The 54766-nt window shown below is 60.4% G+C and carries 60 protein-coding genes and 1 tRNA gene (1 of these 61 cut by a window edge); 51 read left to right on the top strand and 10 right to left on the bottom strand.

The window, feature by feature from the left end:
- The 4 genes from WA904_RS00355 to WA904_RS00340 form a co-directional block, all read left to right on the top strand.
- Positions 1 to 784: the 3' portion of an enoyl-CoA hydratase/isomerase family protein gene (locus WA904_RS00355; protein ID WP_425195145.1), read on the top strand. The gene continues 38 nt to the left of window position 1, outside the view; only the last 784 of its 822 coding nucleotides appear in the window; its start codon lies beyond the left edge, outside the window; it ends in the stop codon at positions 782 to 784.
- A 220-nt stretch (positions 785 to 1004) separates the two neighbouring features.
- Positions 1005 to 1838, top strand: coding sequence for a PhaM family polyhydroxyalkanoate granule multifunctional regulatory protein (locus tag WA904_RS00350; protein ID WP_425195144.1), 834 nt, complete (start codon positions 1005 to 1007; stop codon positions 1836 to 1838).
- Between the two features lie 30 nt (positions 1839 to 1868).
- A complete protein-coding gene (locus WA904_RS00345) occupies positions 1869 to 2510 on the top strand; it encodes a glutathione S-transferase family protein (protein ID WP_425195143.1) in 642 nt (213 codons plus the stop codon).
- 37 nt (positions 2511 to 2547) lie between these two features.
- The gene (locus WA904_RS00340; RefSeq protein WP_425195142.1) at positions 2548 to 3828 is read left to right on the top strand and encodes an FIST signal transduction protein; all 1281 of its coding nucleotides are present in this window, start codon (positions 2548 to 2550) and stop codon (positions 3826 to 3828) included.
- 115 nt (positions 3829 to 3943) lie between these two features.
- Here the strand turns inward: WA904_RS00340 and WA904_RS00335 are convergent, their stop codons facing one another.
- On the bottom strand, positions 3944 to 4675 hold the full coding sequence (locus tag WA904_RS00335) for a helix-turn-helix domain-containing protein (protein ID WP_425195141.1): 732 nt from the start codon (positions 4673 to 4675) through the stop codon (positions 3944 to 3946).
- Positions 4676 to 4790: 115 nt separating this feature from the next.
- Here WA904_RS00335 and WA904_RS00330 point away from each other — a divergent pair, with 115 nt between their 5' ends.
- The 12 genes from WA904_RS00330 (at position 4791) to WA904_RS00275 (ending at position 16837) form a co-directional block, all read left to right on the top strand.
- Complete coding sequence (locus WA904_RS00330; RefSeq protein ID WP_425195140.1) at positions 4791 to 5684, top strand: hypothetical protein; 894 nt, start codon at positions 4791 to 4793, stop codon at positions 5682 to 5684.
- A gap of 24 nt (positions 5685 to 5708) precedes the next feature.
- Complete coding sequence (locus WA904_RS00325; RefSeq protein WP_425195139.1) at positions 5709 to 7655, top strand: MFS transporter; 1947 nt, start codon at positions 5709 to 5711, stop codon at positions 7653 to 7655.
- The gene (locus WA904_RS00320) at positions 7652 to 8008 is read left to right on the top strand and encodes a DUF805 domain-containing protein (protein WP_425195138.1); all 357 of its coding nucleotides are present in this window, start codon (positions 7652 to 7654) and stop codon (positions 8006 to 8008) included. Before WA904_RS00325 ends, WA904_RS00320 begins: the two co-directional genes overlap by 4 nt.
- Before the next feature lie 27 nt (positions 8009 to 8035).
- The gene (locus WA904_RS00315) at positions 8036 to 9400 is read left to right on the top strand and encodes an FAD-binding oxidoreductase (protein ID WP_425195137.1); all 1365 of its coding nucleotides are present in this window, start codon (positions 8036 to 8038) and stop codon (positions 9398 to 9400) included.
- 15 nt (positions 9401 to 9415) lie between these two features.
- On the top strand, positions 9416 to 10294 hold the full coding sequence (locus WA904_RS00310; RefSeq protein ID WP_425195136.1) for a methyltransferase domain-containing protein: 879 nt from the start codon (positions 9416 to 9418) through the stop codon (positions 10292 to 10294).
- A complete protein-coding gene (locus WA904_RS00305; RefSeq protein ID WP_425195135.1) occupies positions 10291 to 11328 on the top strand; it encodes a hypothetical protein in 1038 nt (345 codons plus the stop codon). Before WA904_RS00310 ends, WA904_RS00305 begins: the two co-directional genes overlap by 4 nt.
- Positions 11318 to 12337 carry an alpha/beta fold hydrolase gene (locus tag WA904_RS00300; RefSeq protein ID WP_425195134.1) on the top strand — a complete coding sequence of 340 codons (1020 nt, stop codon included), beginning with the start codon at positions 11318 to 11320 and terminating at the stop codon, positions 12335 to 12337. Before WA904_RS00305 ends, WA904_RS00300 begins: the two co-directional genes overlap by 11 nt.
- 130 nt (positions 12338 to 12467) lie before the next feature.
- Positions 12468 to 12932, top strand: coding sequence for a YiaA/YiaB family inner membrane protein (locus WA904_RS00295; RefSeq protein WP_425195133.1), 465 nt, complete (start codon positions 12468 to 12470; stop codon positions 12930 to 12932).
- Between the two features lie 28 nt (positions 12933 to 12960).
- Positions 12961 to 13419: a hypothetical protein gene (locus WA904_RS00290; protein WP_425195132.1), complete on the top strand. Its 459-nt coding sequence runs from the start codon at positions 12961 to 12963 to the stop codon at positions 13417 to 13419.
- A 20-nt stretch (positions 13420 to 13439) separates the two neighbouring features.
- Positions 13440 to 14255: a DUF2145 domain-containing protein gene (locus WA904_RS00285; protein WP_425195131.1), complete on the top strand. Its 816-nt coding sequence runs from the start codon at positions 13440 to 13442 to the stop codon at positions 14253 to 14255.
- Positions 14256 to 14283: 28 nt separating this feature from the next.
- On the top strand, positions 14284 to 15366 hold the full coding sequence (locus WA904_RS00280; protein ID WP_425195130.1) for a serine endopeptidase: 1083 nt from the start codon (positions 14284 to 14286) through the stop codon (positions 15364 to 15366).
- A 148-nt stretch (positions 15367 to 15514) separates the two neighbouring features.
- Complete coding sequence (locus WA904_RS00275) at positions 15515 to 16837, top strand: hypothetical protein (RefSeq protein ID WP_425195129.1); 1323 nt, start codon at positions 15515 to 15517, stop codon at positions 16835 to 16837.
- A gap of 75 nt (positions 16838 to 16912) precedes the next feature.
- On the opposite strand, the gene WA904_RS00270 is transcribed toward WA904_RS00275, so the two are convergent.
- Positions 16913 to 17914, bottom strand: a complete 1002-nt coding sequence (locus tag WA904_RS00270) for an aldo/keto reductase (RefSeq protein WP_425195128.1) — start codon at positions 17912 to 17914, stop codon at positions 16913 to 16915.
- 268 nt (positions 17915 to 18182) lie between these two features.
- Between WA904_RS00270 and WA904_RS00265 the strand changes: the two genes are divergently transcribed.
- On the top strand, positions 18183 to 18638 hold the full coding sequence (locus WA904_RS00265; protein WP_425195127.1) for a hypothetical protein: 456 nt from the start codon (positions 18183 to 18185) through the stop codon (positions 18636 to 18638).
- A gap of 9 nt (positions 18639 to 18647) precedes the next feature.
- On the opposite strand, the gene WA904_RS00260 is transcribed toward WA904_RS00265, so the two are convergent.
- From WA904_RS00260 to queA, 3 genes are all read right to left on the bottom strand, one after another.
- The gene (locus tag WA904_RS00260; RefSeq protein WP_425195126.1) at positions 18648 to 19427 is read right to left on the bottom strand and encodes a distant relative of cell wall-associated hydrolase; all 780 of its coding nucleotides are present in this window, start codon (positions 19425 to 19427) and stop codon (positions 18648 to 18650) included.
- Between the two features lie 74 nt (positions 19428 to 19501).
- The gene (gene tgt, locus WA904_RS00255) at positions 19502 to 20653 is read right to left on the bottom strand and encodes a tRNA guanosine(34) transglycosylase Tgt (RefSeq protein ID WP_425195125.1); all 1152 of its coding nucleotides are present in this window, start codon (positions 20651 to 20653) and stop codon (positions 19502 to 19504) included.
- Positions 20654 to 20665: 12 nt separating this feature from the next.
- Positions 20666 to 21715 carry a tRNA preQ1(34) S-adenosylmethionine ribosyltransferase-isomerase QueA gene (gene queA, locus WA904_RS00250; protein WP_425195124.1) on the bottom strand — a complete coding sequence of 350 codons (1050 nt, stop codon included), beginning with the start codon at positions 21713 to 21715 and terminating at the stop codon, positions 20666 to 20668.
- A 17-nt stretch (positions 21716 to 21732) separates the two neighbouring features.
- Here queA and recG point away from each other — a divergent pair, with 17 nt between their 5' ends.
- Positions 21733 to 23871 (top strand): ATP-dependent DNA helicase RecG, encoded by a 2139-nt coding sequence (gene recG / locus WA904_RS00245; protein WP_425195123.1) that lies wholly within the window; start codon positions 21733 to 21735, stop codon positions 23869 to 23871.
- A gap of 69 nt (positions 23872 to 23940) precedes the next feature.
- Here recG and WA904_RS00240 read toward each other — a convergent pair whose 3' ends face one another.
- Positions 23941 to 24273, bottom strand: coding sequence for a MoaF N-terminal domain-containing protein (locus tag WA904_RS00240; protein ID WP_425195122.1), 333 nt, complete (start codon positions 24271 to 24273; stop codon positions 23941 to 23943).
- A 509-nt stretch (positions 24274 to 24782) separates the two neighbouring features.
- Between WA904_RS00240 and WA904_RS00235 the strand changes: the two genes are divergently transcribed.
- The 3 genes from WA904_RS00235 to ubiA all read left to right on the top strand — a co-directional run bounded on the left by WA904_RS00235 (position 24783) and on the right by ubiA (position 27295).
- Complete coding sequence (locus WA904_RS00235; protein ID WP_425195121.1) at positions 24783 to 25757, top strand: LysR substrate-binding domain-containing protein; 975 nt, start codon at positions 24783 to 24785, stop codon at positions 25755 to 25757.
- Between the two features lie 113 nt (positions 25758 to 25870).
- A complete protein-coding gene (locus WA904_RS00230; protein WP_425195120.1) occupies positions 25871 to 26389 on the top strand; it encodes a Dps family protein in 519 nt (172 codons plus the stop codon).
- Between the two features lie 42 nt (positions 26390 to 26431).
- Complete coding sequence (gene ubiA / locus WA904_RS00225) at positions 26432 to 27295, top strand: 4-hydroxybenzoate octaprenyltransferase (protein ID WP_425195119.1); 864 nt, start codon at positions 26432 to 26434, stop codon at positions 27293 to 27295.
- Between the two features lie 83 nt (positions 27296 to 27378).
- On the opposite strand, the gene proC is transcribed toward ubiA, so the two are convergent.
- The 4 genes from proC to WA904_RS00205 form a co-directional block, all read right to left on the bottom strand.
- Complete coding sequence (gene proC / locus WA904_RS00220; RefSeq protein WP_425195118.1) at positions 27379 to 28215, bottom strand: pyrroline-5-carboxylate reductase; 837 nt, start codon at positions 28213 to 28215, stop codon at positions 27379 to 27381.
- A 6-nt stretch (positions 28216 to 28221) separates the two neighbouring features.
- Positions 28222 to 29421: an esterase-like activity of phytase family protein gene (locus WA904_RS00215; RefSeq protein WP_425195117.1), complete on the bottom strand. Its 1200-nt coding sequence runs from the start codon at positions 29419 to 29421 to the stop codon at positions 28222 to 28224.
- A 74-nt stretch (positions 29422 to 29495) separates the two neighbouring features.
- Complete coding sequence (gene glpK, locus WA904_RS00210) at positions 29496 to 30989, bottom strand: glycerol kinase GlpK (RefSeq protein WP_425195116.1); 1494 nt, start codon at positions 30987 to 30989, stop codon at positions 29496 to 29498.
- A gap of 27 nt (positions 30990 to 31016) precedes the next feature.
- Positions 31017 to 31784: a DeoR/GlpR family DNA-binding transcription regulator gene (locus tag WA904_RS00205; protein ID WP_425195152.1), complete on the bottom strand. Its 768-nt coding sequence runs from the start codon at positions 31782 to 31784 to the stop codon at positions 31017 to 31019.
- Between the two features lie 189 nt (positions 31785 to 31973).
- Here WA904_RS00205 and WA904_RS00200 point away from each other — a divergent pair, with 189 nt between their 5' ends.
- The 30 genes from WA904_RS00200 to WA904_RS00055 all read left to right on the top strand — a co-directional run.
- A complete protein-coding gene (locus WA904_RS00200; protein ID WP_425195115.1) occupies positions 31974 to 33047 on the top strand; it encodes an ABC transporter ATP-binding protein in 1074 nt (357 codons plus the stop codon).
- 1 nt (position 33048) lies between these two features.
- Complete coding sequence (locus tag WA904_RS00195) at positions 33049 to 34125, top strand: ABC transporter ATP-binding protein (protein ID WP_425195114.1); 1077 nt, start codon at positions 33049 to 33051, stop codon at positions 34123 to 34125.
- A gap of 43 nt (positions 34126 to 34168) precedes the next feature.
- On the top strand, positions 34169 to 35062 hold the full coding sequence (locus WA904_RS00190) for a carbohydrate ABC transporter permease (RefSeq protein ID WP_425195113.1): 894 nt from the start codon (positions 34169 to 34171) through the stop codon (positions 35060 to 35062).
- Positions 35055 to 35867: a carbohydrate ABC transporter permease gene (locus WA904_RS00185; RefSeq protein ID WP_425195112.1), complete on the top strand. Its 813-nt coding sequence runs from the start codon at positions 35055 to 35057 to the stop codon at positions 35865 to 35867. Before WA904_RS00190 ends, WA904_RS00185 begins: the two co-directional genes overlap by 8 nt.
- A gap of 147 nt (positions 35868 to 36014) precedes the next feature.
- Entirely contained in the window at positions 36015 to 36323 is a 309-nt protein-coding gene (locus tag WA904_RS00180; RefSeq protein ID WP_425195111.1) for a DUF2160 domain-containing protein, read from the top strand.
- 88 nt (positions 36324 to 36411) lie between these two features.
- Positions 36412 to 38142 (top strand): ABC transporter substrate-binding protein, encoded by a 1731-nt coding sequence (locus tag WA904_RS00175; RefSeq protein ID WP_425195110.1) that lies wholly within the window; start codon positions 36412 to 36414, stop codon positions 38140 to 38142.
- Between the two features lie 164 nt (positions 38143 to 38306).
- A complete protein-coding gene (locus tag WA904_RS00170; protein WP_425195109.1) occupies positions 38307 to 39893 on the top strand; it encodes an FAD-dependent oxidoreductase in 1587 nt (528 codons plus the stop codon).
- A 320-nt stretch (positions 39894 to 40213) separates the two neighbouring features.
- A complete protein-coding gene (gene rplN, locus WA904_RS00165; RefSeq protein WP_007869247.1) occupies positions 40214 to 40582 on the top strand; it encodes a 50S ribosomal protein L14 in 369 nt (122 codons plus the stop codon).
- A gap of 9 nt (positions 40583 to 40591) precedes the next feature.
- Positions 40592 to 40912 (top strand): 50S ribosomal protein L24, encoded by a 321-nt coding sequence (gene rplX / locus WA904_RS00160; RefSeq protein WP_122954344.1) that lies wholly within the window; start codon positions 40592 to 40594, stop codon positions 40910 to 40912.
- Between the two features lie 2 nt (positions 40913 to 40914).
- A complete protein-coding gene (gene rplE / locus WA904_RS00155; RefSeq protein ID WP_077592485.1) occupies positions 40915 to 41490 on the top strand; it encodes a 50S ribosomal protein L5 in 576 nt (191 codons plus the stop codon).
- A 7-nt stretch (positions 41491 to 41497) separates the two neighbouring features.
- Entirely contained in the window at positions 41498 to 41803 is a 306-nt protein-coding gene (gene rpsN, locus WA904_RS00150; protein ID WP_077592484.1) for a 30S ribosomal protein S14, read from the top strand.
- Between the two features lie 17 nt (positions 41804 to 41820).
- Positions 41821 to 42216 (top strand): 30S ribosomal protein S8, encoded by a 396-nt coding sequence (rpsH, locus tag WA904_RS00145; protein ID WP_425195108.1) that lies wholly within the window; start codon positions 41821 to 41823, stop codon positions 42214 to 42216.
- Between the two features lie 24 nt (positions 42217 to 42240).
- Positions 42241 to 42774: a 50S ribosomal protein L6 gene (gene rplF, locus WA904_RS00140; RefSeq protein WP_425195107.1), complete on the top strand. Its 534-nt coding sequence runs from the start codon at positions 42241 to 42243 to the stop codon at positions 42772 to 42774.
- A gap of 11 nt (positions 42775 to 42785) precedes the next feature.
- On the top strand, positions 42786 to 43151 hold the full coding sequence (rplR, locus tag WA904_RS00135) for a 50S ribosomal protein L18 (RefSeq protein WP_077592481.1): 366 nt from the start codon (positions 42786 to 42788) through the stop codon (positions 43149 to 43151).
- A gap of 17 nt (positions 43152 to 43168) precedes the next feature.
- Complete coding sequence (gene rpsE, locus WA904_RS00130) at positions 43169 to 43687, top strand: 30S ribosomal protein S5 (RefSeq protein WP_425195106.1); 519 nt, start codon at positions 43169 to 43171, stop codon at positions 43685 to 43687.
- A 10-nt stretch (positions 43688 to 43697) separates the two neighbouring features.
- On the top strand, positions 43698 to 43880 hold the full coding sequence (gene rpmD, locus WA904_RS00125) for a 50S ribosomal protein L30 (protein ID WP_077592479.1): 183 nt from the start codon (positions 43698 to 43700) through the stop codon (positions 43878 to 43880).
- A gap of 12 nt (positions 43881 to 43892) precedes the next feature.
- Positions 43893 to 44324 (top strand): 50S ribosomal protein L15, encoded by a 432-nt coding sequence (rplO, locus tag WA904_RS00120; protein ID WP_425195151.1) that lies wholly within the window; start codon positions 43893 to 43895, stop codon positions 44322 to 44324.
- Between the two features lie 23 nt (positions 44325 to 44347).
- Complete coding sequence (secY, locus tag WA904_RS00115; RefSeq protein WP_425195105.1) at positions 44348 to 45667, top strand: preprotein translocase subunit SecY; 1320 nt, start codon at positions 44348 to 44350, stop codon at positions 45665 to 45667.
- 5 nt (positions 45668 to 45672) lie between these two features.
- The gene (infA, locus tag WA904_RS00110) at positions 45673 to 45891 is read left to right on the top strand and encodes a translation initiation factor IF-1 (RefSeq protein WP_077563621.1); all 219 of its coding nucleotides are present in this window, start codon (positions 45673 to 45675) and stop codon (positions 45889 to 45891) included.
- Positions 45892 to 45919: 28 nt separating this feature from the next.
- Positions 45920 to 46033: a 50S ribosomal protein L36 gene (gene rpmJ, locus WA904_RS00105; protein WP_011481465.1), complete on the top strand. Its 114-nt coding sequence runs from the start codon at positions 45920 to 45922 to the stop codon at positions 46031 to 46033.
- A 24-nt stretch (positions 46034 to 46057) separates the two neighbouring features.
- Entirely contained in the window at positions 46058 to 46423 is a 366-nt protein-coding gene (rpsM, locus tag WA904_RS00100; protein WP_425195104.1) for a 30S ribosomal protein S13, read from the top strand.
- A gap of 17 nt (positions 46424 to 46440) precedes the next feature.
- Positions 46441 to 46845: a 30S ribosomal protein S11 gene (gene rpsK, locus WA904_RS00095; protein WP_077592475.1), complete on the top strand. Its 405-nt coding sequence runs from the start codon at positions 46441 to 46443 to the stop codon at positions 46843 to 46845.
- Between the two features lie 130 nt (positions 46846 to 46975).
- The gene (gene rpsD, locus WA904_RS00090) at positions 46976 to 47599 is read left to right on the top strand and encodes a 30S ribosomal protein S4 (RefSeq protein WP_333131287.1); all 624 of its coding nucleotides are present in this window, start codon (positions 46976 to 46978) and stop codon (positions 47597 to 47599) included.
- A 95-nt stretch (positions 47600 to 47694) separates the two neighbouring features.
- Entirely contained in the window at positions 47695 to 48684 is a 990-nt protein-coding gene (locus WA904_RS00085; protein ID WP_425195103.1) for a DNA-directed RNA polymerase subunit alpha, read from the top strand.
- Positions 48685 to 48766: 82 nt separating this feature from the next.
- The gene (rplQ, locus tag WA904_RS00080) at positions 48767 to 49168 is read left to right on the top strand and encodes a 50S ribosomal protein L17 (RefSeq protein ID WP_425195102.1); all 402 of its coding nucleotides are present in this window, start codon (positions 48767 to 48769) and stop codon (positions 49166 to 49168) included.
- 18 nt (positions 49169 to 49186) lie between these two features.
- Positions 49187 to 49263: transfer RNA gene (locus WA904_RS00075), tRNA-Met, on the top strand.
- A gap of 374 nt (positions 49264 to 49637) precedes the next feature.
- Positions 49638 to 51836 carry a type I secretion system permease/ATPase gene (locus WA904_RS00070; protein WP_425195101.1) on the top strand — a complete coding sequence of 733 codons (2199 nt, stop codon included), beginning with the start codon at positions 49638 to 49640 and terminating at the stop codon, positions 51834 to 51836.
- A complete protein-coding gene (locus tag WA904_RS00065; RefSeq protein WP_425195100.1) occupies positions 51833 to 53248 on the top strand; it encodes an HlyD family type I secretion periplasmic adaptor subunit in 1416 nt (471 codons plus the stop codon). The genes WA904_RS00070 and WA904_RS00065 overlap by 4 nt, the downstream gene beginning before the upstream one ends.
- Positions 53249 to 53431: 183 nt before the next feature.
- Positions 53432 to 53932: a response regulator transcription factor gene (locus tag WA904_RS00060; RefSeq protein ID WP_425195099.1), complete on the top strand. Its 501-nt coding sequence runs from the start codon at positions 53432 to 53434 to the stop codon at positions 53930 to 53932.
- Positions 53933 to 54008: 76 nt separating this feature from the next.
- Positions 54009 to 54766: retention module-containing protein (locus tag WA904_RS00055; protein WP_425195098.1), on the top strand; the 758-nt coding region annotated here is incomplete at its 3' end.

Raw genomic sequence — 54766 nt, 5'->3', positions numbered from 1 at the left:
CCTTCACATCACGCGCCGCGGTGTGAACGGCGCGGTGCTGGACATCCAGATGAAAGCCCTCAACGGCAAGCTGCCGACGGCGGGCCACGACGGGCACCGCGAACTGGCGCAGATCTGGCGCGACGTGGGCAGCGACGACTCGGTGCGCTGCGCGGTGCTGCGCGGCGAGGGCCTGGGTTTTTCCGGCGGCGGCGACCTGGCGCTGGTGCAGGACATGGCCGACGACTTTGCCGTTCGCACCCGTGTCTGGAAAGAGGCGCGCGACCTGGTGTACAACGTGATCAATTGCGACAAACCCATCGTCAGCGCCCTGCACGGCCCGGCGGTGGGTGCAGGGCTGGTGGCGGGTCTGCTGGCCGATATTTCTATTGCGGCGAAAAGCGCGAAGATTGTTGATGGCCACACGCGGCTGGGCGTGGCCGCCGGCGACCACGCCGCCATCATCTGGCCGCTACTGTGCGGCATGGCCAAGGCCAAGTACTACCTGATGCTGTGCGAGCCCGTCAGCGGCGAAGAGGCCGAACGCATTGGCCTGGTTTCCCTGGCTGTCAACGATGACGAACTGCTGCCCAAGGCCTATGAGGTGGCCGACCGGCTGGCCGCGGGTTCGCCCACCGCCATCAGCTGGACCAAGTACGCGCTGAACAACTGGCTGCGCCAGGCGGGGCCGGCTTTCGACGCCTCGCTCGCGCTGGAGTTCATGGGGTTTGCCGGGCCCGATGTGCGTGAAGGCGTGGCCAGCCTGCGTGAGCGCCGACCGCCCTCGTATGGCCCAGTGGCTTGATGAATTGCTATCGAATCAGTAGCTGCTTGCGCCCGTGGCCAAAGGGCTGGAGGCGGATTTCTCTTTAAAATTTGCCTGTACCGGTGGAGGGGGCGAATTTTCGAGGCCGGCTTGTTCGGCAAGGGTGCCTTTGCATCCACGGGTTGACGTGCTGCCGTGACCCTGCACAATGAAAGCATCGTGACCCTTCGGGCACTTCCTACAACACCAGGAGACAAGCATGAGCGACGCAGACAATACCTCTTCAGCCGGCTTCGGCAAGCTGGTCCCGGGATTCGATTTTTTGCAGAATCTGGCCAAGCAGGCCGCCGGCAGCGCGGCGCAAAACATTCCGCAGCTGCCCAACCTCGGCAACTGGATCGCCCCGACGCTCAATGTGGAGGAGCTCGACAAGCGCATCGAGGAACTCAAGGCCGTGCAGTTCTGGCTGGACCAGAACGCGATGGCGCTCAAGGCCACCATCCAGGCGCTGGAAGTGCAGAAGATGACCCTGGCCACACTCAAGGGCATGAACTTCAACATGGGCGATGTGGCCAACGCCTTCAAACTCAAGGTGGCTGACACCGTTGCCGGCGGGGTGCAGAAAGTGGCCGACAAGGCCAAAACCTTCTCCGGCCTGGAAATACCCGCAACGGCTTACCAGGGCAGTGAAACGGCGGCCAAGCCCAAAACCCGGCCGAAGGCGGAAAAAGCTGAGGCACCCGCGACCGGCGTTGTGGATCCGATGCAATGGTGGGGCGCACTGACGCAGCAGTTCCAGAACATTGCCGCCACCGCCATGCAGGATGCGGCCAAAAAAACCGCCATGAGCGCCACCAGGAATATGGCCACCGGACTGGCCAAGGACGCCATGAAAACCGCCACCGGCATGGCCAAGGGCATGGCCGGCTCCGCCGGAAAAACGGTGGCCAATGGCGCCCGCTCCGCAATGAACACGGCTTTGCGCAGCAGCCAGGCCTGGCCCACTCCGGCCGCAGCCAAAAAAACCACAGCACCGGCGAAAGCGAAACCCAAGGCGCCGGCGCGCAAGGCCGCGCGCAAAACGGCGCGTTGATCCCACAGCTGCAGGAAAGAAGGAGAGAGCATGTACCGTCTTCATGGTTTCTGCCAGTCGGGCAACACCTTCAAGGTGGCGTTTCTGCTTCGTGCCCTGGACCAGCCCTGGGAGCCGGTCTTCGTGGACTACATGAACGGCGCCACGCGCATGGAATCCTGGCGCGTCCAGACCAACGAGATGGGCGAGGCGCCGGTGCTGGAGGACGGTACGCGCCGCCTCACGCAGTCCGGTGTCATCCTGGGCTACCTCGCGAAGAAACACGGCGCGTTCGAGGGGGCTACCGAGGACGACAGGCTGGAGGTGTTGCGCTGGCTGTTTTTCGACAACCACAAGTTCACGAGTTACTTCGCCACCTACCGCTTCATGAAGGCCTTCGGCCCCGCGGCACCGGACCCGGCCGTGATGGCCTGGCTGCGTGCACGCATCGATGCTGCCTTCGGCATCGTCGACAAACACCTCGCTTCGCGGGAGTGGATGGTGGGCGCGGCGCCCACCATTGCCGACTTCTCGCTCAGTGCCTATCTGTTTTATCCGGTGGAAGAAAGCGGCTACGAGGTTGCCGGGCGATACCCCCACATCGAGGCGTGGCTTGCGCGCCTGCGCCGGCTTCCCGGCTGGGCTTCGCCTTACGATGTGCTTCCTGGAGAGCGATTGCTGCCGAAGTGGTGAGGCCGCCGCCGCGCCAGCAAGCTACCATGGCGACAGCATGAAACTTTTTCCCTACGGACACGCCACCCATCCGCAGTGGCGCATGGCCGCCGGCCTGGTCCTCGCCCAGCTGCGCGCCCAGATGGCTTTGCACGGTTATGCCAACGCGCCTGCCCTGGGCCTGCTTTACATCACCGACCACTACACGGCGCAAGCGCAGGACATCCTCGATTTCCTCGGCGCCGAATTGCCTGAAATCACCGACTGGGCCGGCACTGTCGGCATCGGCATTGCGTCGAACAATGTCGAATATTTCGACGAGCCGGCGCTGGCTGTCATGCTGTGCGAGCTGCCCAGCGACCAGTACCGCGTATTTTCCGGCGTGTCGCCGCTGCCGCCGACCGGTGCCAGCCATTTCCAGGCCCACACCGCGCTTGTGCATGCCGATGCCGGGACGCCGGATGTGGCCGAATTGATCGATGAGATGGCCCAGCGCACTGGCAGCGGCTATGTGTTTGGCGGCCTGGCATCGAGCCGCAACAAGGCGGTCCAGTTCGCACTCAGCGGCAACGGCAATGTCAAGGGCCAGGGCGCCGCCGGCGGCGTGTTCAGCGGTGGCCTGAGCGGCGTGGCCTTTGCCCAGGGTGCGGCCCTGATGTCGCGTGTGACGCAAGGCTGCCAGCCGGTGTCGCGCGAACATGAAATCACCGCCTGTGACGGGAATGTGGTCACCGGTCTGGACGGCCAGAGCGCGCTGGATGTGATGCTGGCCGGCCTTGGGGTGTCGCTTGATGCGCCGCGCGAGGCGCTGGAGAAAGTGCGCACCACGCTGGTCGGCTTGCGCAGCGCCGAGGCCGGGCTGCAGGATGGCCGCGTCCAGCGGCATGGCCAGTTCGGCGCCGATGTGCTGGTGCGCCACATCATCGGCCTGGACCCGGCGCGCCAGGGCATCGCCATTGCCGAAGTGCCTCGTGTGGGCATGAAGCTGGCTTTTTGCGAGCGCAACGCCGAGGCTGCGCGCGCTGACCTGGTTCGCGTTTGCGCAGAAATCCGGGAGGAGCTGGAGCCGCAGGAACTCACGCTGGAAGTGGCCAGCGCGCTGAGTGCGTCCGAGGCCGAGTCGGCACCGCATCCGGCCCGGCGTATTGCCGGCGCCATTTATGTCAGCTGCGCCGGGCGGGGCGGTCCGCACTTTGGCGCGCCCAGTGCCGAGCTGCAGATTGTGCGGCGCGCCCTCGGGGATGTGCCGCTGGTCGGTTTTTTTGCTGGCGGCGAAATCGCGCGCCACCACCTGTACGGCTACACCGGTGTGCTGACGGTGTTCACCACCCTGGAGTAACAAGCGCTGGGTAAGCAGACCAGCAGGGGCCGCAGATCCGGCTTCGCCGGTCTGCAGGCGCCGTCCCCTGCAAGGCCGCTACACGCAGTGAGCGGCAACAGGGGTGTTCAACAGGTTATCGCCGCAAGGCCGCAAAGGCCTCGAATTCCCAGCTTCGCATCGCCAGCAGCAAGGTGTAGCCCTCGCAGTCCTTGTCGGCCAGCTTCTGGTCGGTCTGGTGCTGTTGCGCAAAGTCCTGCGCGACGCGCTGCATGCGCTCCAGAAATGAAGGCGCCAAGCTGCGGCTGATGGTGCCGTGGACCAGCAGCACACCTTCGCCGTCGCCGTCAAAGCCGCCTGAAAAATAGTCCAGCAGGGCGTTGTCCCTGAAATAGTTCATCACCGGTCCGTGCGGGCGCCAGCGGAAGGTTTTTGCGAGCTTGAGCCGGTAGCGGTTCATCGCCTTGAGTTCGATGATGCCGATGCGGTCCAGCTGGGCCAGGTACTTGATGCCTTCGGCCGGCGTCAGGCGGTACCTGCTGGTGATCTGCTCCAACGTCCATTGCGAGAGCACGCAAATGGCCACCAGCAGCAGTTTCTTGTCGGCCACCACGGCTTTTTCCTGGGACTCGGTGAGTTCAGCCAAGAGGGGCTGGGTGTCGGCCACTTGCCGGGCCAGTTCGGCGAAGTCCAGCTTCAGCGCGCGGCAGATCGCATCGATGCGCGACAGCGGCATGTCGCCCCGGGCCAGCATGCGCTTGACGCTCGACTCCGCCATGCCCAGCTTGCCCGCCAGGCCGGCGTATGTCATGCGGGCGGCTTTGAGTTCCTTTTTCAGGACGATCACGAGGTCGGCGGTGGTGCTCATGGGTATCAATTATCAATACTTTTGGTCCCAGACGGAAAGACTGGTTCAAATATTGATGCTCTGGAAGCGCACTTCACCGCACATTGCAGGCTCATTCATTTCAGGAGCCATCGTCATGCAACACACTTTTCATTCTCCGCTGCGGCGGGAGGTGCGGCCCGCGCATTCTCCGGCGTGGCCGCGCGAACGCGCCTTGCTGCTTGCTGTCCTGCTGCTGGCCCTGGTGGCTGTGGCCGGGCCGGGCCTGATGCAGCCGGCGCATTACCACGACTTTGCCGACCAGCGAGCCTGGGGTGCGCTGCCTCATGCCATGGATGTGCTGAGCAACCTGCCTTTTGCCTTGTGGGGTCTGGCGGGTGCGGGCGTGCTGGTTCAGGCTCTTCGCCGGCAGGTGGTGGACAGGACGGCAGCCTGGCTGGCAGGCCTGTTTTTTGGCGGGCTGATGGTGACCACAGCTGTCTCTGCGATGTACCACTGGCAACCGGACAACGCGGGACTGCTCTGGGACCGCGGCGGCATGGTGCTGGCATTCGCCGGGCTGCTGGGCCTGGCTGCATGGCAGGGCGTCAGTGCCCGTGCCGGTGTGGCCCTGGCGGCGGCTGTGCTGGTGCTGGGGCCGGTGTCTGTCCAGATGTGGACGATGTCAGGCAACCTGTTGCCCTGGGGTGTGCTGCAGTTCGGCGGCATGGGCCTGATCGTCGGGCTGGCCTGCCTGCGGCCGGTAGCCGCCGGTGCGGGGCGGACGCACCAGGGCCTGACCATCCGCTGGTCGCTGCTGATCGCCCTGTATGCCCTGGCCAAGGTACTGGAGCTGGGTGACCATCAGGTGTTTGAGTGGACAGGCCACCTCGTTTCTGGTCACAGCCTTAAACATATGGTGGCCAGCTGTGCCGCCTGGCCGGTTGTCGCCGCGCTGATGGATGTCATGAAAAGCAGGGCAGAATCCGGTTCACCCTCCAGAGCAGGCTCTAAGGGTGTAGACAGGATGCCCCCGGCACCTGCTGCATAACAAAATCGAAAAGAGGAGTCCATCATGAGTGTTGAAGCCGCCGTCCAGGCGCTCCCGCCGCAGGCCCAGGAGCACCCCAACCAGTTCGCGCTGCTCCGCCAGCGCCGCTTTGCCCCCTTTTTCTGGACCCAGTTTTCGGGGGCGGCCAACGACAACCTGTTCAAGTTTGCTTTCACCGTGATGGTGACGTACCAGCTGCAGATCAGCTGGTTGCCGCCCGCGATGGCGGGGCTGGTGATAGGCGCGCTGTTCATCCTGCCTTTCCTGCTGTTTTCTGCCACCAGCGGACAACTCGCCGACAAGTACGACAAGCGCACGCTGATCATTTTTGTGAAGCGGCTGGAAATGCTCATCATGGCGCTGGCGGCCTGGGGCTTTTTCACCGCCAACATCCCGATCCTGCTGGGCTGCACCTTTCTCATGGGCGTGCATTCCACGCTGTTCGGACCGGTCAAGTTTGCCTACTTGCCGCACCACCTGAACGAGCGTGAACTCATGGGCGGCAACGGCATGGTGGAAATGGGCACCTTTGTCGCCATTTTGCTGGGCAATGTGGCCGGCGGCCTGATCATTGCGGTGCCGGAGATCGGTGCCCACCACGTGGGCTTCAGCTGCATCGGCGTGGCTATCCTTGGTCGCGTGGTATCGCACTACATTCCGGCGTCGCCCGCGACTGACCCAGGCCTCAGGATCAACTGGAATCCGTTCACCGAGACGGTGCGCAATCTCAAGCTTGCGCATGGCAACCTCGTGGTTTTCCGTTCGCTGCTGGGCATCAGCTGGATGTGGTTTTTCGGTGCGGTGTTCCTGAGCCAGTTCCCGAGTTTTGCCAAGGAAGTGCTCCATGGCAACGAGCAGGTCGCTTCACTGCTGCTGGTGGTGTTTTCGATAGGCATAGGCACGGGTTCGCTGCTGTGCGAGGTAGTGAGCCGCCGTCATGTCGAGATCGGCCTGGTCCCGCTGGGTGCCATCGGCATGAGCGTGTTTGCGATTGACCTTTACTTCGCATCGCGCGGCCTGCCGCCGGCGCCGGTTATGAGCCTGGCAAGTTTTGTGGCGCAGCCCGCGCACTGGCGCGTGATGGCCGACCTGGCGCTGCTAAGCCTGTTTGCGGGCCTTTACAGCGTGCCCATGTACGCGTTGATCCAGCTGCGTGCCCAGGTAACCCATCGCGCCCGCATCATCGCGGCCAACAACATTCTCAATGCGCTGTTCATGATCGCGAGTTCGGTCATTGCCGGTATTTTGCTGGGCAGCGGCATGACGATTCCGCAGATTTTCCTGCTGGTTGGCTTGGCCAATGCCGTGGTGGCGTTTTACATCTTCATGCTGGTGCCCGAATACCTGCTGCGGTTTATTGCGCTGGTGGCCTCGCGCTGCGTTTACCGCTTCAAGGTGACGGGCGACGACAACATTCCGGTGCAGGGCGCCGCCGTGCTGACCTGCAACCATGTGAGTTTTGTTGACCCCGTGCTGCTGATGGCGGCCAGTCCGCGGCCTATTTATTTCGTGATGGATCACCGCATTTTCAAAATGCCGGTGCTCGGCTGGCTGTTCCGGCTGGCCAAGGCGATCCCGGTCGCGCCGCGCGCCGAAGACCCGGCCGCTTACGAGGCGGCGTTCGAGGCGGCGGCCACGGTGCTGCGCAATGGCGACCTGCTGGCGATCTTTCCCGAAGGCGGCATCACCCGGGATGGCACGTTGCAGGAGTTCCGGGGCGGCATCATGAAGATCCTGGAAAACGCCGCGCGCGATGGCCTCACGGTGCCGGTGGTTCCCATGGCCCTGACCAATTTGTGGGGGTCCTTCTTCAGCCGCATCGAAAAGGGCGGGGCCATGGTGCGGCCCTTCCGGCGCGGTCTGCTGAGCCGGGTGGGGCTGAACGTCGGGGTTCCGTTGGAGGCCGAAAAAGTGGCTCCTGTGAGCCTGCACTCCGAAATCGGACAACTTCTTCAACAGGGGAACGCATGAACTTGCTTCAGTTTTTCAAGGGGAGAGGGCGCTTGACCCGCGCAGGTTTTTGGGTTCACGGACTTATTGTCTGGGGGGTGTTCTACCTAATATGGAGCGCGCTCGGCGATTCCGCGGACGGTGTCCTCACGTGGGTGGTCAATCTGCCCGTGCTGGCGGCGCTGGTGTTGCTCTGCATCCAGCGGCTGCATGACCGGAATTATTCCGGCTGGTGGCTGCTGCTTGTAGTCGTCCCCGTGGCGGGAGCGCTCTGGCTGGTCTGGCAGTTGGCCTTGCGGCGCGGCGTTCCAGAAGGCAACCGATGGGGCCAGGACCCGCTGTTACCGCGTGGCGACTATCTGGTGGTCCGCTAAAGAGCTGGTAAAAAAAGGGAGCAGAGGATGCAGCAGAACACATTGATCGTCAACGACGTCACGGGCCTGAACCCGGTGACGGTCTGGGCCATCAGCAAGCCGAAAACCGTGACCGACGTGGCCGACGCCATACGCCGCACCGACGGGCCGCTGTCCGTGGGCGGCGGGCATTTCAGCATGGGCGGCCAGACTGCCAGCCCGGGCAGCCTGCACCTGGACATGCGCGACATGAACCAGGTCATCGGGTTCTTTCCGAAGGACAAGGTCATCCGCGTGCAGGCCGGTATCCGCTGGTGCGACATCCAGCGCTTTGTCGATCCGCACGGTCTGGCCGTCAAAATCATGCAGACCTATGCCAACTTCACGGTTGGCGGCGCGCTCAGCGTGAACTGCCATGGTCGCTATGTGGGTTTGGGAGCTGTGGTGATGTCGGTGCGGGAGATCCGGGTGGTTCTGGCCGACGGCAGCGTGCAGGACGCTTCGCCTTCTGTCAATGCGGAACTTTTTTATGCCGTGATCGGCGGCTACGGCGGTGTGGCGGTAATTGTTGAGGCCGAACTGGACCTGGCAGACAACACCAAGGTCAAGCGACTGGCCCGCAAGATGAGTGCCGCCGAATACATCAGCCACTTCAAGGCCAAGGTCAGGTATTTCCAGGACGCGGTTTTCCACAATGCTGACCTTTACCCGCCGCATTACCGCAAGGTGCGTTCCGTCACCTGGGCGCGCACTGATGAAGCCACCACCGAGCCAAGGCGTTTGCAGCACGGCGGCGAAACCTACCCTGTGAACCGCTATTTTGTATGGGCCGTGACCGAAACCCCCTTGGGGAAATGGCGACGCGAATACCTGATTGACCCCCTCCTTTACTTTTTCCGCAAGGTGCACTGGCGCAACTTCGAGGCGGGTTACGACGTGGCGGAGCTTGAGCCGGCTTCGCGCAAGTACACGACCTATGTATTGCAGGAGTACTTCATTCCGGTAGAGCGGTTTGACGATTTCGTGCCGATGATGGCGGAAATCCTGCAGCGCTATCGCGTCAATGCGCTTAATGTGTCGGTCCGGCATGCGCGGCCCGACCCCGGCACCCTGCTGGCCTGGGCCCGGGGTGAGACCTTTGCGTTTGTCCTTTATTACAAGCAGCGCACCCGGGACAACGCCATCAACCGAGTTTCGGTCTGGACGCGCGAGCTGATTGATGCGGCCATCAGTGTCGGTGGCAGCTACTACCTGCCCTACCAGCCGCATGCAACGGCGGAGCAGTTCCATGCCGCCTATCCACGGGCCAAAGAGCTGTTCGCGCTGAAACGCAAGCTCGATCCGCAGTTCCGCCTGCGCAATGTGCTGTGGGACAAATACTACGCCCCCACGCTGAACGACTCCAAGACCTGAACGACAGGGCCTGCCATGACTACCACCTCACCCGTCTCGGAATTTCGCGCCGTTTTCAGTGTCACTCGCTGGCACGACGGTTTTTACAAGTTCCTGCAGAACATCTACCGCCTTTATCCCGAGGACCGGTTTCACACGCTGATCAAAACCATTTCGGCCGAACTCGACAACGATGAAGCCATTTACCGCAGGCTTCAGCGTGAGCTGCCGAAGATCAAGCCCTTCATGGCGGACCTGACCCTGGCCTTGCCGGCGCTCTTCAAACAGAAGAAGGAAATGGCCGACCAGACCCAGCGGCTCCTGGGTGACAAAAAGCAGATTGACGGTTATGTGGAGATCGGCTCCACCGGCCGCTATATCAGCGAGCTGAAAAAGCGCATCAAGGTGAATGGCCCCATCACCCTGGTGAACGATACGGCACCCACCAACTCGCCGGTGGACATCGCCGAGCGCGGCGGCCTGTTCAAGATCGGCAGTTTTGTGCCGATGAACGACTATGACCCGCTGCCGGCGAGCCTCCCCGATGCCAGCGTGGACCTGGTGACCTGCTACATCGGCCTGCACCATTGCCCGCTGGACAAGCTAGATGCCTTTGTGGCCTCCATCGTGCGTGTGCTCAGGCCGGGCGGCATGTTCATCCTGCGTGACCATGACGTCACGACGCCCGAGATGTTCACGTTTGTCTCGCTGGTGCACACCGTCTTCAATGCCGGCCTGAACGGCGCATGGGAAACCAATCAGCGGGAGCTGCGCTACTTCCGGCCTGTCGCCGAGTGGGTGGTTTACCTTGGCGAACGCGGACTGAAGGACAGCGGCAAGCGCGAGTTGCAGGCGCACGACCCTTCCGACAACGTGCTGTTGGCGTTCACCAAATCCGGCGGAGCGTCCGCATGAGGCGCTGGCTGCGCAATCTCGCGATTGCAAGTGCGTTTGCCGCGCTCGTGGGTGTGACGCAGGCCGCCGGTCCTGCACCGGTGGCGGGGCCTGAGCATGTGCGCGGCGTCGAGCAGACGCTGCTCACTTACCCCGAGTGGTTCCTGGTGTTCAGTCCCTACGAGTACGGCGAGTTCATAGGCGCCAGCGCACCCAGCCGCTTTCCTTTTTACGGTCATATCGGCCAGTTCTGGGAAAGCTACAAAGCCGTCTTTGACGAGACGCGCCGCCGCGGGCTCGACCTCAATCCGGGCTACCACCTGATGATCATGGTGATAGGCACCAGCACGACGGTCGAGTACGCGGTCAAGTCGGCCTACGAGACGCTCATCGGGCGCCTCGCCGAATCGCTGTCTGGCCGGCCCACGCCCGAGGACAAGCATGCGGCCGGCGTTGCGCAGGACTATGTACGGTTCATCCGCGTGGAGCCCTGGTACCTGTATGACTTCGACAAGGCGTTGGCAGGCCTCTGGCGCGATGTGCCTCTCAACGGGCCGGACATGCTCCGCAAGTGGGAGCGCCGCTTTGCACTCACGACCGAATACCTGGTCAAGGCGGGGTATGCCCGGCTGATTAAGCTGGGCACGCAGACGATTTACGACGCGCCATTGCCGGTCACGGCCGTGGTGGCCAAGCCTGTGCCGCGGGCTGAGGCCACGCTGCCGGAGCTGAAAGTGCTCTCGTCGACGCCCGAAGGCTCGGCACTGGTCACCATCCCCCGCTATGAGGCTTTCATGAGCTATGCGCAGGCGCTGGCGATGCAAGGCGTCAATTTCAGCGAGATCGCAGGCAACAGCTCATTCATCCTGGTCAGCCTGCTGGCGCCTGACGCCTGGGCTCCCGCCAGCCCGGCCACACCCTTGCTGAGGCAATCCATCCTCACCCGGCCCGGCACCCAGCGGGTCGTGCTGACAGTGCCTGTCAAAGACCTGGCCGAGTCGCTGCGCCAATGGCAAGCCGCTAAGCTGCAGGTGGAGCACGTTTTTGACTACTAGGCGGCGTGAGCAGAAGCCGGGGCGCCGCTGGTTTTTTTACCCCTGGCGCGTGCTCGTTGTGCTGGTGGCCTGCCTGTTGCTGGTGGTGGCTTTTTCGTGGGCCCGCATGCTCTGGGTAGAGGACCACAGCCCGCGCGAGGCGGCGCCCAGGCAGGGGCGCTGGCTGCATGCGCATGACGTCGAGTTGTATGTGCAGGAGTTCGGCGACCCGGCCGCGCCGCCTCTGGTACTGACCCACGGCACTGGCGCCTGGAGCGGCACCTGGGACCAGAACGTGCAGGCCATGGCGGCCGCCGGCTACCGCGTCATTGCTGTGGACCTGCCGCCGTTCGGCTTCAGCACGCGGCCGGCCGCGCGGGACCACAGCCGCGCCGCGCAGGCGCGCCGCATCATTGCCCTGATTGACGCACTGAAGCTTGGCCCGGTGACGCTGCTGGGCCATTCTTATGGGGGCGGGCCTGCAGCCGAAGCCGCCATGCTGCAACCGGATCGCGTGCGCCACCTCATCCTCGTCGATGCGGCGATCGGCTTGATGGAATATCCGGCACCGGCGAAAAGCGGCGGCGTGGCGGCGAGCCTCTTTGGCATTCGCCCGCTGCGAACGGCGCTCATTGCTACGGTGGGCACCCAGCCCTTGTTCAGCGAGTTCTGGTTGCGCCAGTTCGTAGCCCGCAAGGAGGTCGTCACGCCTTCGCGCACGGCCATTTATCGCCAGCCTTTCGTGTTGGACGGCTTTAGCGCCAGCCTGGGTGACTGGGCTGCGCAATTTGCCGGCGAGAGCGGTCAGTCCCTCAGCGAGACGCCTGAAGGTTTTCGCCAGCTGCCCATGCCGCTGACCTTGGTTTGGGGGCAGGAGGACACGATCACGCCGCTGCCCCAGGCCCAAACCCTGCAGCGCCTGGTCGCCGGATCCAGACTGCTGGTATTGCCTGGCGTCGGCCATATTCCTCAAATTGAGGATCCGGCCCTGTTCAATATGAGCATGACCGAGGCACTCAGGCATCCCTAGACCCGACTTGTTGAGTAAGTATCAAAATTCAATACTCTTGGATCATTGTTGGAGATCTGTATCGTTATCCGCGTGATTTTGAGGCTTTGGCCCGCAAAGTAGCGCCACCTCAACAACCAAGAAGGTTTTTATGCAAGTACTGATTCACCGCGACTCCAAACCCTGGCAGTTCCAGGTCTGGGCTTCTTTCCTGATTGCCGTTTTCCTGTGCGCCGTCGGCCTGTCCTACCTGCCCGGGCAGGACCTGGACCGTGCTTTCATGATCATGGGTTACTTCTTCTGCCTGTCTGCGGCTTTTGTGCTGGCCAAGTATGTACGCGACCAGGAGAAGGCCGAAGCCGAAAACAAGCTGACCGAAACGCCGATGTTCAGGTTCGTGGTGTGGGGTGGTTTTTTCCTGGCCATGTCGCTCACCGGCTGGGGTTTGTGGCGCATGGAGGTCAATGAGACCTACAAGGCCTTTCTTGGCGTCAGCTGGCTCTACCTGATCACCTGCAGCTTCACACTGGCCAAAACCCTGCGTGACAAACACGAAGCCGACTTGAGCGAAGCACGCTTGGCCAGCCGCACGGTACGAAATAACGACGCCGAATAAACCTTATCCAGGAATGCGAGGAAGCATCATGAAAAAGAAATTTGCTACTTATTTAATAGCCGCTTGCGCAATGATGACAGGGGCTACGGCCTCTTTTTATGCCCAAGCGCAAAGCGAGGCGTCAGCCCTGAGCGCGGTGTCCGCCTTGCCGGTGGCGTCCGTGGTGGTCGGCACCAGCGCGGTTGCCGGTGCCGTCGTGGCAGTGCCTGTGGTGCTGTCGACCACTGGCGCGGTGCTGGTCGTCAAAACCGTGGAGAGCACGGCCCGCGGGACGGTGTATGTGCTGGAGCGGGCCTCCGACGGTGCGCGTGCCAGCATTGAAGTGGTGGGCAAGGGTGTGGCTGCTGCGTCCATGGTGGCCGGAACGGCCGTGGTCGTGAGCGTGATCGGTACCGGTGTGGTGCTGTCCGCGGCCGGCGAGGCGATTGCCTTCATTCCCAATGCCCTGGGCCGCGCCCTGCTGCACAACGAGCGGCTGACGCACTGAGAAAGCGCGAGGGAACACCCATGAAGAAATCTTCGCTGACCTTTCTGTGCCTGGGCCTTGCTGCCGCCTGCATGCTGGCGCCGGCAGCCCATGCGGGACGCTCGTGCGAGGCTGGCAAGATCACCGCGCAGACGGTGGCGCGCGGCATGTCGCTGGCCGAAAAAACCCTGGCCTCGCTCAATGCCAGCGGCGAGAAAGTCGTGCTGCTGGCACGCGCCGGCCAGGACCTGAGCAAATACAACTTGCGTTATTCCCACCTGGGGCTGGCATACCAGCAGCCTGACGGGCAGGGCGGCCATACCTGGCGTGTGTTGCACAAGCTCAATGAATGCGGCACCAGTGAGTCGGCCGTTTACCGCCAGGGCCTGGGCGAGTTTTTCCTGGATGACCTGTGGCGCTTTGAAGCCGCCTGGGTGGCACCCACGCCCGAGGTGCAGGCCAAGCTGCTGGCGCTGCTGCAGGATCCCGCGCGTACGGTGGGCATGCACCACAAGCCCTACAGCATCGTCAGTTACGCCTGGGGCCGCAAATACCAGCAGTCCAACCAGTGGGCCATCGAAACGCTGGCCACCGCCGTGGAGCCGGGCGCCAATTCGCGCGAACGGGCCCAGGCCTGGCTGCAGTTCAAAGGCTACGAGCCCACCGTCCTCAAGCTGGGCCCGCTGACGCGGCTGGGCGGCCGCATGACCGCGGCCAATGTGGCGTTTGACGACCACCCCAACGACAAACGTTATTCGGACCGCATCGAAACCGTCACGGTGGATTCGGTATTCGCCTGGCTGCAGCGCGCGCAGCTGACAGCGAACGGCAAGCCGCCGACCCTCGTCAAACTTTAACAATGGCTGTTCAACTCCCGGAGTTTCCATGAGCAAAGCATTACGCCTGTCCGAAAAATGGTTTCAGCGCGGCCTGTGGCTGGTCGCGTTCATATTCGCCGGCTTTCTGATCGGTCTCGGTAGCACCGTCGTGGGGGACCTGCCGCAGGTCGAAAAAAGTCTGACGCTCGATGATTTCATCGAGCAGCCTGCAGCGAACCAGCTGCGCGAGAAGCTCAAGGTGGAAGAACGCCAGGGCCGCGATGCTCAGGAAGCGCTGGAGCAGGCCAGGCTCAAGCAGCGGGTGGCGCAGGCCAATTCGCGTTCGGCGAGCGAGACCTTCAACAACTGGCTGGCAACGCGGCGGGCGACCGAGCGGGCCGAGCAGGACCCCGAGCTGGTCGAGCGCACCCGCGCGCTGGACAGCCTGAAGGCGGTCGAACGCCAGGCACTGGCCACCATGGAAGCCGAGCAGCAAAAGGCACTTGATGCCAGCCAGGGCGCCAGCCGCACCCGTGACCGGCTCGGTGAGCTTGAGCGCGATGCGCAGGACAAATGGCAAAGTGCAAGGCGGGCCCAGGAGCTGCGCGTGTTCCTCTACCGGCTGGCGCTGACCCTGCCATTGCTGGCGGCGGCCGGGTGGCTGTTTGCCAAAAAGCGCAAAAGTACCTACTGGCCGTTTGTCTGGGGTTTCATCTTCTTTGCGTTGTTCGCGTTTTTTGTCGAGCTGGTGCCTTACCTGCCAAGCTACGGCGGTTATGTGCGCTACATCGTCGGCATCCTCATCACGGTGCTGGTCGGGCGGCAGGCGATTGTTTCGCTAAACCGCTATCTGGAAAAGCAGAAACTGGCCGAGCAGTTGCCGGATGCGCAGCGCCGCGAAGAACTCAGCTACGACACGGCGCTCACGCGGCTCTCCAAAGGCGTATGCCCCGGCTGCGAACGTGCCGTTGATTTGAAGAATGTGGAAATCGACTTCTGCCCGCACTGCGGCATTGGCCTGTTTGACCACTGCCTGCAATGCACCAAGCGCAAGAGTGCGTTTGCCAAGTTCTGCCACGCCTGCGGTGCCGACGGCAAGCGGCCGAGGCTTCTGCCTGACCCCGCGCCTGGCGCTGCCGTCCAGCCCTAGCACTGCCCGGCTGCTTGGACGCCGATCAGCGGCGCCTTGTCCTTTGGCGTTTCCCGCTGGCCGCCTACGGCTGGCGGCCATGGGCGCCTACAGGTTATTTTTGTGTTGCGTTCACAGTGGGCAAACCCATTCACAAGGTTTGACCATCATGAAAAAACAGATACGCAATCAGGTGGCAGCCTTTTTCCTGCTGCTCCTCGCTGCCACTGTGCTGCTTGCCGTGCCGGGCATTGCCGCGGCGCAACCGGCAAAGCCCGAGTTGCGATCGCTGCAGGTTGCCACGGATGACGGGCTTCGCCCCGGAGCCCGGCTGGAGTTCACGGTGGAAGGCTCACCGCGCGGCCAGGTCAGCCTGACCGTGCGTGGCGCGCCCCGGACCATAGCTCTCAAGGAAACTGCACGGGGAATCTACGCGGGAAGCTACACCGTTCGGCGCCAGGACCGGATCACCGAAAGCAGCGCCATCCGCGCCACGCTGAAGGTGCGCAACCGCAGCATTGCGACCAACTACACCTTTCCGGCCGGCATCGCCAGCCAGGGCGTGGCGGTGGCGCCGGTCGGCCTGAAAATTGACCGCTTCACGGTGGCTCCCGTTGACAAGCTCGAACCGGGTGCTGAACTGCGCTTCACGTTGAACGGCGCACCTGGCGGTACGGCGGAGTTCGACATTCCTGGTGTCATCAACAATGTTGCGATGCGCGAAGTGCGGCCCGGTGTTTATGAGGGGGGCTACACCATCCGCCGCCTGGACAACCTGGCGCCGTCACGGCCCGTTGTCGCCACTCTGCGCATTGCTGGCCGGGCTGTCACGTCCACGCTGACCCAGCCGTTGATTGCCGATGCCAGGCCGCCAGTGATCCGCAACATGTCGCCGCGTGACGGCGAGTCGGTCACGCGCAGCGCGACCACCTCGGTGTCCGGCACCTTTGACGATGCCGGTGGCGTGGGCGTGGACCCGAAAAGCGTGCGCATCATGCTGGCGGGGCGCGATGTCACCGCCGCTGCACAGATCACCCCGCAGTTTTTCACCTACCGCGCTGACCTGCCGGCCGGCCGCTACGCGGCGGACGTGACCGCCAGGGACATGGTCGGCAATGCCGTGCGCCAGACCTGGAGTTTCGATGTGGCTTCCGCCGTGAGCGCCGCGCCTGCGACCGTGCTGTTGCAAGTAACCAGCCACGCCAACAATGCTTCGGTTGAAGGCAGCCCGGTGGTGGTGCGCGGACGCACCGCGCCCGGCGCGGTGGTTGATGTCAAGGTCAGCGCCGTTGGAACGCTAGCCGGCCTGTTCGGCATGAACCAGGACCTGCTGACGCAGCGGGTTCAAGCCGATGGCAACGGCAACTTCTCGTTCAGCTTCACACCGCAGTTGCCGCTGCCCGGCACGCGTTACGAGGTATCGATGACCGCCGGCAAGGACGGCATGGTGCCCACCGAGACCAGGCTGGTGCTGTTCCAGAAGCAGGGTTGAGCCAAATTTGCAGTAAAAACTGCCTTCAGCCCTTATGTGGCGGGCGCAAGCAGCTATTGATTAAATAGCGTTCCTTCAAACGAGGCGGCCGTAAAAGGGGTAGCTTGGGTCGTTGTAGCCGTGGCTGGAGGCGTGGCCGGGAATTACCAGCTCGTTGACGAAGGCTTCATCCTCGCTGTCCAGCACCAGCTCGGTTGCGCCGTAAACGTCTTCCAGGTGCGAGAGCAGGCGGGGCCCGGCAATCACCGAACTGACCAGCGGATTGGCCAGCACCCAGGCGGCGGCAAACTGGCCCGGCACCCAGCCTTTGGCTTCACAGCGTGCCTTGATCTTCTGGGCAATCACCAGCGATTCTTCACGAAATTCGGTTTCCAGGATCCGTTTGTCGCCGCTGCCGGCGCGTGTGCCCTCGGCCGGTGGCTGGCCCGGCGGGTACTTGCCGGTGAGCACGCCGCGCGCCAGCGGGCTGTAGGGCACGACGCCCAGGCCGTAGTGGCCGCAAGCGGGCAGGATTTCGACCTCGGGGCCACGGTTGAGCAGGTTGTAATAGGGTTGGCAGACCACCGGCTGCGGCACACCAGCCTTCTCGCACAGGCGCACGATCTCGGCGATGCGCCAGCCGCGGAAGTTGGACAGGCCAAAGCTGCGGATCTTGCCGCTGCGGATCAGGTCGCCAATGGCTCGCACGGCCTCGTCGAGGTTTTCGCCATGAAAATCGCGGTGCAGATAGAGAATGTCCAGGTAATCGGTATCCAGCCGCGCCAGGATGGCGTCGGTCTGCTGCATGATCCAGCGCCGCGAGTAGTGGCCGTCGTTGATGCCTTCACCCGCTTTGTTGCCGAGCTTGCTGGCCAGCACCCAGTGCGAACGCTGCCCGGCCAGCAGCTTGCCCAGCAGGGTTTCAGACTTGCCCTCGTTGTAGACATCGGCCGTGTCGATGAAATTGATGCCGTGTTCTTTCGCCGATGCAGCGATGCGCGCCGCTTCGTTGTCGGGTGTCTGCTGGCCGAACATCATGGTGCCCAGGCACAGGGTAGACACCTTCAGGTTGCTGCTTCCAAGGCGGCGGTAGTGCATGGTCAATTTCCTTGTGGCAAAAGTTGGTTGGGGACGAGAGGGCCTGAGCGTCCTTGCCTCTCGTCGCTTGGGCGAGCGTACCAAAGTCAGGCGGAAAAATGAGTTCGCAGGATCGGTGGTGCGGAGCGAAAGTATTGATTAATGCTACTTTCGGTGCTGACCGGTAGTACCTGAATCATTATGAGAGACTTTTTATCTGCCTCTGCGCACACTTTCCCCACAAGCATTTGCTTGGGCCACTGGTTAATGTATGAATTCAAATCGGTTGATGTTCTCTTTTGCTTCGCTGAAGCGCCACGCCGCTCTGGTGGGCATGGCCCTGGGTGTCACGGCGCTGACGGGTTGTTATGTCGTGCCTGTGCACCCTGCACATTCGCAGATGGCGCCAACGGCGTATGCCACACCGGCGCCGCCCGCAAGCGTGACTTTTGCAGCGCGGCTGTATCCGGCGAATGACGCCGCTGCGGCTTATGGCATGGTCAATGCCGTGGTCACCAATGACCTGAACGGGCGCGGCACCTTCAGCACCACCATCAACGGCGAGAATTTCACAGGTGAAGCAACACGCATGGCCGCATCTTCTTCACGCGAAGGTGTCGCCAATGGTGCGGGTAACCGCGGCAGCTACATCAACTGCAAGTACCAGATGAACTCGGCCACACTCGGAACCGGTCAGTGCCGCCTGTCCAATGGCGCGCAGTTCACCATGCACGTCGGCAACTGATTTTCCGGGCTATCGCTGCGATTGATCGATGGCCACGATTTCGGGGGCCGACTTGAGGTGCCCCACGTATCGCAGCGCTTTGTGAATCCGGATGGAGGGTACATCGCCCTCCCGCATGTGAAGCAGGTCACCGGGGTTGATCAGTCGCGGATCAGCGTCGGTGAGCGGCAAGCCGGCGCTGCGGTAGGCTTCCAGCACAAACTGCGAGCAGAAGAACTGGTCGTTGCGTCCCAGGCCAAGCTGCACTGCGGCGATGCCCCGAATGCAGAAATCGCGTACCAGCGCAGGTACCAGCGGAAGTTCGCACAGGCGCCGCTCCAGGGCAAAAGGAGCTTGCAGCATGACGCCAAGGTGATTGTATTTCCTGCCGTCATGGCGAGCCGCAAACAGGTTGATTTTTTCCGCCTGCTCAGCCGTGATGTCCGGGTGCCGGAACGCGACGATGGTGGCTTCTTCCTGCATCAGCGCGGTGAGGTTCCGGCGACGGATGCCTGAACCCACGGCCTCTGCAACCTGCTCGTTCCCCATGTAGACCGCGGCGTGGCTGACGGGCGACAGCGTGGCCAGCCGGATGCCCACCGAGTTCAAGCCGTTTTCCGCGGTGAGGATGATATCGCCCGGCCGCAGCGAATCGGCCTCCACCAGCTGCCCGCCGTTGCGTGGGTTGAGGGCCTTGTTCTGGAAACTCAGCGTGGGTACGCCGGTGGTCTCGTGAGGGTTGAGGGCGGTGGCACATCCGGTCAGGGCAACAGCAGCCAGGATGAGTCCGGGCAGGAACAAACGGGTCATGGAATTCCTGTCACGGAGTTGAGGTATTGCGTAACATTCTCGCGCATAAACCGCCCCGGTCGGGCAAGGGTCGTTCAGATTCCGCGCTGGCGATCGGTGCGGAAGCTGGCGGAGAACTCTCCAAAGCGCCCGGCATCCAGCGCATCGCGCACTTCCTGCATCAGGTTCAGGTAGTAATGCAGGTTGTGGATGCTGCTGAGCATGGGGCCCAGCATTTCGCCGCAGCGGTCCAGGTGGTGCATGTAGGCCCTGGAGAAATTCCTGCAGGTGTAGCAACTGCAGGTCGCATCGACCGGCTGGATGTCGGTTTTGTAGCGCGCGTTGCGGATCTTGAGGTCGCCAAAACGCGTGAACATGTGGCCATTGCGCGCATTGCGCGTCGGCATCACGCAGTCAAACATGTCGACGCCTGCACCCACGCCTTCGACCAGGTCTTCCGGCGTGCCCACGCCCATCAGGTAGCGCGGTTTGTTCGCGGGCAAGCGGTGCGGCGTGTGCGCCATGATGCGCAACATTTCTTCCTTGGGCTCGCCGACGCTGACGCCACCAATGGCATAACCGGGCAAGTCCAGCTCGACCAGAGCGTCGAGCGACTCCTGGCGCAGGTTTTCAAACATGCCGCCCTGCACAATGCCGAACAGCGCGTTCGGGTTCTGCAGTCTGTTGAACTCCGCAACGCAGCGGCTGGCCCAGCGCAGGCTCAGCTCCATGGAAAAGCGCGCTTCGGCCTCGGTGGTGATGTGGCCCTTGGTGTCGTAAGGCGTGCATTCGTCGAACTGCATCACGATGTCGCTGTTGAGCACGGTCTGGATCTGCATCGAGATTTCCGGCGTCAGGAACAGCTTGTCGCCGTTGACTGGCGACGCGAACTTCACGCCTTCTTCCGAAATCTTGCGCATCTCGCCAAGCGACCAGACCTGGAAGCCGCCGCTGTCGGTGAGGATGGGCTTGTTCCAGCTTTCAAACTTGTGCAGGCCGCCGAACTGCTGCATCACATCCAGCCCAGGACGCATCCACAGGTGGAAGGTGTTGCCCAGAATAATCTGGGCACCCATGTCGTGCAGCGACTGCGGCATCACGCCCTTGACGGTGCCGTAGGTGCCCACCGGCATGAAGATGGGGGTCTGCACCACGCCATGGTTCAGCGTGAGCGTTCCGCGGCGCGCGAAGGAGCCCAGGTAGGCGCCTTCGGCGGGGTCGGTTTTCAGGACTTCAAAATTCAGCATGGAACGATTGTCTCAGGGCGTGGTTCGTTGCAGCAGCATGGCGTCGCCGTAGCTGAAGAAGCGGTAACGCCGGGTGATGGCGTGGCGGTACAGCGCCATGATGTGCTCGTAGCCGGCAAAGGCGCTGACCAGCATCATCAGGGTGCTTTTGGGTAGGTGGAAGTTGGTCAGCAGCAGGTCCACCACCTGGAACTCGAAGCCCGGTGTGATGAAGATGTTGGTGTCGCGGCATTCGGGCCCGAACTTCGCCGCCGATTCGAGTGCGCGCACGCTGGTGGTGCCGACAGCGACGACGCGGCCGCCGCGCGCCTTGCAGTCCCTGATGGCCTGCAGCGTTGCTTCCGGTACTTCAAACCGTTCGAAATGCATGACGTGGTCGGCGATGTCTTCGGCTTTGACCGGCCGGAAGGTGCCGGCACCCACATGCAGGGTCACCGTGGCGCGCTGGATGCCGCGTTCTTCCAGCTGCACCAGCACGGCCTCATCGAAATGCAGCGCAGCCGTCGGTGCGGCCACTGCACCGGGGTTTTTGGCAAACACGGTCTGGTAGCGGCGCTCATCGTCGGCCGAATCGCTGTGGGTGATGTAAGGCGGCAGCGGCACATGGCCATGGCTTTCCATCAGGGTGTAGGGGTCGCTGCTCAGCGCAAAACGGTACAGCGGCCCATCTTCGTTGGGCCAGCGGCCCAGCAGCGTGGCTGTGAAGCCGCCGTCCATCTGCATGACGGCGCCCGGCAGTGGCTTCTTGCTGACCTTCATATGGGCAGCCACCTCGTGCCCGGCATCCGGCGAAAGCGAGAGCACCCGCTCGATCAACAGCTCCAGCCGGCCACCGCTGCTTTTCTGGCCGAACAGGCGCGCCTTGACGACCTTGGTGTCGTTCAGGACCAGCAGGTCGCCGGCCTTCAGCAAGTCCGGCAGTTCGGCAAAACGCCGGTCAACAGGGGCGCTGCTCCGGCCGTCCAGCAGGCGCGAGGCGCTGCGCTCGGCGGCCGGGTGCTGGGCGATCAATTCGTCGGGGAGCGTGAAATCAAAATCACTGAGGCTGAAATGCGTCTTCATGAAGGCACAATTGTCCCATGCCCCCCCGCTCCCTCACCGGTGCTTCTTCGCCAAAAGTGACCCAGACCGCAGCGGGAGCTGCGAACACGCCTGCGCCAGTGCCCAAGTCCCAGCCGCAGAAGGCCCTGGAAAAGCTGGGTCTGCGCCGGGACATCGATCTCGCGCTGCACCTGCCGCTGCGTTACGAGGACGAAACCCGCATCACCCGGCTGGCCGATGCGCGCGATGGCGACATGGTGCAGATCGAAGCCCAGGTCACGCACAGTGAAATTACGTTCCGCCCGCGCCGGCAACTGCGCGTGACGGTGGACGACGGCAGCGACACCTGCGTGCTGCGCTTCATCAATTTTTACCCCGCCCACCAGAAAACCCTGAGCGTGGGAGCACGCGTACGGGTGCGCGGCGAAATCCGCGGCGGTTTTGTCAGCCGTGAAATGGTGCACCCCAGTTTCCGCGCCGCCGGCGGCGAGCTTGCGACGGCGCTGACGCCGGTCTACCCCACCGTGGCTGGCTTGCCGCAGGCCTACCTGCGCAAGGCCGTGCTCGGCGGCCTGGGCCGGGCTGACCTTGCGGAAACCATCCCCCGGGAATTTTTGAATAAAAACCTGCCACAGCCCTTATCCAGTCTGCGTGAGGCGCTATTGTTTTTGCACAACCCGGCGCCGGATGTGGCGCTCGCCACGCTGGAAGACCGCAGTCACCCGGCCTGGCAGCGGCTCAAGGCGGAGGAGCTGCTGGCCCAGCAGCTGTCACAGCTGCAGGCGCGCCGGGTGCGTGCGGCCATGCGTGCGCCCGCGCTTGTCGGGCCCGCGATGCGCGGTACGCAATGCACGCTGCACGAGCAGTTGCTGGAACGCCTGCCCTTCCGGTTGACGGTGGCGCAGAAGCGTGTCGGCACCGAGATCGACGCCGACCTGAAAAGAAACGTGCCCATGCACCGCCTGCTGCAGGGCGATGTCGGCTCCGGCAAAACCGTGGTGGCCGCGCTGGCCGCGGCGCGCTGCATGGACGCCGGCTGGCAGTGCGCCTTGATGGCGCCCACCGAAATCCTGGCCGAACAGCACTTTCGCAAGCTGATCGGCTGGCTCGAGCCGCTGGGCATCCAGACTGCCTGGCTGACCGGCAGCCAGAAGGCGAAGGAGCGGCGCGAGGCCCTGGCCGTGATCGAAAGCGGCGCAGCCGGCCTGGTAGTGGGCACCCACGCGGTGATCCAGGACAAGGTGATTTTCAAAAACCTGGCGCTCGCCATCATCGACGAGCAGCATCGCTTTGGCGTGGCACAGCGGTTGGCCCTGCGCAGCAAGATGACTGAGGGTGGGGAAGAGCCGCATCTTCTGATGATGACGGCGACACCGATCCCGCGTACGCTGGCCATGAGTTATTACGCCGACCTCGACGTCTCCACCATCGACGAACTGCCACCGGGCCGCACGCCCATCGTCACCAAGGTGGTCAGCGAGGCGCGGCGCGACGAAGTGGTGGAGCGCATCCGCAGCCAGCTCGCAGAAGGCCGTCAGGTCTATTGGGTCTGCCCCCTGATTGAAGAGAGTGAATCGGTCGACCTGATCAATGCAACCCAGACGCACGAAGCACTGACGGCCGCGCTGCCCGGCACAAAGGTCGGCCTGCTGCACTCGCGCATGCCGTCGGCCGAAAAAAAGGCGGTGATGGCCTTGTTCACCAGTGGCCAGCTTGGCGTGCTGGTCAGCACCACGGTGATCGAGGTCGGCGTGGATGTGCCTAATGCATCGCTGATGGTGATCGAGCACGCCGAACGTTTCGGCCTGAGCCAGTTGCACCAGCTGCGCGGCCGGGTCGGGCGCGGCGCGGCAGCCTCGGCTTGTGTGTTGCTCTATTCGACCGGAGATGCGCCGCGCCTCGGCGAAACCGCGCGGGCCCGACTCAAGGCCATGGTGGAGACGCAGGACGGCTTCGAAATTGCCCGACGCGACCTGGAAATACGCGGACCGGGTGAATTCCTGGGCGCTCGCCAGTCGGGCGCGCCGCTATTGCGGTTTGCCGACCTGGCGACGGATACGGAACTGCTGGCTTGGGCGCGGGCGCTGGCCCCGGTGATGCTGGACCGGCATCCCGAACTGGCGCGGCAGCATATTGCGCGCTGGCTGGGAGGAAAATCGGAGTTCCTCAAGGCGTAAGGCGAATGAGCAGCGGGCTGTCGTGGGCTTTTTTTGCATTTGATGCCAAATTTGAAAAGCCCGGAGCGTTCAGTCCACGACTTCAAAGCTGCCCTTTTGCTGTGTCCATTCCTTGTCGTTGGAACCAAAGGCAATCGCTTCGCCGTTCCTGAAATTCAAGACCACCGTCAGGGTGTAACCCGATCCGCCCAGGTAAGACACGGCAAACACCGCATCGTCAATTTTGACGGCGGCGCATCTGTCGACCCGTGTGGGCTTGCCTTCCTTGCCGGCCACGCGCCAGGCAATGGAGCCGTCCTGGTTGAAGCTGTGTTCAAACGTCATGCCTGCGGTGGGCCCGTCCGTGAAGCTCCAGCGCAGGGTTTTGCCTTTCAGCGATTCCGGGGCGGTTGGGTTGACCATGGGTGGCTCCTGTAGTTGATGGTTTACCACTTTAGGTGCCTTCGGCAGGTGTCCTGCCCCGGTTTTGGCCTGAAGCGGCGTAAGCTTTTTCCTTCAAGGCCTGTCACGGGTGGCTTTTTTTGGATGCTATGTATTTGATAGCTGTCCATGCTCATTGGGTAAGGGAAAAAGGTCGATTCGACACATGCATCTGGCGCAAAACCGTGCCGGGGTCGTTTGGCTGTATCCGGTCGAATGCGTCGTCATCATCGCCGCCGGGAAAAGCCGCACAATAAGCGCATGACGCTGACTGAACTCAAATACATCGTGGCTGTGATCATGGGAGGGACAGGGCGAGGCTCGGTCGAGGCGACAGCTCTACGAAGTGAAGCCGACGAGGCCGAGCATGCTGGGCCGTCACTGCTTGCTGCGCAACGCAGACGCTTTGGCCCAGCTCCGCTTGCGGGGATCGACCCCCGGACAAGATCGTTGGCGACGGCCGCAGTCGTTTGCAGGAATGGTGAACCAGGATGACTCTCACAGAGCTCAAGTACATCGTGGCCGTCGCCCGGGAAAAGCACTTCGGCAAGGGTGCCGAGGCCTGCCACGTGTCCCAGCCGACCCTGAGCGTGGCGATCAAGAAGCTCGAGGAAGAGCTGCAGGTCAAGCTGTTCGAGCGCAACGCCAATGAGATCACGGTGACGCCGCTGGGCGAAGAAATCGTGCGCCAGGCGCAAAGCGTGCTGGAACAGGCCGACAGCATCCGCGAGATTGCCAAGCGCGGCAAGGATCCGCTGGCCGGCGCCTTGCGCCTGGGCGTGATCTACACCATCGGTCCCTACCTGCTGCCGGACCTGGTGCGCCAGGCGATTGCGCAGACGCCGCAAATGCCGCTGATGCTGCAGGAAAACTTCACCGTCAAGCTGCTGGAAGAGCTGCGTACCGGCGAAATAGACTGCGCCATCCTGGCGGAGCCTTTTCCCGACACCAACCTGGCGATAGCGCCGCTGTACGACGAGCCCTTCATGGCGGCGGTGCCCAGTACCCACCCGCTGGCGACGCGCAGCAACATCACCGCCGAAGAGCTGAAAAAAGAGACCATGCTGCTGCTCGGCACCGGGCACTGCTTTCGCGACCATGTGCTGGAGGTGTGCCCCGAGTTCGCGCGGTTTTCGAGCAATGCCGAGGGCATACGCAAGAGTTTTGAAGGCTCGTCGCTGGAGACCATCAAACACATGGTGGCTGCCGGCATGGGCGTGACGCTGGTACCGCGCCTGAGTGTGCCCAAGGACGCGCTGGTGCCGAAGCCGGCCAAGGCCAGGGCAAAGGGCAAGGAGGCGGCCGAGCTGGCGTCTTACATCACCTACCTGCCTTTCGAAGGCCATGTGCCGACGCGGCGCGTGGTGCTGGCCTGGCGCCGCAGCTTCACCCGGTATGAAGCCATCGCCGCCTTGCGCAATGCCATTTACGCCTGCGAGCTGCCCGGCGTGACGCGCCTCTCCTGAGCCGCGTTTCAAGGCATTTCATGATGCCTATCAAGGCGATACAGTTTGGCTGTTGCCCTGAGCGTCCCGATTGCTTAGAGTGAAGTTCAGAACACTTTAATAAAGGACAGACCATGGCCAAAACAACCCCCAAGGCTTCCGCCGGCCGCAACGGCGTACCGCCCATCAACATCGGCATCGGCGAAAAAGACCGCGCTGCGATTGCCCAGGGCCTGAGCCGCCTGCTGGCGGACACCTACACGCTGTACCTGACCACGCACAACTTCCACTGGAACGTGACGGGGCCGATGTTCAACACGCTGCATGCGATGTTCATGACGCAGTACACCGAGCTGTGGGCCGCAGTGGACCCGGTGGCCGAACGCATCCGCTCGCTGGGCCATCCGGCGCCGGGCTCCTATGCACAGTTCAGCAAGCTGGCCTCAGTACCCGACGTGCCCACCACCCCGCCCAAGGCGATGGAAATGGTGCGCATTCTGGTGAAAGGCCATGAAGCCGTTGCACGCACGGCGCGGGAGCTGTTTCCGGTGGCCGACAAGGCCGATGACCAGCCGACCGCCGATTTGCTGACCCAGCGCCTGACCGTGCACGAACAGACGGCGTGGATGCTGCGCTCATTGCTCGAAGAATAGGCAGTGGCGCCCACCCCGGGACGGTGATGCCAGAATTGAGGCTTGAAAAATAAACTCAGCCTCTATTTGCAACTGATCCGCTGGGACCGCCCCGCGGGCTGGTTGCTGCTGCTCTGGCCCACGCTGTCGGCGCTGTGGGTTGCTTCGCACGGTTTCCCCGGCTGGCATTTGCTCACTGTCTTCACGCTGGGCACCATCCTGATGCGCAGTGCCGGCTGCTGCCTCAACGACGTCGCCGACCGCGAGTTCGACCGACATGTCAAACGCACTGCGCAACGCCCGGTGACGCGCGGTGCGGTGTCCGTCAGGGAGGCACTGATCCTGGGCGCCGTGCTGGCCTTGCTGGCTTTCGGCCTGGTGCTGAGCACCAACACCACCACCATCATCTGGTCGTTTGCCGCGCTAGCCGTGGCCGTGGTCTATCCGTATGCCAAGCGCTTTGTGTCCATGCCGCAGGCGGTGCTGGGCGTGGCTTTCAGCTTTGGCATTCCCATGGCTTTTGCGGCGGTGCAGTCGCGTGTGCCGCCGCTGGCCTGGCTGCTGTTGCTGGGCAATCTGTTCTGGGTGATTGCCTACGACACCGAGTACGCCATGGTGGACCGCGATGACGACCTCAGGATCGGCATGAAAACCTCGGCCATCACGCTGGGCCGGTTCGACGTGGCCGCCGTCATGGCCAGTTACCTGGCTTACCTGTCGATTTGGGCCTGGGCCCTTGTGGCGATGCCGCAGCCTGCTATTTATTTCGTAGCTATTGGCGTGGCGCTGGCGCAGGCCGTGTGGCACGGCTGGCTGATCCGCAAACGCGGGCGTGACGACTGCTTCAAGGCTTTCCGCCTGAACCACTGGCTGGGTTTCACGGTGTTTGCCGGCATTGCGCTGTCGTATGCGCTGGCTGGCGTGTAAGCGCCTGCCAGTGAGTTGCTATTAAAAGAGTAGCTGGTGACGCCCGTACAATAAGGGCCAAAGCCGGATTTCGTTCAAGGAACTCAGGCTGCACCAAACTCGTCACCGAGTTCCGCGGCGCGCCGCCTGGCGGCGTGCATAGCGCGCATGAACTGCTGCTTGATGTTGTCCTGTTCCATGGACGTCAGGGCCGCGTAGGTGGTGCCGCCTTTGGACGTGACCCGGGCGCGCAGGATTTCCGGCGGCTCGTCCGACGAGCGCGCCAGTTCTGCTGCGCCGACAAAGGTGCCCACCGCCAGCTTGTGGGCCTGATCGCGGCTGAGCCCCATGTCCACACCGGCCTGCACCATGGCTTCAATGAAATAGAACACATAGGCGGGGCCGGACCCCGAGAGGGCAGTCACGGCGTCGAGGTGTTTTTCGTCGTCCAGCCAGACGAAGTCGCCGGTGGTCTGGATCACGCGCTCGACGGCCAGGCGGTCATCGGCGCTGACGGCGGGCCGCGCGAACAGGGCCGTGATGCCTTTGCCAATCAGCGCGGGTGTGTTCGGCATGGAGCGCACGACACGCTGGGTGTCCAGCCAGTGCGCGATGCTGTCGGAGCGGATGCCGGCCGCCACGCTCAGGTGCAGGGCGGTCTTGGTGTGGAAGCGGGTGAGCAGGGCGGCGTCCTTGAAGGTTTGCGGCTTGACGGCCCAGACCACCAGGGTGGCGCTGGCCAATGACTCACCGGGGCTTTCGTTCACCTGCACGCCAAATTGCTTCCTGAGCTTGGCCCGCTGTTCCGCCCAGGGTTCCACCACCTGGATCTGGCTTGCGGCCTGGCCGCGCTTGAGCAGGCCGCCAATGATGGCGCTGGCCATGTTGCCGCCGCCGATGAAGGCGATGGCGCTTGTGTCTGTGTGAAGGGGAGAAGTCATGAATGCTCAGTCAAAAAATTCAAAAGCCAGCCATTGGGTGATTTGCCGCGGATTGAAATTGTCGTCGCTAATGAAGTGGAGGCTGCGGTTGCCGTTGGGAAGCCGCGGGCCCCAGCTCATGCCCTCGGTATTGTCGAGGCGGGCCAGCCGGTAGCCGGGGCCGGCGCCGGTGAAGGCCGAAAAATCGGCCAGCAGCAGCTTGGCGGCCGGCTGGTAGGCGCCGGGTTGCAGCGCCGGGATAGCCAGCGTGTCCGTCCCCTCGCGGGTGTCGATCAGGTAAAGGCGCAGCGAATTGCCCGTGAGGGCATCGTGCCCCGCCATGTAGGCCCGCTCCAGCACCAGCATGCGGTCGGCGTCGAGCATCAGGATTTCGCTGACGCCGTTGTCGGCATGGGTGGCCGGCGCGACAGGTGCGCGCGGAATGGCGTCGGGCACGTAGGCTATTTGCCGCACGACCTGCCCGCTGGCCAGGTCCAGCTGGGTGAGGCGGCATGGCCCGCCGGCTGCCTGCACGGTCGGCGGCTGCCCGTCCTGGCGCAGTGGGCCCTCCATGGCGATCCAGGCCCGGCTGCCGTCCGGACTCAAGGCCAGGCCTTCCAGCGCCAGATTGATGCGCGGCCCCTGGGTGAGATGAAAGTCAAACATGGCGGGCAGCGCAAATTCGCGAACCAGCGTGCCGTCAGCGCGGCTTTCACGCAGCGCCGGTGCCGCTCCCGTCAGGGCATGCCCCTCACTGGTCCATAGCAATGTCTGGCTGGCCGTGCGCCAGCGGATCGCCTCCGGGTCGGGCACCTGGATGCCCCGCAATGCGGCTGGATACGCGCTGCCATCGGCCTGGCGCAGGGCGGTCACGCCGGTCAGGGTGAGCTCACCCAGCCGATCCGCTTCGAACGGAAGGCGTGCCGTGTAAAACCGCGCCGGGTTGATGTTCGAGCCATCGTCACTGACCAGGTAATACAAACCGCTGGCCTCGTCGTAGTCGATGCCCGACAAGCCGCCGACGGTGGTGCCCTGAAACTGGAGCCGGTGCGGCAACCGGGCCTCGCCGATGAGCCGCAGGCGGGTGCGGGGTGGTGCCAGGAAGGCCAGCGCCGGCTTGGTGGGCGCGAAGCCCGCCAGGCCCAGCGTTGCGGCAGCGCCGTAGCGCAGCACCCGCCGCCGTGTCAGTGCAAACGCGGTCTTGGCGGGTTGGGGCGGGCAGGGCATGAAGCGAGTTTAGGCTCGCCGGGCGGTACGGGTTGTGACAGGGAAACCGGAAACGGACGTCCGCCGGTGCTGGCTTACAGCGCCACGGTCTGCCGCACCGCGTGTTCCCACTGCGCCATCAGGCCGGCTGCGCGGTCGGCACTCAAGGTCGGCAAAAACCTGCGTTCCGCGCGCCACATGTCCGACAGTTCGCTGGTGCTGGCATAAACACCGCTGGACAGGCCGGCCAGGTAGGCTGCACCGAGCGCCGTGGTTTCGGTGACGGCCGGCCGCACGACGGGAATGCCCAGCAGGTCCGCCTGGAACTGCATCAACAGCTCGTTGATGCAAGCGCCGCCGTCCACCCGGAGTTCCGCCACCGGCGCTGCGCCGGCGGCCACCGCGTCGCGGCTCATGGCCTGCAGCAGGGCCGCGCTCTGGTAGGCGATGCTTTCCAGCGCAGCCCGCGCGATATGGGCCACCGTGGTGCCGCGCGTCAGGCCGGTGATGGTGCCGCGCGCATCGGGTTTCCAGTAGGGGGCGCCCAGGCCGGTGAAGGCCGGCACCATCATGACGCCGCCGGAGTCCGGAACACTTTGCGCGAGCGCCTGCACCTCGCCGCTGCCCTGGATGGCATGCAGGCCGTCGCGCAGCCACTGCACAACGGCACCGCCGACGAATACGCTGCCTTCAAAAGCAAACTCGGTTTGCGGCGTGACCTGTGCTGCACTGGTGGTGAGCAGGCCGTTGTGCGACGTCTGGAACTTGTTGCCGGTGTGCATCAACAAGAAGCAACCGGTGCCGTAGGTGTTTTTGGCCATGCCTTCCTTGAAACAGGCCTGGCCAAACAGTGCGCTCTGCTGGTCACCCGCCACGCCCCCGATGGGTATGGCCGCGCCCAGCAAATCCGGCTGCACGTCGCCGTAATGCGTGCTGGACGGCAACACCCGTGGCATCAGGTTCTCGGGAATGTCCAGTAGGGCCAGCAGGTCGGCGTCCCAGCTGTTGGTGTGCACGTTGAACAGCATGGTGCGGGAGGCATTGGTCACGTCGGTGGCATGCAGGGTGCCGCCCGTGAGCTGCCACATCAGCCAGCTGTCGATGGTGCCGAAAGCGAGTTCCCCGCGCGCCGCCTGTTGCCGCGCCTGCGGCACGTTGTCGAGCAGCCACTTGAGTTTGGTGCCGGAGAAATAGGCATCGACCAGCAGCCCGGTTTTGGCCTGGATCAGGTCGGCCTTGCCGTTTTCGCGCAGTTGGGCGCAGGTGGCTTCGGCACGCCTGTCTTGCCAGACGATGGCGTGGTGGATGGGCTGGCCCGTCTTGCGGTTCCAGACAACGGTGGTTTCGCGCTGGTTGGTGATGCCCAGCGCGCGGATGTCGCCGGCCTTGAGGGTCGCCTTGGCCAGGGCTTCGCGCGCGGTGGCCAGCTGGGTGCGCCAGATCTCCATGGGGTCATGTTCGACCCAGCCCGGCCTGGGATAAATCTGCGGCAGCTCCTGCTGGGCCAGGGCCACGATGTGGCCGTTTTCGTCAAACACGATGCTGCGGGAGCTGGAGGTGCCCTGGTCCAGGGCGAGCAGGTAAGTCATGGGCGTCGAATCGGGTTGGGGTGAGGCTCAGGGGTGGGCCACGTCGCAGCTTACCCCGGCTTCGGCCAACAGTGCAGGAAAGGGCTCCGGCGGCGGCTGGTCGGTGAACAGCCGGTCGATTTGCGACAAGGTGGCGAGTTCGACCATGGCGGGCCGGTTGAACTTGCTGCTGTCGGCGGCAAGCCAGACTTCGCGCGCATGCTCAATGATGGTTTGCGCCACCTTGACCTCGCGGTAGTCGAAGTCGCGCAGCGAGCCATCGCCTTCAATGCCTGAAATGCCGATCAGCGCGATGTCGACCCGGAACTGGCGAATGAAGTCAACGGCTGCCTCGCCCACGATGCCGCGGTCGCGCGCGCGCACGACGCCGCCAGCCACGATGACCTCGCAGTCCGGGTTTCCGCTCAGGATGGCCGCGACGTTGAGGTTGTTGGTGATGACGCGCAAGCCCTTGTGATGCATCAGCGCCCGGGCAATGGCCTCGGTGGTGGTGCCGATGTTGAGGATCAGCGAGCAGTTGTCCGGCACTTCTGCAGCAACGGCCAGCGCAATACGCGCCTTGCCGTCGGCGTTGAGGCTTTCACGCTGGCGATGCGCCAGGTTTTCAATCGTCGAGCTTGGAACACGCACGCCGCCGTGAAAACGTGTCAGCAGGCCGGCTTCGGCCAGGCGTTGTACGTCGCGGCGCACGGTCTGCAGGGTGACTTCCAGCGTCTCGGCAAGCTGTTCAACAGTGACCGAGCCGCGGGCGCGGACGACGTCGAGGAGTTTGAGTTGCCGGGGATTGGAGTTCACGCGTGCTTGGGCTTTGTAAGTCATTCGACTGTATATCGAAACAAAAAGAAACAAATCAGGGAAAGCATCTATTCAAAACGCGCAAAAAGGAAGAAAAATAGAAAAGATACGAACTAAGGTACACGAATTTTGCATGCACAACAACTCTTCCCTGATCCATTTGCACACCGACTCTCGTAAAGGTTTGTGATGCAACTTTCACTTGACGCGGTCAGCAAAAAAGTGGGTCCCGAAACCTGGCTGTATGAAATGAGCCTGGCTCCGCGCGCGGGCGAAGTTACTGTCCTGCTGGGTGCCACGCAGGCCGGCAAGACCAGCCTGATGCGCATCATGGCCGGCCTCGATGTGCCCAGCGCAGGCCATGTCCGGGTGGACGGCGCCGATGTGACCGGCATGGCGGTGCGCGAGCGCAACGTGGCCATGGTTTACCAGCAGTTCATCAACTATCCCTCGCTCAAGGTGGCCGACAACATCGCCTCGCCGCTCAAGCTGCGCGGCGAAAAAAACATAACCCAGCGGGTGCGTGAAATTGCCGAGCGCCTGCACATCGACATGTTTCTGGACCGCTACCCGGCCGAGCTGTCCGGTGGGCAGCAGCAGCGCGTTGCGCTGGCGCGTGCACTGGCGAAAGGCGCGCCCTTGATGCTGCTCGACGAACCGCTGGTCAACCTGGACTACAAGTTGCGCGAAGAATTGCGTGAGGAGCTGACGCAGCTGTTTGCAGTCGGGGATTCAACGGTGATTTATGCGACCACCGAGCCCGGTGAAGCCTTGCTGCTGGGCGGCTACACGGCGGTTCTGGATGGCGGGGAGCTGCTGCAATACGGCCCGACGGCGGAGGTGTTTCACGCGCCGAAGTCGCTGCGTGTTGCTCGCGCCTTCAGCGACCCGCCCATGAACCTCTTGGCTGCCACGGCCAGTGGACAGGGGGTACAACTGGTGGGCGGTCCCGAACTGGCCATCGCGCTGGCCCCAAATGCTTCGCCTGCATTGACAGTTGGCGTGCGTGCCAGCGCCTTGCGCGAAACCCGGCGCGATGGGGACATTACGCTGGCCGGCAAGGTCGAACTGGCAGAAATTTCCGGCTCCGACACCTTTGTGCACGTGAGTACGGGCGTTGGCGAACTCGTGGCCCAGCTCACGGGTGTGCATTACTTCGATCTTGGTGCTGCGATCACGCTGTTTCTTCATCCCTCGCAGGCTTATGTGTTCGATGCCGGAGGGGCGTTGCTGGTCGCTCCTCCGCGCAAGGGAGGGTACTGACATGGCCCGCATCGACCTCGAGCTTGCTCATTCCTACAAGGCGAATCCGCGTGAGGATGCCGACTACGCTCTCCTGCCTCTGCAAATGACTTTCGAGGACGGCGGTGCTTACGCGCTGCTGGGCCCCTCGGGTTGCGGCAAGACCACCATGCTCAATGTGATCTCGGGCCTGCTGGCGCCGTCGCAGGGCACGGTGAAATTTGATGGCCGGGACATGACGCATGCGACGCCGCAGGAGCGCAACATTGCGCAGGTCTTCCAGTTCCCGGTCATCTACGACACGATGACGGTGGCTGAAAACCTCGCCTTTCCCCTGCGCAACCGGAAAATGCCGGAAGACCAGATCAAAAAACGTGTCGGGCAGATCGCCGAGATGCTGGAGATGAGTGGCCAGTTGAACCAGCGCGCCGCGGGTCTGGCTGCCGATGCGAAACAGAAGATTTCATTGGGCCGCGGCCTGGTGCGGCCCGATGTCTCGGCGGTTCTTTTCGACGAGCCGCTGACCGTCATCGATCCGCATCTGAAGTGGCAGTTGCGTCGCAAGCTCAAGCAGATTCACCACGAACTCAAGCTCACACTGATTTATGTCACGCACGACCAGGTGGAGGCGCTGACCTTTGCCCAGCAGGTGGTGGTGATGACCCGTGGCCGCGCGGTGCAGATCGGGTCGGCCGATGCATTGTTCGAGCGGCCGCAGCACACGTTTGTGGGGCATTTCATCGGCTCCCCCGGCATGAACTTTTTGCCCGCCCGGGCTACCGGCGATGCCCTCGACATTGCGGGCCACACGCTGGCCATGCCCGCCGGGCGGGAACTGCCGGCCGGCGACTACAAGCTCGGCATACGTCCTGAATACGTCATCCTGGCGGCGTCCGGCGCTGCGGGTGCTGTGCCCGCGAGCGTTGTGCGCGTGCAGGACATCGGTACCCATTTGATGCTGACGGCGACGGTGGGTGAAGGCGTCGTGAAAGTTCGCCTGCATTCCGGTGTAACAGCGCCGCAAGCCGGCGACACCGCCTGGCTGCAGCTGCTCGGCACCCATACCTGTTTCTACAAAAATGAGGAGCTGATCGCATGAGCGCAGCACGAAACCGTTCCAGACCGGAAAGCGTGGGGGCGCCATGAGTACCACCACGAAGCCCGTCAACCAGAAAGCATGGCTGCTGGTATTGCCAGTCATCATCTGTGTGGCCTTCTCGGCCATCCTGCCCCTGATGACGGTGGTCAACTATTCGGTGCAGGACATCATTTCGCCGGAGAGGCGCGTGTTTGTCGGCACCGAATGGTTTGCCGCCGTCATGCGCGACGAGGACCTCCATGCGGCGCTCTGGCGCCAACTGACGTTTTCATTCGCCGTGCTGGCCGTTGAGATTCCCCTGGGCATCATGCTGGCCCTCTCGATGCCGGCCCAGGGCTGGAAAGCTTCTGCCGTGCTGGTGCTGGTGGCGCTGTCATTGCTGATCCCGTGGAACGTGGTCGGGACCATCTGGCAGATCTACGGCCGCGCCGATATCGGCTTGCTGGGCAGGATGCTGCAGGAAATGGGATTCGATTACAGCTACACCGGCAATGCGCTGCATGCATGGATCACTGTGCTGGTCATGGATGTCTGGCACTGGACACCGCTGGTTGCACTGCTTTGTTATGCCGGCCTGCGCTCCATCCCGGACGCCTACTACCAGGCCGCGCGCATCGACGGGGCGAGCAAGTTTGCGGTTTTCCGCTACATCCAGCTGCCCAAGATGCGCGGCGTGCTGATGATTGCCGTGCTCTTGCGCTTCATGGACAGCTTCATGATCTATACCGAGCCCTTTGTTTTGACCGGCGGCGGGCCCGGCAACGCGACCACTTTCCTCTCGCAATACCTCACGCAGAAGGCGGTGGGCCAGTTCGATCTGGGGCCCGCGGCTGCCTTCTCGCTGATTTATTTCCTGATCATCCTGCTGCTGTGTTTCATTCTCTACAACTGGATGCAGCGGGTCGGCACGGCGACCAAGGAGAACACCGGTGAATAAGCCCCGCTTCCAGGCGAGGACGCTGTTCCTCATTGCCTACATTGTTTTTGCGCTGTTGCCCATCTACTGGATGGTCAACATGAGCTTCAAGACCAATGGCGAAATCCTGTCGAGTTTTTCCTTTTTTCCTCAGGAGTTCACCTGGGCCAACTACCGGACCATCTTCACCGACCCGTCCTGGTATTCGGGCTACATCAATTCCCTGATTTATGTGGCCATCAACACGGTGATCTCGATCACGGTGGCCCTGCCGGCCGCCTATGCGTTTTCCCGCTACAGCTTCATCGGCGACAAACACGTGTTCTTCTGGCTGCTGACCAACCGCATGACGCCGCCCGCCGTGTTCCTGCTGCCCTTCTTCCAGCTGTACACGACCGTCGGCCTGATGGACACCCACATCGCCGTGGCCCTGGCGCACTTGCTGTTCAACGTGCCGCTGGCTGTGTGGATTCTGGAGGGTTTCATGAGCGGCATCCCGCGCGAGATCGACGAGACGGCGTACATCGACGGTTATTCATTTCCCCGTTTTTTCGTTCGCATCTTCCTGCCGCTGATCAAGGCCGGGGTGGGTGTGGCGGCCTTCTTCTGCTTCATGTTCAGCTGGGTTGAGCTGCTGCTGGCCCGCACGCTGACCAGCGTCAACGCCAAGCCTATCGTGGCCACGATGACGCGGACGGTTTCGGCCTCAGGCATGGACTGGGCGACCCTGGCTGCCGCGGGTGTACTGACCATCGTCCCTGGCGCGATCGTGATCTGGTTCGTGCGGCATTACATCGCCAAAGGTTTTGCGATGGGCAGGGTATGAGCATGAACCACCCCCGAAGTGCCTTCGGCACCTCCCCCTCAAGGGGGCGCCACCTGCGGCCCGGCAAAGCCGGTTCCGCGGTGGCCCTGGCGCGCGCCTTTTGCGCCCACAACGGCTGGCTGCAGTCCACACACAGGGAGAAGACAGATGTTTGAGTGGATGGCATGGACCCTGCCGGTAGCCATTTTTTTTACCTGCATTGTCCTGATGCTGATTGGCATGACGGTCTGGGAGATCAAGTCTCCGACGGCAACGCGTCGCGGCTTCTTGCCGCTCGAAACAACACGCGGCGACAGGTTGTTTATCGGCCTGCTGGGCGCTGCCTATATCAATCTTATTTTTGTAGGCCTCAGCGGCAAATTGGGTGCCGCGCTGGGTCTGGAGGTCGATCCGTCGATCTGGATCAGTTTTGTTATTTCCATGGGATGGCTTGCGCTTGTGATGCGCAAGGGTTAGCGGAGGGTACGGATTCGGCTCATTGCTTCCCCGGAGCCGGGCGAGTCGTGGAAACACTGGGGGAGGTAATCAATTGAGGAGACAAGTCATGAAGATGCGCTACACAGCACTGGCTCTTGCAGCGGCCCTGATGGTCATGCAGAACGCCAGCGCCGGCGATGCCGAGGCGAAGAAATGGATAGACAGCGAATTCCAGCCATCGACGCTGAGCAAAGACCAGCAGATGGCTGAGATGAAATGGTTCATCGAGGCGGCGAAAAAACTGCAGGCCAAGGGTGTGAAGGAAATTTCCGTGGTGTCGGAAACCATCACTACCCACGAATATGAATCCAAGACCCTGGCCAAGGCCTTCGAGGAAATCACGGGCATCAAGGTCAAGCATGACCTGATCCAGGAAGGCGACGTGGTCGAGAAGCTGCAGACCTCCATGCAGTCCGGCAAGTCCATCTACGACGGCTGGATTTCGGACTCGGACCTGATCGGCACCCACTACCGTTACGGCAAGGTCATGAACCTGACCGACTACATGGCCGGCAAGGGCAAGGAATGGACCAATCCGGGGCTGGACCTGAAAGACTTCATCGGCACCAGCTTCACCACCGCACCGGATGGCAAGCTGTACCAGCTGCCTGACCAGCAGTTCGCCAACCTGTACTGGTTCCGCGCCGACCTGTTTGCGCGCAAGGACCTGCAGGACAAGTTCAAGGCCAAATATGGCTACGAGCTAGGCGTGCCTTTGAACTGGAGTGCCTACGAGGATATCGCGGCCTTCTTCAGCGAAGACGTCAAGACCATCGATGGCAAGCCGATTTACGGCCACATGGATTACGGCAAGAAAGACCCGTCACTGGGCTGGCGTTTCACCGACGCCTGGCTGTCGATGGCTGGTACCGCCGACAAGGGCATTCCCAATGGGCAACCGGTTGATGAATGGGGCATTCGCGTGGGGGCTGACAAGTGCACGCCCGTGGGCGCCTCCGTCTCCCGCGGTGGCGCTACCAACTCGCCGGCTGCCGTGTACGCGCTGACCAAGTACGTGGACTGGATGAAGAAGTACGCACCCAAGGAAGCCACCGGCATGACCTTTGGCGAAGCCGGCCCGGTACCTGCACAGGGGCAGATCGCCCAGCAGATCTTCTGGTACACGGCTTTCACTGCCGACATGACCAAAAAAGGGCTTCCGGTGGTGAACGCAGATGGGACGCCCAAATGGCGCATGGCGCCCGGCCCGAACGGTCCGTACTGGAAACAGGGCATGCAAAACGGCTACCAGGACGTCGGATCGTGGACCTTCTTCTCGGCGCATGACGAAAACCGCACTGCGGCTGCCTGGCTCTATGCGCAGTTCGTGACGGCCAAGACCACGTCCCTGAAGAAGACCATCGTCGGTTTGACGCCTATCCGTGAATCAGACATCCGCTCCAAAGCCATGACCGACATGGCGCCCAAACTGGGTGGCTTGGTGGAGTTCTACCGCAGCCCGGCGCGTGTCGCCTGGACGCCGACCGGTACCAATGTGCCTGACTATCCGAAACTGGCCCAGCTCTGGTGGAAAAACGTGGCTCAGGCTGTGACCGGGGAAAAAACGCCGCAGGGCGCCATGGACACGCTGGCCGAGGAGATGGACCAGGTCATGGGCCGGTTGGAGCGTGCGGGCATGGAGAAATGCGCACCCAAGCTCAATCCCAAGGGTGATCCGGCCAAATACCTGAGCGACACAGGTGCGCCGTGGAAAAAGCTGGCCAATGAAAAGCCCAAGGGCGAAACCATCAACTACGACAAACTGTTGCAGGCCTGGAAGGACGGCAAGGTTCGTTGATCCGTGAAGCCATGCGGGGTGGCGGCTCGCATGTTGCTTGACCATTGAAGGACAGAAAGTGCGTGCGGACCATGGGGGTCCGCACGCCTTTGCCGACAGAAAGCCAGGAAGGCGAAAGCGGAACCTGCCCGTAAGGGGCTCTGCGGAGACGGACAATGGAGCCCATGACTTTTGAATCCCCGCTGTTGCGGACACAACGTGCGGACCTGATAGACCGCCTCCAGGCACCTCATACCTACGACATTGCGATCATCGGCGGCGGGGCAACCGGGCTCGGTGTTGCGCTGGATGCCGCGGTACGCGGATTTTCCGTTGTCCTCGTTGAATCGCACGACTTTGCGAAGGGGACCTCCTCGCGGGCGACCAAGCTGGTCCATGGCGGGGTCCGTTATCTGGCGCAGGGCAATATTTCCCTGGTTCGCGAAGCCTTGCAGGAGCGCACCCGCCTGCTGGCCAATGCGCCGCATCTGGCGCAGCCGTTGCCTTTTGTCATGCCCTCCTACAAATTCTGGGAGGCTCCTTTTTACGGCGTCGGCCTCAAGATGTACGACGCGCTGGCCGGCAAGGCCGGTTTGGGTGCCACTGAATTTCTCAACCGGGAAGAGACTCTCCGGCTCCAGCCTACGGCTCGCCAGGCCGGCCTCAAGGGCGGTGTCAAATACTGGGACGGTCAGTTCGATGATGCCCGGCTGGCTCTCGCGCTGGCCCGCAGCGCGGCGCGGGCCGGTGCCTTGCTGGTCAATTACTGCTCAGCCACTGGTCTCGTTCACGAGGGTGGAAAACTGGTCGGCTTGCATGTTGCTGATCAAGAAAGTGGGCAGACACTTACGCTGAACGCCAAATGTATTGTGAATGCAGCAGGTGTGTGGGTCGATCAGCTGCGCCTGCTGGACGGCCAGGCCATAGGCCGTGAGGTAAAACCCATGGTTGCGCCCAGCCAGGGTGTCCACATCGTGGTTGACCGGTCATTCTTGCCGACGGACCACGCCTTGCTGGTTCCCAAAACCGCCGATGGGCGGGTGTTGTTTGCCGTGCCGTGGCTGGGTAAAACGATTCTTGGAACGACCGATACCCCGCGCAACGATCTCGCACGCGAGCCACTGGCCTTCCGCGAGGAGGTGGATTTCATCCTCGGCGAGTCGGCCCGGTACCTGAGCAAGGCGCCGCAGCCCGCTGACATCAAAAGCATCTGGGTGGGGTTGCGGCCATTGGTCAAACCCCCCGAAGAAGATGGCGACAGTACCCAGGCCCTATCGCGTGAACACACCGTGCTGGTGAGCAAAAGCGGCCTGGTCACCGTGACGGGTGGTAAATGGACCACTTACCGCGCCATGGCCGAAGACGTGCTGGACAACTGTTTTGCAGCCGATTTGCTTGCAAAACGCCCCGGCGGCGTGACGGAGAACCTCCGTCTGGTGGGGGCCCGGAAGGCGAGCCACACGATCAGCAGTCCCCCTGGAGTGCATCTTTATGGCAGCGAAGCGGTGGACGTTCTGGCTTTGCCAGGGGCGGATCGGGTTCTCGGCGGAGGGTTGACGGAGGCGATGGTGCGGTTTGCGGCACGCCATGAATACGCCAGAACGGTTGAAGATGTCCTGGCACGCCGATCCCGCCTCCTGTTCCTGGACGCCGCACTCGCCAAGGCCCTGGCAGGTGAAGTGGCTGAACTGCTGGAGCAGGAAACCGGGGCGAACCCCCGACTTGCCGAATTCCTGGCCTTGGCCGATCAGTACCTGGTTCTGCCGGCCTGAACATGTCCTCCTGCAGGGGCGGCATGGCCGGCATCTGGATGCTCTTAATTTGATAGCCGTCCACGCCCGCCGCCAAAGGGCAGAACTCCGTTTTCGATCATCATTCCCGGCGACCAGTGCGCACGACGAACAATTTGCTGCAACAAGTGTTGACAGAGGGCGGGAATTTGTTAATAATCGTGGGCTTCGCTTTAAAAAGCTGAGAATTCTGCCTAACGGAAGCATTGCAAGTGGTTTGCAATGTGGACGACGGGCCCAAGACTGACTGGCAAGTTTTCCTGCAAGGGAAAAGGCGCCGGTGCAAGTTGGGACTAATTTAAATGATTCAAACGCAATCCAAACTCGATGTTGCTGACAACACGGGTGCCAAATCTGTGATGTGCATCAAGGTGCTGGGCGGGTCCAAGCGCCGCTATGCCAGCGTCGGCGATGTCATCAAGGTGAGTATCAAAGAAGCCGCTCCGCGTGGCCGCGTCAAAAAAGGCGAGGTTTACAGTGCTGTGGTGGTTCGTACTGCCAAGGGTATCCGCCGTGGTGATGGCTCGCTCGTCAAATTCGATGGCAACGCAGCTGTGTTGCTTAACGCCAAGCTGGAGCCTATCGGCACCCGCATCTTCGGACCGGTGACGCGCGAGCTGCGCACCGAAAAGTTCATGAAGATCGTGTCCCTGGCTCCTGAAGTTCTGTAAGGACGCGCCATGAACAAGATTCGCAAAGGCGACGAGATCATTGTGATCGCAGGTCGTGACAAGGGTAAGCGCGGCAAGATTTCGCTGCGCAAGGACGACAGCTACGTGCTGGTGGACGGCATCAATCTGGTGAAAAAACACACCAAGCCCAATCCACTCAAGGGCACCACGGGTGGCATCGTTGAAAAAAGCATGCCGATTCACCAGTCCAATGTGGCCATTTTCAATGCCGCAACGGGCAAGGCGGATCGTGTGGGTATCAAGCTTCTGGCTGACGGCAAAAAAGTGCGCGTCTTCAAGTCCAGTGGCGAAGAAATCAAGGCTGCATAAATATGGCAAAGACCGCACCTGTACACGCTGCTCCTGCCCAGGCTCGCCTGCAGGCTCAGTTCCGCGAGAAAATCGCACCGGCCCTGATGGAAAAATTTGGCTACAAATCGCCAATGCAGGTCCCGCGCATCACCAAGATCACGCTCAACATGGGTGTGAGTGAGGCTGTGGCCGACAAGAAGGTCATGGAGCATGCCGTCAGCGACATGACCAAGATCGCCGGTCAAAAACCGGTGGTGACCAAGGCCAAGAAGGCTATCGCCGGTTTCAAGATTCGCGAAGATCTGCCAATTGGCTGCATGGTTACGCTGCGTGGCGTCCAGATGTATGAATTCCTTGATCGTTTCGTGACGGTGGCGTTGCCCCGCGTTCGCGACTTTCGTGGTATTTCTGGTCGGGCTTTCGATGGACGCGGCAACTACAACATCGGCGTGAAAGAGCAGATTATTTTCCCTGAGATTGAGTACGACAAGGTTGACGCCTTGCGCGGCCTCAATATCAGCATCACCACTACGGCTAAGACCGACGAAGAGTGCAAGGCTCTCCTCGCTGGCTTCCGTTTTCCGTTCAAGAACTGAGGCGGACATGGCAAAACAGGCTTTATTGCAACGTGAACTGAAGCGCGACAAACTCGTGGCCAAGTTCGCCAAGAAACACGCTGAACTCAAAGCAACGTCCAACGACGCCAAGCGCTCCGATGAAGAGCGTGCCCTGGCCCGCCTGGAGTTGCAGAAGCTGCCCCGCAACGCGAACCCCACGCGCCAGCGTAACCGCTGTGCAATCACGGGTCGCCCGCGCGGCACATTCCGTCAATTCGGCTTGGCTCGCGCCAAGATTCGTGAGTTGGCTTTTGCTGGTGATATCCCTGGTATCACCAAGGCAAGCTGGTAAGCATAGGAGAACTACAAATGAGCATGAGTGATCCTATTGCCGACATGCTGACGCGCATCCGCAATGCACAAATGGTTGAAAAAGCTGTTGTGCAGGTGCCGTCTTCAAAAGTCAAAGTCGCTATCGCGCAGGTGTTGAAGGATGAGGGCTATATCGATGGCTTCTCCGTCAAGACCGATGATGGCAAATCCCAATTGGAAATCGCCCTGAAGTATTACGCAGGACGCCCGGTGATTGAGCGCATTGAGCGCGTCAGCCGCCCTGGCCTTCGCGTCTACAAAGGCCACGGCGCCATTCCCCAGGTCATGAACGGTCTGGGTGTCGCCATTGTCACCACCCCTCAGGGTGTCATGACTGATCGTAAAGCGCGCGCTACCGGTATCGGTGGTGAAGTGCTTTGCTATGTGGCTTAACGGCGGCATTGAGGAGTAACTGAAATGTCTCGTGTAGGAAAAATGCCAGTCGTCGTGCCTCAGGGTGTGGACGTGGCGATGAAAGACGACCAGATCAATGTCAAGGGTACCCTTGGGACCCTGGCGCTGACCCAGAATGCCCTGGTGACCATCAAGAACGATGCGGGTCAACTGACTTTTGTGCCGGCCAATGATTCGCGTGAGGCCAATGCCATGAGCGGGACCATGCGTCAGCTGGTCAACAACATGGTTACCGGTGTCACCAAAGGGTTTGAGAAAAAGCTGAGCCTGATCGGCGTGGGTTACAAGGCCCAGGCGCAAGGTGCCAAGCTGAACCTGACGGTTGGTTATTCGCACCCGGTGGTGATGGATATGCCAGCCGGTATCCAGGTGGCAACACCTACGCCCACCGAGGTGGTGATCAAAGGCGCCGATCGTCAGCGCGTTGGCCAGATTGCTGCCGAAGTTCGCGCGGTCCGTCCTCCTGAGCCCTACAAGGGTAAGGGCATCCGGTATTCGGATGAGAAGATCACGATCAAAGAAACCAAGAAGAAATAAGGAGCTGCACCATGTTGACCAAAAAAGAGCAGCGCCTTCGTCGTTCACGTCAGACCCGCATCCGCATTGCCACGCAAGGCGTTGCCCGTTTGACGGTAAATCGCACCAATTTGCATATCTACGCCAGTGTGATCTCCGGCGACGGCACCAAGATCCTGGCATCTGCCTCGACCGCGGAAGTCGAAGTCCGCAAGGATCTTGGCGCATCCGGCAAGGGTGCAAACGTTGCTGCTGCGCAAGCCATTGGCAAGCGTATTGCCGAAAAGGCAAAAGCGGCAGGTGTGGAAAAAGTGGCGTTTGATCGCGCTGGTTTTGCGTACCACGGCCGCGTCAAAGCGCTGGCTGAGGCGGCTCGCGAAGCTGGCTTGCAGTTCTAAGCAGACTGGAATTAAGTATGGCTAAGTTTCAAGCAAAATCACAAAACGACGCTCCAGACGATGGTCTGAAGGAAAAGATGATCGCGGTCAACCGCGTGACCAAGGTTGTCAAGGGCGGCCGTATTCTCGGTTTTGCTGCCCTGACCGTGGTCGGCGATGGCGACGGTCGTGTTGGCATGGGCAAGGGCAAATCCAAAGAGGTGCCTGCGGCTGTGCAGAAGGCCATGGAAGAAGCCCGTCGGAACATGACGAAGGTTTCTCTGAAAAACGGTACGCTTCACCACAATGTGTTTGGTCACCACGGTGCTGCCAGCGTCATGATGATGCCGGCTGCCAAGGGTACCGGCATCATTGCTGGCGGTCCGATGCGCGCTGTATTTGAAGTGATGGGCATTACCGACATCGTTGCCAAGAGCCACGGTTCCAGCAACCCTTACAACATGGTGCGTGCAACGATGGACGCGCTGAACAACTCCACGACCGCTTCGGAAATCGCGGCCAAGCGTGGTAAATCGGTCGAAGACATCTTCGGTTAAGGCGGTTCCAATGACGACAGAGAAAAAACTCACGGTAACCCTGGTTCGCAGCCCAATTGGCACCAAGGAATCACACCGCGCCACAGTGCGTGGTCTGGGTCTGCGCGGTATCAACAGCAAGAGCGAGCTGCAGGACACGCCCGCTGTGCGCGGCATGATCAACAAGATCAGCTACCTGGTCAAGGTGCTGTAAGCGGAGCTTATGATGGAATTAAACGGAATCAAGCCTGCCGCAGGCGCAAAACATGCCAAACGTCGCGTCGGTCGCGGCATCGGTTCGGGTCTCGGTAAAACGTCAGGCCGTGGTCACAAAGGTCAAAAGTCCCGCGCCGGTGGTTATCACAAGGTGGGCTTTGAGGGCGGTCAGATGCCTTTGCAGCGTCGCTTGCCAAAGCGTGGCTTCAAGTCGCACAACCTCAAGTTCAATGCGGAAGTCACGCTGGCTGCCCTGGAGCAGCTTGGTCTTGCCGAGGTGGACTTGTTGGCGTTGAAGACCGCCGGTCTTGTAGGCCAGCTGGCGAAAAACGTCAAGGTGATCAAGTCTGGCGAGCTGACCAAAGCCGTCAAACTCAATGGCATCGGTGCGACCGCAGGTGCCAAAGCCGTGATCGAAGCCGCCGGCGGCGTGATCGCTTAATACTTTTACACGGATAACCATCAGTGGCCACCAGCTCTGCACAAATTGCAAAAACCGGCAAGTTCGGTGATCTGCGCAACAGGCTTGTGTTTTTACTGCTGGCGCTGGTGGTGTATCGCGTGGGTGCACACATTCCTGTTCCTGGAATAGATCCTGCGCAGTTGCAACAGCTGTTCAAGGGCCAGCAAGGCGGCATACTGAGCTTGTTCAATATGTTTTCCGGCGGGGCATTGTCGCGGTTTACCGTGTTTGCGCTGGGCATCATGCCTTACATCTCGGCTTCCATCATCATGCAGTTGCTGACCTATGTCGTTCCGACATTTGAGCAGATGAAGAAGGAAGGTGAATCCGGACGCAGGAAAATCACCCAGTACACCCGTTACGGAACCTTGGGTCTGGCGCTGTTTCAGTCCATGGGTATTGCGATTGCGCTTGAGAGTTCGCCGGGCTTGGTTCTGGATCCGGGGTTTGGTTTTCGCATGACCGCGGTCGTCAGCCTGACGGCCGGAACCATGTTTCTGATGTGGCTCGGCGAACAAATCACTGAGCGCGGCTTGGGTAACGGGATCTCGATTCTGATTTTTGCGGGCATCGCCGCGGGCCTTCCCAATGCTTTGGGCGGATTGCTTGAGCTTGTCCGCACAGGCGCGATGAGTATTCTCGTCGCTATTGTGATCGTGGCTGTGGTTGTGCTGGTAACGTACTTTGTCGTATTTGTGGAGCGAGGCCAGCGGAAAATCCTGGTCAATTACGCCAGGCGGCAAGTAGGCAACAAGGTGTATGGCGGTCAGTCGTCCCACCTGCCATTGAAGTTGAATATGGCCGGTGTTATTCCTCCCATATTTGCTTCTTCAATTATTTTGCTGCCTGCAACAGTAGTGGGATGGTTCAGTGCGGGTGAAGGCATGCGTTGGTTGAAAGACATCGCAGGCACTTTGACGCCGGGGCAGCCGATTTATGTGTTGCTGTATGCGAGTGCCATCATATTTTTCTGTTTCTTCTACACGGCGTTGGTTTTCAACAGCCGGGAGACCGCAGACAATTTGAAAAAAAGCGGCGCGTTTATTCCCGGTATTCGGCCGGGCGACCAGACCGCCCGCTATATCGACAAAATCCTGGTTCGCCTGACCTTGGCAGGTGCGGTTTACATCACTTTTGTCTGCCTCTTGCCTGAATTTTTGATTTTGAAGTACAACGTGCCGTTTTATTTCGGTGGAACCTCGTTGCTGATTATTGTGGTTGTCACCATGGATTTCATGGCGCAAGTGCAAAACTACATGATGTCCCAGCAATATGAATCCCTCCTGAAGAAAGCGAACTTTAAAACGTCACCAGGTGGTTGATTGGGATGTCGAAAGATGATGTCATCCAGATGCAGGGGGAGGTCGTCGAGAACTTGCCCAACGCGACATTTCGCGTGAAGCTGGAAAATGGTCATATTGTTTTGGGTCATATCTCCGGGAAAATGCGCATGCACTACATACGTATCCTGCCTGGAGATAAAGTGACGGTTGAGTTAACGCCCTACGATTTGTCGCGCGCACGCATTGTGTTTCGCGCCAAATAGGAACTATTCAGAAGTTTAGGAGAAAGAAATGAGAGTTTCAGCTTCGGTCAAGAAAATTTGCCGCAACTGTAAAATCATCCGCCGCAAGGGTGTTGTTCGCGTGATCTGTACAGACCCACGCCACAAACAGCGCCAAGGCTGATTTCAAGAGTTTTAGAGGACGCACATGGCTCGTATCGCTGGTATCAATATTCCGCCGCAGCAACACGCCGAAATCGGCTTGACTGCTATTTTCGGCATCGGTCGCACTCGTGCACGCAAGATTTGCGTTGCATGCGATATTGCGTACTCTAAAAAGGTCAAGGATCTTACAGATGCTGACCTGGAGAAAATTCGTGATCAGATCGCGCAATTCACCATTGAAGGTGATCTGCGTCGTGAAACCACGATGAACATCAAGCGGCTGATGGATATCGGTTGCTACCGCGGCTTCCGCCATCGTCGAGGCCTGCCCATGCGTGGTCAGCGCACCCGCACCAATGCGCGTACCCGCAAGGGCCCGCGCAAGGCCGCACAGTCCTTGAAGAAATAATTGAGTAAGAGGTAGTTATGGCAAAAGCCCCCAGCAGTAACGCAGCACAACGCGTTCGCAAGAAAGTACGCAAAAATGTGGCCGACGGTGTCGCACACGTTCATGCGTCTTTCAACAACACCATCATTACGATCACGGATCGTCAGGGCAACGCCTTGTCCTGGGCATCCTCAGGCGGCCAGGGCTTCAAGGGTTCGCGCAAATCGACTCCTTTTGCTGCTCAGGTTGCTTCGGAAGTTGCGGGTCGTGCTGCGATCGAGCAAGGCATCAAGAATCTTGATGTAGAAATCAAGGGTCCTGGTCCCGGACGCGAATCGTCAGTCCGCGCATTGGCAGCGCTGGGCATTCGGATCAACTCGATTGCCGACGTCACGCCAGTCCCACATAACGGCTGCCGTCCACAAAAACGCCGCCGTATTTAAGTTCGACTTGACCGGGTGGCTTGGCGTTCGCGCAATGGCCGACCGGTGTGAGTTTTTATCAAGCCCACCGCCGTCAGGTTTCTACCTCCGGCTCCTGCAGTTTCTGCAGCAGATGACATAAGGAATTCAAGTGGCACGCTATCTCGGCCCCAAGGCCAAACTCTCCCGCCGTGAAGGCACAGATCTGTTCCTGAAGAGCGCTCGCAGAGCGATCGGTGACAAGGCCAAATTCGATTCCAAGCCAGGCCAGCATGGCCGGACCTCCGGAACGCGCACCTCCGACTTTGGCCTGCAGCTTCGCGAGAAGCAAAAGGTCAAGCGCATGTACGGTGTGCTCGAGAAGCAATTTCGTCGGTATTTCGAGGAAGCTGATCGCCGAAAGGGCAACACTGGTGCCAACCTGCTGTTCATCCTTGAATCCAGGCTGGACAACGTCGTTTACCGCATGGGTTTCGGCTCCACCCGTGCCGAAGCCCGCCAATTGGTTTCGCACAAGGCAATCACTGTTAACGGCGGCTCGGTGAATATTCCGTCTTACATGGTTAAAACGGGCGATGTGATCGCTGTTCGCGAAAAATCAAAAAAGCAGACCCGTGTGGCGGAGGCTCTGCAGCTGGCTCAGCAAGTCGGAATGCCAGCTTGGGTGGATGTCAGTATTGACAAAGGCGAGGGTATCTTCAAGAAGGTGCCGGATCGCGATGAGTTTGCTGCTGACGTCAACGAGTCGTTGATCGTCGAACTTTATTCACGTTAATTTTCGTTCCTGCGCTTACGGGGCACTGTATGCGCAGGGTCGCTTCACCCGGCCTTATCGGTGTAACGAGCCGAGGGTATTGAGAGGAAGAATGCATGCAAACCAATTTACTGAAACCAAAAACTATTAACGTTGAGCAGTTGGCCGTCAACCGAGCCAAGGTGACTCTGGAGCCTTTCGAGCGCGGCTATGGCCACACGCTCGGCAACGCCCTGCGCCGCGTTTTGCTTTCGTCTATGGTGGGTCACGCCGCAACGGAGGTCACCATCGCTGGCGTCTTGCACGAGTATTCGTCCATTGACGGCGTTCAGGAAGATGTTGTTAATATTCTCCTGAACCTCAAGGGTGTGGTTTTCAAACTGCACAATCGCGATGAAGTGACGTTAAGCCTGCGCAAGGACGGCGAAGGCCCAGTCACTGCTGCCGATATTCAGACGCCGCATGATGTCGAAATCATCAATCCTGAACACGTTATCGTCAATCTCTCGCACGGCGGCAAGATCGATATGCAGATCAAGGTCGAAAATGGCCGTGGCTACGTTCCGGGCACAATGCGGCGCTATGGTGACGAGTCCACGAAATCGATCGGCCGAATTGTCCTGGATGCATCGTTTTCACCCGTCAAGCGTGTGAGTTATACCGTCGAAAGCGCCCGCGTTGAGCAGCGTACCGATCTGGATAAACTGGTTCTCGAGATTGAAACCAATGGTGCGGTGACTGCAGAAGATGCAGTTCGCGCATCGGCAAAGATTTTGGTCGAACAGCTTGCCGTATTTGCACAACTCGAAGGTAATGAACTTGCTGCATTCGACGCGCCGGTCCAGCGCAGTTCACAGCAGTTTGATCCTATTTTGTTGCGTCCTGTTGATGAGCTTGAACTGACGGTTCGATCGGCCAACTGTCTCAAAGCGGAAAATATCTATTACATCGGTGACTTGATTCAGCGCACAGAAAACGAGCTTCTCAAAACGCCAAATCTGGGCCGCAAGTCGCTCAATGAGATCAAGGAAGTGCTGGCCTCGCGTGGCCTGACACTTGGTATGCGCTTGGAAAGCTGGCCTCCCGCCGGTTTGGACAAGCGTTAATTTGAATACGTCTCCTTTGGGGAGGCGGTGCACGGGTAGTACCTGATACGGCTATCTGAATTAAAAATGAAAGGAAAGCACCATGCGTCACGGACACGGACTTCGTAAACTCAATCGGACCAGCTCGCATCGGCTGGCAATGCTGCGCAACATGATGAATTCTCTGATTCAGCATGAAGCTATCAAAACAACCTTGCCGAAAGCGAAGGAATTGCGCCGCGTTGTCGAACCAATGATCACGCTGGCAAAAGAACCTTCCCTGGCGAACAAACGCCTCGCATTTGATCGGTTGCGCGACCGCGACATGGTGGTCAAGCTTTTTGCTGAACTAGGTCCTCGCTACAAGACACGCCCTGGCGGGTATACCCGAATCCTCAAAATGGGATTTCGTGTGGGCGACAATGCACCCATGGCCTTGGTTGAGCTGGTGGATCGACCAGAAATCACTGAAGACACTACTTCTGACTCTACCAAGGCAGAGTAGGTTATAATAAAAATATATCGCGCGGTGGAGCAGCCTGGTAGCTCGTTGGGCTCATAACCCAAAGGTCGTAAGTTCAAATCTTGCCCGCGCAACCAACATCCAGTCGTCTAGGCTGGTAGCAAAACGCCCACTTCATGTGGGCGTTTTGCTTTTTAGCCTCCAATCAGCAGCTGACTTCTTCCACATGCGGTAAGACGTCATGTGGCGCACCTTTCTCGCGGGATGAAAAGGAGCGAATCAGAATGGCCAGTGTCGCGTAAACTCAGAGCAAGCTTTACCAGTGGCAAGCGAGCTAGTCCGGATTGACCTGAAGATTTGGACCTGTACGATGAACAAGCAGTGTCGCCAAAAAGTCGCCGACCGAGAAATTTAACTTGCAAATATAGCGGCAAGTGCTTGATTTTATTACAATTGGTTACGCGATGCGTGAACTCCAAATTTGAATGGGGCGATCTTCAAGATCAAAAAAATGAGTGACATGAACGTGCCATTGCAAACCAGTCCTAAAAGCGAAACAAGCCATTTGGCCCAGGGTTTGCGTGAGGACTTGTTGCATCACGATCCGTTACTTGATTGCCTTGTCGAGCTAACGCGTATTCACGGTCGGCCCAGCACCCGTGCTGCGTTGTCTGCTGGCCTCCCTCTTCCAAAGGGAGGGCTTCCGCCTTCGCTTTTTTCTCGGGCTGCTGCGCGGGCGGGATTGTCGTGCAAGATATTGCGCCGGCCTCTCGAAAAAATAGATGCAGCTTTGTTGCCTGTGGTTTTGCTTCTGGAGGGTGATGGGGCTTGTCTTTTGCTCGGCTGGGATGACCGGGGTGAAACGGCAAGCCTGTTGTTTCCGGAAGCCGGGCAAGGCGTTGTACTACTTTCCCGTGAGCAGTTGCTTGGTCGATATGTTGGCATCGCGATATTTTCACGGCCGAACTTCCGCTTTGACCAGCGCACACCGGAACTTGCTGATATCCCGCAGCGCCACTGGTTTTGGGGTGCGTTTCGCGACCAGTTCCCCCTTTATCGGGACATTCTGGCGGCGGCATTACTGATTAATCTGTTTGCACTTGCGCTGCCACTTTTTTCGATGAATGTTTATGACCGCGTTGTGCCCAACTTCGCAGTCGAGACTCTTTGGATGCTGGCCTTTGGCCTGTTGTTGGTGTTGGTCATCGATTATTTCCTCCGCGTGATGCGAGGTTATTTTGTGGACCTTGCGGGTTCGCGCATAGATATCAAACTTTCCACACTGATCATGGAGCGAGTATTGGGAATGCGGTTGTCGGAGCGTCCCGCGTCCGTAGGCTCTTATGCGGCGACCTTGCGTTCATTTGAATCGGTGCGCGACTTTATCGCATCGGCCACGGTTACTGCCGTCGTTGATTTGCCCTTTGCACTGCTCTTTTTTCTTGTGCTGGGGTGGATTTCCTGGCCGCTCGTCATTCCGCCGCTGGTTGGCGTCATGCTGGTTGTGATCTACAGTTACATCGTTCAGCACAAGATGCACGCGCTTTCCGAAACGACTTTCAGGGCGTCTGCTATGCGTAATGCAACCCTGGTGGAGACCCTTACCGCCATGGAGGCCATCAAAGCTCATGGCGCGGAAAGCCAGATGCAGGCAAAGCTTGAGGACACAGCTGCATTTCTGGCTCGCGTAAGCGCTCAGCTACGGTTGCTGTCTTCGTCGGTAATCAATGTGGTTTCAAGCCTGCAGCAACTGATCAATATCGTGATGATCGTGGCAGGTGTTTACCTGATTCATGAGGGCATGTTGACCATGGGTGGCCTGATTGCTGCCACCATGTTGTCCGGGCGGGCAATGGCGCCTCTGGGGCAAATCGTTGCGCTCTTGATGCAATATCAAAATGCCCGGACAGCATTGACCTCACTTGAAGACACGATGAAAAAGCCCGGGGAACGACCGGACGAAATCAACTTCGTGCATCGCCCCGACATTGCCGGGGAAATCGTATTTGACAACGTGCACTTTAGCTATCCGGGCAGGACGCAGGAAGCGTTGCGCGGCGTTTCTTTCAGGATCAAACCCGGGGAAAACGTTGTTGTGATTGGTCGGGTGGGTTCCGGCAAGACAACCCTGCAGAGATTGATATTGGGGCTTTACACGCCTTCCAAGGGGGCAATTTCCATGGATGGCATAGATCTTCGGCAGCTTGACCCTGCAGATTTGCGTCGCAATATTGGTTATGTAGAGCAGGACGCGATGCTTTTCTATGGCACGCTACGCGACAATATCGCCATAGCAGCGCCTTATGCTGACGATGGTGCAATTCTGGCTGCGGCCGAGGTTGGTGGTTTGATTGAGTTTGCCAATCGCCACCCACAGGGCTTTGACATGATCATCGGGGAGCGAGGGGAATCCCTTTCTGGTGGGCAGCGGCAAGGTGTAGCAATCGCCCGGGCTGCGTTGCTGGAGCCGCCTGTGTTGTTGTTGGATGAGCCGACAGGCGCCATGGATTTTTCATCTGAGGCGCAGTTCAAGGAGCGCTTGCGTGGTTACGCCAAGCATAAAACCATGGTTGTGGTGACCCACAGAAACACGCTATTGGATCTGGCTGATCGCATTATTGTCATTGACGAGGGGCGCATTGTTGCCGATGGTCCTTATGAGCAAGTGATTGAGGCGCTGAAAGCTGGTCGTATAGGAAAAGCTTCATGAAGCCGCGATGGATCGCATGGGCGCGACCGGTGGTTTCTGTTCTGGAGGTGATCAGGCGCGCGTTGCAGCCTGGTCTTGACCGCACCATTTCATCCTGGCGCCAGGATGATCGACGCATGGATGCAGGATTTGGTGGTGACGCGGATCGTGCAATGCTAGAACAGGAACCATTGCGTGCCCGCATGCTCGTCAAGAGCCTCGGCGTGGTTTTTATTCTTGCGGTGTTGTGGGCGGGACTTTCAGAAGTTGATGAAATTACAAAAGGCGAAGGGAAAGTCATTCCTTCCAGGCAATTGCAGGTAATGCAAAGCCTTGACGGGGGCGCTGTTTCCGAAATTCTTGTGCAGGAAGGCCAGGTTGTTGAAGCTGGACAGGTACTGGTGAATATTGATACGACACGGTTTGATTCTTCTGTGAAGGAAAATCGTGTTCAGTATTTAGCGCTGCTAGCCAAAGCGGCAAGAATCAGAGCCCTTGCCGAAGGTGTGCCTTTTGTGCCGCCACCTGAAGTGCTTGCAGAAGCGCCTAAAACAGTTGAAGAAGAGTTTCGATCCTACGAAGCCAGTACTTCGACACTGAATGCACAGCTGGCAATAGCTCGACAGCAGTTGACTCAGCGTCAGCAAGAGCTTGTTGAAGCGCGAGCCAAGCGGGAGCAGGCATCCCGGGCCTACGAGTTGTCAGCCAAGGAGTTGGGCTATACGAAGCCGTTGCTCAAGGATGGCGCTGTTTCGGAAGTGGAATTGTTGAGGTTGGAGCGGGAAACCGGGCGTTTCTTTGGCGAACGCGAAATGGCTTCTGCCCAAATATCAAAAAGCCAATCGGCCATCGAGGAAGCTTCACGCAAAATTCAGGAAATCACATTGAATTTTCAGAGCGAAGCCCGCAAAGAGCTGTCTGAGACCCTCGCAAAACTTAATATGAGTTCTGCGGGGGGGGTGGGTCTGGCAGATAAGGTTGACAAGTCATCCTTGCGGTCGCCTGTCAGGGGTACGGTCAAGCGTCTGCTGGTTAATACAGTGGGGGGGGTGGTACAACCCGGTAGAGATATCATTGAGATTGTGCCGCTTGAAGAAAATTTGCTGCTCGAAGCCAAAGTTTTGCCAAAGGATATCGCTTTTTTGCGGCCAGGCGATCGGGCGTTGGTGAAATTTACTGCGTACGATTTTTCTATCTATGGCGGTCTCGAGGCCAAACTGGAATTCATTGGTGCCGATTCGGTTACTGATGAGCGTGGCAATACCTTTTATACCGTGCGTGTCCGTACCGAAAAATCCAAACTGGGTGAGGGGTTGCCAATCATCCCCGGAATGGTGGCGGAAGTAGATATTATTACTGGTCAAAAATCCATACTTTCCTATCTGCTTAAACCTGTTTTAAAGGCGAAGCAAGCTGCCTTTACAGAGCGCTAGATCGAGCCGACGGTGGGAATTCAGGAATCCGGACATCTATTTCTTTGTCCGCACGGTCGCATGCTTCCTCGCTGGAGTGAGGCTTTCAGTGCGGGAAGAGCCGGAAAAATTCAAACTGCGCGCGCCAATTCAGAGTCAAATAGGGTGAGCCTCGTTTGGCTTCGTTTGGAGCAAGGGGTTCCCGTGGAGGTGCAACTTGAGCGCCTTGCTCCATCACTGAAGCTCCTCCCATGTGTGGTGCTAAGTGATCGGCCGACGGATGACGAGGCGCTTGCTGCTTTTTCGGCTGGTGCGCGAGGATATTGCAATACACATGCTGCAGCTCAGGTATTGAGTCAGGTGGCGGCTGTCGTGTTGCAGGGTGGATTGTGGATTGGCGAATCATTGATGCAAAGGTTAGTTAGCGCTACCAGCCGCATTCAGGCCGCTGCTGGCGTTACAGTTTCTCCAGTCAAACGAACTTGGACGGAGCGTCTGACAGATCGGGAGAAGGAAGTCGCGATTACGCTGGCCACCGGCGCCAGTAACAAGGAAATCGCAAGATTGCTCGGCATTACGGAGCGTACAGTCAAAGCCCATATAGGCGCGATTCTTGAAAAACTCCAGGTACGGGATCGTCTCCAGCTATCTCTGGTCGTAAACGGTCAGACGCTTGGTCAGTCTCAGCGTCCAAGCTCGATCTAGTACCTCAGTACAGTTCCTTCGACGGAACAAACGGACTACATTGAATCCATTGTAATAACTCCGTTTGGGATTCGCCATGGCAAATGAAGCCAAAGTCGTCGGCAATGTGGTTTTGATTGAAGGCGTAGCGTTTGCCCAGAACAGCGATGGCGAACAGCGCCAGCTCAGGTTCGGCGACCCTGTTTTTGAAGGGGAGGTGATTGTTACGGAGGCTGGGGGTCGTGTGGAACTCGCCTTTGATCAAGGCGGAAAGTTTCTCCTTCGCTCCAGGGAAACTGTAACCCTTGATTCGACGGTGTTCGACAACGTATTGCCCGATGGCAACAGCAGCGCTCTTTTGGCACGTGTAGGAGAACTCACCAGCATTCTTAATGCCATTAATGAGGGCAGCAGCCTTGATAGGCTGTTGCAGGAAACATCAGCTGGGGTGAATTCGACTTCAGATGGTCGCGGCAACAGCTTCAGGCAGGATGATGGCAATAATTTTGTCCGCCTGTTCAGAACGGCCGAGGTGTTGGCCCCGTTGACTTATGACTACGCTTCGCTTGAGCGGCAGTCGACAGGTGTTGGGACGACTGTTGCCGGTGTATCTCCTGGGGAGGTCTTGGCAGAGCCAGTATTGACACCATTGCCCATTGTCCCAGTTGCCCCTGTGATAAGTGGCGTGGTTACTGGCGTGGTGAGTGAAGACGGCACGGCCACGGCCAGTGGTATCTTGAGCTTTGCCAACGTGGCCAGCACCGTGGGCGGCAACGGCTACGGCAGCTTCGTGCTGGCCGGCGGGACCTGGACCTACACCCTGAACAACGCGTCGCCGGCAGTGCAGGCGCTCGA

This window comes from Polaromonas sp. (assembly GCF_049790275.1).
In the GTDB taxonomy this organism is placed as follows: domain Bacteria; phylum Pseudomonadota; class Gammaproteobacteria; order Burkholderiales; family Burkholderiaceae_C; genus Polaromonas.
This window is presented reverse-complemented; position numbering and strand designations above follow the sequence as displayed.

Excerpts from the sequence above, each read along its gene's own strand:
- WA904_RS00350 (WP_425195144.1), top strand. The coding sequence starts at position 1,005 with ATGAGCGACGCAGACAATACCTCTTCAGCCGGCTTCGGCAAGCTGGTC.
- WA904_RS00345 (WP_425195143.1), top strand. The coding sequence starts at position 1,869 with ATGTACCGTCTTCATGGTTTCTGCCAGTCGGGCAACACCTTCAAGGTG.
- WA904_RS00340 (WP_425195142.1), top strand. The coding sequence starts at position 2,548 with ATGAAACTTTTTCCCTACGGACACGCCACCCATCCGCAGTGGCGCATG.
- WA904_RS00335 (WP_425195141.1), bottom strand. The coding sequence starts at position 4,675 with ATGAGCACCACCGCCGACCTCGTGATCGTCCTGAAAAAGGAACTCAAA.
- WA904_RS00330 (WP_425195140.1), top strand. The coding sequence starts at position 4,791 with ATGCAACACACTTTTCATTCTCCGCTGCGGCGGGAGGTGCGGCCCGCG.
- WA904_RS00325 (WP_425195139.1), top strand. The coding sequence starts at position 5,709 with ATGAGTGTTGAAGCCGCCGTCCAGGCGCTCCCGCCGCAGGCCCAGGAG.
- WA904_RS00320 (WP_425195138.1), top strand. The coding sequence starts at position 7,652 with ATGAACTTGCTTCAGTTTTTCAAGGGGAGAGGGCGCTTGACCCGCGCA.
- WA904_RS00315 (WP_425195137.1), top strand. The coding sequence starts at position 8,036 with ATGCAGCAGAACACATTGATCGTCAACGACGTCACGGGCCTGAACCCG.
- WA904_RS00310 (WP_425195136.1), top strand. The coding sequence starts at position 9,416 with ATGACTACCACCTCACCCGTCTCGGAATTTCGCGCCGTTTTCAGTGTC.
- WA904_RS00305 (WP_425195135.1), top strand. The coding sequence starts at position 10,291 with ATGAGGCGCTGGCTGCGCAATCTCGCGATTGCAAGTGCGTTTGCCGCG.
- WA904_RS00295 (WP_425195133.1), top strand. The coding sequence starts at position 12,468 with ATGCAAGTACTGATTCACCGCGACTCCAAACCCTGGCAGTTCCAGGTC.
- WA904_RS00290 (WP_425195132.1), top strand. The coding sequence starts at position 12,961 with ATGAAAAAGAAATTTGCTACTTATTTAATAGCCGCTTGCGCAATGATG.
- WA904_RS00285 (WP_425195131.1), top strand. The coding sequence starts at position 13,440 with ATGAAGAAATCTTCGCTGACCTTTCTGTGCCTGGGCCTTGCTGCCGCC.
- WA904_RS00280 (WP_425195130.1), top strand. The coding sequence starts at position 14,284 with ATGAGCAAAGCATTACGCCTGTCCGAAAAATGGTTTCAGCGCGGCCTG.
- WA904_RS00275 (WP_425195129.1), top strand. The coding sequence starts at position 15,515 with ATGAAAAAACAGATACGCAATCAGGTGGCAGCCTTTTTCCTGCTGCTC.
- WA904_RS00270 (WP_425195128.1), bottom strand. The coding sequence starts at position 17,914 with ATGCACTACCGCCGCCTTGGAAGCAGCAACCTGAAGGTGTCTACCCTG.
- WA904_RS00265 (WP_425195127.1), top strand. The coding sequence starts at position 18,183 with ATGTTCTCTTTTGCTTCGCTGAAGCGCCACGCCGCTCTGGTGGGCATG.
- WA904_RS00260 (WP_425195126.1), bottom strand. The coding sequence starts at position 19,427 with ATGACCCGTTTGTTCCTGCCCGGACTCATCCTGGCTGCTGTTGCCCTG.
- tgt (WP_425195125.1), bottom strand. The coding sequence starts at position 20,653 with ATGCTGAATTTTGAAGTCCTGAAAACCGACCCCGCCGAAGGCGCCTAC.
- queA (WP_425195124.1), bottom strand. The coding sequence starts at position 21,715 with ATGAAGACGCATTTCAGCCTCAGTGATTTTGATTTCACGCTCCCCGAC.
- recG (WP_425195123.1), top strand. The coding sequence starts at position 21,733 with ATGCCCCCCCGCTCCCTCACCGGTGCTTCTTCGCCAAAAGTGACCCAG.
- WA904_RS00240 (WP_425195122.1), bottom strand. The coding sequence starts at position 24,273 with ATGGTCAACCCAACCGCCCCGGAATCGCTGAAAGGCAAAACCCTGCGC.
- WA904_RS00235 (WP_425195121.1), top strand. The coding sequence starts at position 24,783 with ATGACTCTCACAGAGCTCAAGTACATCGTGGCCGTCGCCCGGGAAAAG.
- WA904_RS00230 (WP_425195120.1), top strand. The coding sequence starts at position 25,871 with ATGGCCAAAACAACCCCCAAGGCTTCCGCCGGCCGCAACGGCGTACCG.
- proC (WP_425195118.1), bottom strand. The coding sequence starts at position 28,215 with ATGACTTCTCCCCTTCACACAGACACAAGCGCCATCGCCTTCATCGGC.
- WA904_RS00215 (WP_425195117.1), bottom strand. The coding sequence starts at position 29,421 with ATGCCCTGCCCGCCCCAACCCGCCAAGACCGCGTTTGCACTGACACGG.
- glpK (WP_425195116.1), bottom strand. The coding sequence starts at position 30,989 with ATGACTTACCTGCTCGCCCTGGACCAGGGCACCTCCAGCTCCCGCAGC.
- WA904_RS00200 (WP_425195115.1), top strand. The coding sequence starts at position 31,974 with ATGCAACTTTCACTTGACGCGGTCAGCAAAAAAGTGGGTCCCGAAACC.
- WA904_RS00195 (WP_425195114.1), top strand. The coding sequence starts at position 33,049 with ATGGCCCGCATCGACCTCGAGCTTGCTCATTCCTACAAGGCGAATCCG.
- WA904_RS00190 (WP_425195113.1), top strand. The coding sequence starts at position 34,169 with ATGAGTACCACCACGAAGCCCGTCAACCAGAAAGCATGGCTGCTGGTA.
- WA904_RS00180 (WP_425195111.1), top strand. The coding sequence starts at position 36,015 with ATGTTTGAGTGGATGGCATGGACCCTGCCGGTAGCCATTTTTTTTACC.
- WA904_RS00175 (WP_425195110.1), top strand. The coding sequence starts at position 36,412 with ATGAAGATGCGCTACACAGCACTGGCTCTTGCAGCGGCCCTGATGGTC.
- WA904_RS00170 (WP_425195109.1), top strand. The coding sequence starts at position 38,307 with ATGACTTTTGAATCCCCGCTGTTGCGGACACAACGTGCGGACCTGATA.
- rplN (WP_007869247.1), top strand. The coding sequence starts at position 40,214 with ATGATTCAAACGCAATCCAAACTCGATGTTGCTGACAACACGGGTGCC.
- rplX (WP_122954344.1), top strand. The coding sequence starts at position 40,592 with ATGAACAAGATTCGCAAAGGCGACGAGATCATTGTGATCGCAGGTCGT.
- rplE (WP_077592485.1), top strand. The coding sequence starts at position 40,915 with ATGGCAAAGACCGCACCTGTACACGCTGCTCCTGCCCAGGCTCGCCTG.
- rpsN (WP_077592484.1), top strand. The coding sequence starts at position 41,498 with ATGGCAAAACAGGCTTTATTGCAACGTGAACTGAAGCGCGACAAACTC.
- rpsH (WP_425195108.1), top strand. The coding sequence starts at position 41,821 with ATGAGCATGAGTGATCCTATTGCCGACATGCTGACGCGCATCCGCAAT.
- rplF (WP_425195107.1), top strand. The coding sequence starts at position 42,241 with ATGTCTCGTGTAGGAAAAATGCCAGTCGTCGTGCCTCAGGGTGTGGAC.
- rplR (WP_077592481.1), top strand. The coding sequence starts at position 42,786 with ATGTTGACCAAAAAAGAGCAGCGCCTTCGTCGTTCACGTCAGACCCGC.
- rpsE (WP_425195106.1), top strand. The coding sequence starts at position 43,169 with ATGGCTAAGTTTCAAGCAAAATCACAAAACGACGCTCCAGACGATGGT.
- rpmD (WP_077592479.1), top strand. The coding sequence starts at position 43,698 with ATGACGACAGAGAAAAAACTCACGGTAACCCTGGTTCGCAGCCCAATT.
- rplO (WP_425195151.1), top strand. The coding sequence starts at position 43,893 with ATGGAATTAAACGGAATCAAGCCTGCCGCAGGCGCAAAACATGCCAAA.
- infA (WP_077563621.1), top strand. The coding sequence starts at position 45,673 with ATGTCGAAAGATGATGTCATCCAGATGCAGGGGGAGGTCGTCGAGAAC.
- rpmJ (WP_011481465.1), top strand. The coding sequence starts at position 45,920 with ATGAGAGTTTCAGCTTCGGTCAAGAAAATTTGCCGCAACTGTAAAATC.
- rpsM (WP_425195104.1), top strand. The coding sequence starts at position 46,058 with ATGGCTCGTATCGCTGGTATCAATATTCCGCCGCAGCAACACGCCGAA.
- rpsK (WP_077592475.1), top strand. The coding sequence starts at position 46,441 with ATGGCAAAAGCCCCCAGCAGTAACGCAGCACAACGCGTTCGCAAGAAA.
- WA904_RS00085 (WP_425195103.1), top strand. The coding sequence starts at position 47,695 with ATGCAAACCAATTTACTGAAACCAAAAACTATTAACGTTGAGCAGTTG.
- rplQ (WP_425195102.1), top strand. The coding sequence starts at position 48,767 with ATGCGTCACGGACACGGACTTCGTAAACTCAATCGGACCAGCTCGCAT.
- WA904_RS00070 (WP_425195101.1), top strand. The coding sequence starts at position 49,638 with ATGAGTGACATGAACGTGCCATTGCAAACCAGTCCTAAAAGCGAAACA.
- WA904_RS00065 (WP_425195100.1), top strand. The coding sequence starts at position 51,833 with ATGAAGCCGCGATGGATCGCATGGGCGCGACCGGTGGTTTCTGTTCTG.